Consider the following 57671-nt stretch of genomic DNA (forward strand, 5'->3'; position numbering starts at 1 on the left):
TCTCAAGACCTTCAAGGTTCCACGCAAGGTCCATCTCCCTGTCCGGCATTCCGCTTACCATTCGAACGTCAGTGACCACATTGTTCGGGCTGATTTCAATCTCGGCGTAGTTTTTGCCCGACCGATCGAGATCTAAGAAAATCTCGACAACCTCCTCTTCCCAAATCGGATCATCGCGGTTCGTCATCGTGAACCACGGGTTCGGGTCCGTAGCATCAAACCGAACATAAAGCCCCTCGTTGTTCCACAGCGCACGAAACTCGGTCTCATAGAGCGTCGGACCGTAATTGAAGTAGTGAGCCTCCCACCACGGTGATTCGTTGTTCAGAAGCGATGCAGTGGCCGCGCTAGTCCAAGCAACCCTGAATTCAGGAGTAACTACGCGCTGCCCCGCACTAATCATAGTGGCGCTAACCACAACCATCAGGCCGCCACACACCGCACGTCCCATAGCTGCCTCCATCCATCAAGACTCTTCATTTCACACCTCAATCCCCAACACCCGTTCAGCATTCCCATGGTAGACCTTTCGGAGAATTGGCTCAGACAGTCCAAGGCCGTAAATCCGCCACCGCCCCTGAGGTGGTATGGGTGCGGGCGCATAGTCGAAGTACTCGTCTTCGGTCTCAAGAAATCGGTAGTAGATCTCATACAAGGCTTCACCGAACACTTGCTGAGGCGTTTCGTCGCCTTCCGGAGCCGGAATCGCATCGGTACCAAACAGAATCCGATCCTGATAGGTATCGAAGAAACGGCGTGCTGCTCGAGGCTGGCGACCCAACTCGCCAATTCTGGCACCAATCTCCACGCAAACATTCGGAAAACGGTCGAGCATCTCCCCCACTGCTGAAAGATTCTCGGCCGAGTGGCCCACGTGTAGACCAATAAAACTAGTCCCGGGATGACGCGCGAACACCCGGTCCCGTGCAGCTAACAAGTCGGCATTGCTGGGAAAGTCCCCGCCATGGAACGACCAATCTGGATGTGCATGCAATTCCTCGTAACGCTCATTGAAGCGATCGATCGGTAGAAAAAATGCTTCCGGATCGGACACGTGAATCGCAACGGGCATGTTGAGCGTAGCGCAGGTTTCCCACATCGAGTCAAAGCGGGGGTCATCGATGGCAATGAGAGGGCCCCGTGTGATTTGTTCACGTAAGTACAGTCCAAGTGTTTTCGTGACCTTAAGCCCTCTCGCTCCAGCTGCGTAAGCCCGCTCAATCTGGTCAGCCTGAAAGGTTGGGTAATCCGGTGATGCCACGTGATTCCACGATGGCTCCGTAAAGCTGATGAACCGACCGGGGTGGGCCTCGTCAAACTCCCGCCGCACTTCCACCAACCCCTCACCGACTCCCCCGGTGAGATTGACCATCGTCCGGACTCCTTTGCGGTCCATCACTGGCAAAATGTCGGCTGGTTCACCAAATTTCCTGATTCGTTCACCGAACGGCTCCATACCCAACGGCACCGCTGACCATGTGACATGCGTGTGTACATCGATCACTGGGAAGCGCGGCCTCTCAACACGGGTTTCGGCCACGTGAAGCATGCCACGTGGCTCGAATTCTGAAAGCGCTATCGCCTCGTTCGTCGTGGTGGTTCCACCCGATAGGTCTTCCTCAACCGACCGTCCGCAAGCTGCACTGAGCGTAGAAATGCTTCCCGCCAGCCATTCTCGTCGACTCCATCCCATTGTTGTTCCTTGTCTCTATCTTCGCTCGAGGGGGGTCACCCAACGACCTCGTTGAACACGCGCACATAATTGCCACCAAGAATTTTCTCGATCGTTGCCGGGGAATATCTTCGGGCATCTAAAGCCTCGGCCAGATGCAATAACCGTTTTGGATGACTGAGTTCAGGCACTCGCATATGCCGGATCTCCCAAGATAATTCAGGAAACTCATTTCGCCGACGCTCAAAGCTACGATTGTGATCGGCCACCTCGGTAGGACGCATCGCCGTCATATCAACGACATCTTGGTCGGTCCCGACACCCACCGCCTCTTCACCCCCTAAGTTAATCACGTGTTCAACGTGTGCGATGAAGTGGTCCATGGAAATCTCGGGGTCCTGAGTGAGCCAACCACTTTGGTTATAAATACAAAAAACGCCTCCCCGTTCCGCAAGGGCCCGGATATTGCGGTCGCTGACGTTCCGTCGATGAGGACAGAGTGCTAGACATCCGGAATGGGAATAGATGACCGGCTTTGTCGAGGCTAGAATGACATCGAGCGAGGACTGCTCGCCAACGTGGGAGAGGTCGACGATGATCCCGAGGTCTGCGAAAGCTTCGATCGCCTGGAACCCGAAACGGCTCAGCCCAGCGTTTGTCTTCTCCCAACAACTGTCCACAAGGTAGTTCCGACTCCCATCAGCAAGTTGAATCTGACGAACCCCAAGCTCTGCAAACGTGCGTAACTTTCCGAGGTCCCATCCAAACGGAGCAGCCATCTGGAAGCAGTAGATAAAACCAACGAGCCCCGCACGTTTCGCGGCGTTAAGTTCCTCGACCGTCGTGACCTTACGAAAAACATCGGGGTGGGTGGCTACGATCGTATCCCACGTAAAAATGCGGTGTTTAACCGCCGCAAACATGTTCTCCACTTGGCTTAATTCGGCAAAATTTGAGGTCATGTTCATTGCCATCGCCGTAATTCCCGAAGTGCGCAGCGCCTCAATTTTGTCGTCGGTCAGGTACTGTACAAACGTGCGAGGCGGCGGTTCCATGGCAAAGCACATTGCATCGACCGCGTACGCACGAGCGTAGATATCTGCTGGTGAGTCGGATGGCTGCGCATTGGCCGAGGGCCTAGCTGACGCTCCAGCGATCGCGCCCACACCGACCGTGCCGATAAATTCTCGACGATTCATAGAAAACATCCTTTCGATCGAACTATGGGAAATAAGCGCCCCGACGCGCCACTACCAGTGCCTAGTATAGGTCAGCTTCCTGCTCCGGCCCGAAGCAACTCCGAGCTATAATGCCAGCTCTTGAACCTGCATCTCGGAGGTGCACATGCAATCAGGTATATACATCGCCGCATTGGCCGGTACCGTCATCGCCGTCGGTGTGATCAACGCTCAGTCGGGTCTCTCGGTGGCTCACGACTCCCGGACGTTTGAACTCCGCACTTACACGTCGGAGCCTGGCAAGCTCGAAGCCCTACATGCTAGGTTTCGGGATCACACGACCGCACTTTTTGAGCGGCATGGCATGACCAACGTCGGGTATTTCGTCCCAACTGACCGAACGGATACCCTTGTATACATCCTGGCGCACGAAAGTCGTCAGGCAGCAGAAAGATCCTGGCAGGGCTTCGGGAATGATTCGGATTGGCAGGATGCGGCAGAGGCATCTCGGGTAAATGGGCGACTGGTCGCAAACGTCGATTCTGTGTTTATGAGTGCAACTGACTATTCACTCCTAAAATGAAGACAGCGATAATGACTCCTCTGCGCCGCTACGGCATCTTCAGCCTGGTAGTCGTACTTATTGGGTGCCAGCCCCCATCACCAGAAGAACCGGGGTCACCAGCATTCGATGTGGTTGAAACTTCGATTATAGAGATTCACGCCGCAATGAAGGCCGGTGAGTTAAGTGCGAGGACTTTGGTCAACGCATATCTCGCACGCATCGAAGCATACGATAAACAGGGGCCAGCACTAAACACCATCGTGACTATCAATCCTCATGCACTGGCCCGCGCCGACGAACTCGACCAAGCATTCGAGGTATCTGGCCTAACAGGTCCACTCCATGGTATCCCCGTTATCGTAAAGGACAACTACGACACGATCGCTTTGCCAACAACTGCTGGTTCACTATCGCTGGCGGGGTCCATCCCGCCAGACAACGCATTCCAAGTTCAGCGAATCGTGGATGCTGGCGGCATCGTCCTCGCAAAATCAAACATGGCAGAGTTTGCTTTCTCTCCATATGAGACGGTCGGTTCAGCGTTGCCAGGTTATACACGAAACCCGTACGACTTAAGACGCGTTACCGCGGGGTCGAGTGGCGGCACCGCAGCGGCTGTGGCAGCAAGTATGGGGACCGTGGGCCTCGGCACTGATACCGGTAATTCAATACGCGGCCCGTCATCACATCAGAGTCTTGTCGGCATCCGCTCGACAATGGGATTGACGAGCCGGGACGGCATCGTTCCACTCAATCTATCCCGCGACATCGGGGGCCCGATGGCCCGAACGGTTGCCGACGCCGTCATCGTGTTTGACGTCATCGCCGGCACCGATTCTGCTGATGCCATAACCGAACAGGCCGACTCCCGTCGGGTGAATTATCGTGAGCTCTTGGAAGTGGACAATCTACAGGGCAAACGACTAGGTGTGCTCCGTGAGATGTCGGATGAATCCGCCGACCCCGAGGTTATTACTAGACTCAACGAAGCTATCGAGGACTTACGCCGACTTGGTGCGACGGTCGTTGACCCGGTCACGTTGCCTGAAGACGACGTAGCTGAGGAAGAGCGGTTGCCCTGCAGCTATTTTCGGTTCGACCTAGAGCAATATCTGACTAGTCTCGGCCCAGAAGCCCCGTTCAACACCCTGCAAGAGATTATCGATTCAGAAAAGGTCCATCCAAACATCCGTACACGATTGGAATCGGCCCAGGAAGCCGCTGACGTCCCAACGAACCAACCAGGATGTGCTCAACAGGCCACTAGAGACGAGCGTCTCCGGCACCGTGTCAGACAAACGCTTCAAACTAACCAGCTCGATGCATTGATTTATCCCACCTGGGACAATCCGCCGCGTCTGATTGGTGATCTAAACACTCCACACGGTAACAACAGCTTTCAGTTGTCTCCGCCTACAGGATTTCCAGCCATCACTGTACCGATGGGCTTTGTCAGCGACGGTCTTCCAGCCGGCTTGCAGATTCTGGCCGATGCCTGGGCAGAATCGACACTAATCATTATCGCCTACGCGTACGAACAAGCTACACAGCATCGGGCGCCGCCTAGGACAACACCAACCCTAAACTAGTAATAAATACGGTTGATTAAATGGTGAAGTTCTGAACATAACTATCCACACACCGGAAAGTCATCGCCTGTATCGAGAGGAAACATTATGAATCGAGTCAAACATTCTCGTCGCCGCTTCCTGCGTAACAGTGTCGCTGCATCCGCTGGCGTATGGGCGGTTCCAACAGCACTAACCGCGGGCACAACAGCTGATAGCGATAACAACCTCGAAGTGGGGCTGCCGAAGTCTTCGCTCTTAACGCCGGCCCTGTGCGTCGACCTGGACAAACTCGAAGACAACCTTGACACGATGCAGAACACCGTATCGGGCAACGGCATCGGCGTCCGACCTCATACAAAGACTCACAAGTGCCCAGCGATCGCCCATCTCCAAATGGAGAGAGGCGCCGTCGGCATTTGCACGGCCAAACTTACTGAGGCTGAGGTTATGTTCGAGCACGGTCTTCGACAGATCTTGCTGACCACCGTCAACGTATCGACCGCAAAGATTCGTAGAGCCATGCAGCTACGAAAGCAATGCGATGGTTTTATCCAAGCTGTCGACACCGAAGAAAATGCACGGGAACTTAACGATGCGGCACGTGAGGCTGGCATCATCGCTGATGTTACAGTTGACGTCGATCCCGGTGGACACCGTTCTGGAGTCACTCCAGGCGAGCCCGCGCTCACACTTGCGCAACTCGTTGACACCCTCAGCAACCTACGACTACGCGGCATGCTGTGCTACGACGGTGGCTCACAGCATGTCTCTGGATTTGCAGCCCGCCGGACCCAAGCGATCGAACGCATGGCGCCAGCGGCTGAGACATTTTCGATGATGCAGCAGTCGGGCTTGAACGTCGAAATTTTCAGTGGTGGCGGAACAGGCACCTATAACATCGACCATGCGACCCCAGGCTTCACCGATATCCAAAGCGGCAGCTACGTCTTTATGGATGCTTCGTATTTGGGCATCGGCGGGCAAGACAACGACGAGGTGTATAGCGATTTCAAACCTTCACTGACCATTTTGACCACGGTGGTTAACGCGCAGTATGAAGGACGTGCGACTACTGACGCCGGCGCGAAGAGTTGTACGATCAACCGGCCTTGGTCGATCATCATCGGGGAAACCGGCATGAGTTACACCAGCGGGTCGGATGAATACGGCTCAATCCGCTATGAAAATCCGAGCCGGGTCTACCAGGCTGGCGATCGCCTCGAGTTAATCACTTCGCACTGCGACCCGGTCGTGAATCTCTATGACAAGATCTACGCGATTCGGAACGATAGCGTAGAAGCAGTCTGGCCGGTTGCTGGCCGAGGCAAGAACCAGTAAATTTTTCATCTATTTGCCTTGCCCTAGCTAGAGACTGCGCGACCCTTGGCGGTCACGATCACAACGACGCCGGTAATGATCACGGCTGAGCAGAGGAGCGTCCACGCGCTGACCTGTTCACCACCGATAACAGCACCGAGCACAAGCGCAATGATCGGATTAACGTAGGCGTAGGTCGCTGCCTTCGTTGGGGTGGACGCACGCAACAAGAACAGATACGCAGCATACGCCAATGACCCCGGCCCAATGAGATAGACCATAGCCATTACAGACCGCCATGATATGAGCGCAAGGTCGACCTGACTCAGTTCACCGCTGATGGTGCTCATGCACAGTAAAGTGACGCCACCACTAACCATTTGCATCCCGACCGTGATGGTTTGCGACGATGACTGCCTCGCATGCCTGGAGTAAACCGAGCCGGTTGCCCAACTTAGCGTCGCAAACACCAGCGCAAGCGCTCCGACCGGGTTGACCTCACGGACTCCCCCCACCGCCACCGGGTTCACCAACAATGTCATCCCAGCCAGGCCAATCACCAGGCCAAAAAAAACAGTGCTTCCAGGATTTGAACCGCCAGGTCGTGCCCAGTCAATTAATACAATCCAGAGCGGGACCATGGCAATCAGAAGCGCCGTCAGGCCTGATGGTACGAACTGTTCTGACCACGTAACCCCACCGGTGCCGCCAGCGACCATTAACACGCCAACGAGCGCGGCGGACCGCCAGAGCGAGTTGGACGGAATTTTCGTACCTCGTGCAATCGCCCAGCCAATAAAAAGACTGCCACCAATACAGAAACGTACCCCGGCCATAAAGAATGGCGGAATCGTTTCGATACCAAATCGGATTGCTAGATAGGTCGACCCCCACACGACGTAGACCGTAGCGAAGGCGAGGAGGACCAATGGTCTGACGTTGAACACCAGCGTGATAAAAACTGTGATGACGGAGCCCAGTTCCTTCAGGCTACCCAGAGTAGACGATAGCAGAGTGCACCCAACACTCCTCCGATAAGGGGTCCCACGACCGGCACCCAAGAGTAAGCCCAGTCAGAATCACGCTTACCCGGAATCGGTAGAAGACAATGCGCGATTCGCGGACCTAGGTCTCTCGCTGGGTTGATGGCATATCCGGTCGGCCCACCCAGTGACAGCCCGATCGACCAGACCAACATGCCCACCAACAAAGGTCCCATTCCCATCGGGAACCCTGTTTCGGGAGCAAGGTTCTCCGGCGATAAGATGGTGAGCACGCCAAGAACGAGAATAAGGGTGCCGATGATCTCAGTCACAACATTAGCGCCGAATTGGCGGACAGCCGGGGCCGTGCAAAAGACGGCCAACTTGAGGTCAGGGTCCGCAGTGCCTTGCCAATGCGGTCGGTAGGCAAGCCAGACGACAACACCACCTAGAATCGCCCCGAGCAGTTGACCGGCAATATAGATAGGCACATCGGCCCAAGGAAAACGACCAATCGAAGCGAGACCGACAGTCACAGCTGGGTTAATATGAGCACCGCTCACACTCCCAACCGCATACACCGCGACAGAAACGGCGAGACCCCAGCCGGTTGCAATAACCATCCACCCACTCCCCTCACCTTTCGAGCGGGTTAGTAAAACGTTGGCCACCACACCGTCACCTAAAACAACAAGAATCATCGTGCCTATCAGTTCGGCGACAAAAGCTGACATAGGTTCTCGTCTTTCTAATTGCGACGCAGATGGCGAATTATATATGAGAATCTTCGAGTAATTGAGGTGGCCCGCAACCGCACTGGCTCCAACGAATCACCAACTTTCGTTCACGATCAATAATAGGGTCGTATGTCCCTCAGGATTGATAGCTCTCATCGACGCTACAACCCACTGCTCGACGAATGGGTTCTAACATCGCCGCAACGGTTAGAACGACCGTGGCAGGGCCGAATCGATGAAGGAGCGGAGATCGGTCGAGCTACATACGACCCCAAGTGCTACCTCTGTCCGGGTAACACTCGGGCAAGTGGAAAAGTAAATCCTGGATACACAAGTACATACGCCTTTGACAATGATTTTCCGGCATTCACGAACTCGACACCTATTGATGGACCTCAACCATCTAGGCTCTTGCGCACTGAGGGCGTGGTCGGCACGTGCCGCGTGCTCTGCTTTTCGCCTCGACACGACCTGGCTTTATCTCGAATGACAGCGAGCGGTGTTCGCGCGGTGGTTGACGCTTGGAGCGAGGAGACCGAGCGGGCCACGAGACATGACGTAGTCCGATACGTTCAGATTTTCGAGAATCGCGGCGAATTAATGGGGTGTAGTAATCCACATCCCCATTGCCAGCTCTGGGCGGTCAACCACGTGCCGACCATTCCGGCTCGAAAACAAACAACGCAGCGCCTTTATTACAAGACACACGGCCGGGATCTGTTGGGTGACTATCTAGACGTGGAACTTACGGAAGGCGAACGTATCGTATCGGCTAACGAAGGTTGGGTCGCGCTAGTACCGTTCTGGGCGGTGTGGCCATTCGAAATCATGGTAGTGCCCCGTCGTTACGTTGCCAGCCTCATTGACCTCAGCGACGACGAACGTGCCAGTCTAGCAACGATCATCACGGACGTTACAAAACGATACGATACTCTCTTTGACTGCGAGTTCCCCTATTCAATGGGATGGCACGGCCGGCCTTCCGACGGAACATTTCAAGACGGTTGGCGTCTTCACGCCGCTTACTACCCACCACTTCTTCGCTCAGCCACAGTCAGAAAGTTCTTGGTCGGCTACGAGATGACAGCTGAGCCGCAACGGGACCTAACCGCGGAAGAAGCCGCTGCTCGACTCCGCACCCCATTAGAACTTGATGGAGGTGGCCCCTCAGGAGGGCAACCATCGTGAGCGTGGATCCTGCCGAGGTGGTCAACGACTTCCGGCAAGCGTTCAACGGACAATCACCACCCCTTATCGCCAGAGCGCCAGGTCGCATTAATCTGGTTGGCGAGCATACTGACTATCACGGCGGATTTGTTCTTCCGGCTGCCATCGATCGTGAAGTTCTCATTGCGGCTGGCCCGCGAGATGACCAGACACTGCAGGTGTTGGCCACCGCCTACAACGAGCACGCCACAATCGACTTACGTACTCTTCGGGTGACAGGTATAGCCGGCAAGACCCGTTGGGCCGACTACATAGCTGGTACCGCTTGGGCATTTGGGGAAGCAGGTCACAAACTCGTAGGAGCCAACATGGCAGTGCGTAGCGACGTGCCAATTGGAGCCGGACTCGCGTCATCAGCCTGCTTAGAAATGGCCGTAGCACGCGCCTTATGTGCGATTAGTGGAATTCCCTGGGATGCTGTGGTGATGGCAAAGCTTGCCCGGAAAGCTGAGAATGCCTTCGTCGGCGTGCAGTGCGGCATTATGGACCAGTTGGTATCCGGCATAGGCATTGCAGGTCACGCGTTACTGTTGGATTGCCGGTCGCTGACGGTTGAACCGGTCACCATGCCAGCAGACCTGTCCGTCGTCGTAATGGATACTGGAACTCGACGGACGTTGGACACCACAGAATACGCTGCACGGCGTGATGCATGCACTGTCGCACTCAGGGCCATTCAAGAACGTCAGGCAGACATCCGAACGTTGCGTGACGTCGACCTCCCTCTTCTGGAATCGATCCGGCAGAAAGTGGGCATTACCGCATTTAGGCGTGCTGCCCATGTCATCGCTGAGAACGCACGTCCCGCCCAACTTGCCGCGGCCTTCACGATTGGCGATTGGCAACTGGCCGGGAAGCTCATTAATGCATCGCATGCGAGCCTACGTGATCTCTATGAGGTTTCCACTCCTGAACTCGATCTCATCACAGACTTAGCGAAAGATACGGCGGGGTGTTACGGCGCCCGAATGACAGGTGCGGGTTTCGGCGGTAGTGCCATTGCGCTTGTAACTTCAGATGCTGTCAAGTCATTCATCTCACATGTGTCAGCTGCTTATCGGGCCAAAGGACCTTCGACAGGCGAGGTGTTTGCCTGTCAGTTAGTGTCAGGCGCCTCAATTTTTCTGTTTGACAGCGGGTCGTTGGATAGAACCCTGTAGCATTCGCTTCTGGAGCCCTGTGCCGTTCCCGTCAAGTCCTACCGATTCGCGTATGATGACGAACGTGACGTCAACGACTTCGGCTCGCTACGCGCTTGTGTTCTCCTGTCTTGGTCATAGTTACATGCACTTGTTCGCGGTGTACTTCTTCCTCGTTGTATTGCCACTCGAGCGAGAGTGGGCCATGCCGTATCATGAATTGATCAGCCTCTGGACGATCGGCTCGCTCCTGGTGGGCGCCATGGCGCTTCCCGCTGGCTGGCTCGGGGACCGCTGGAGCGCACCAGGCATGTTAGTCCTGTTCTTTCTTGGTCTAGGCGGTGCAGCAATTATTTGTGGGCTCGCGACGTCACCAACCGTTATGTGGGCTGGCCTGTGCCTCCTCGGGGCTTTCGCTGCTATCTACCACCCGGTCGGCATCGCTTGGCTGGTTCGCACCACCACGGAAAGCCGAGGCAAGGTGCTCGGCATCAACGGAGTATTTGGGAACGCTGGCGTGGCCGGCGCAGGGCTCGTCGCCGGAACACTGATTGACCTTTTTGGTTGGCGGATAGCCTTCCTTGCGCCCGGCGCCATCTCGCTGGCCACGGGAGTAGTCATGCTCTACTGTCTAATCAGCGGAAGGCTTACCGGTGATGCTGCGCGTCGTCTCCCTGCACGGGCTGATGGTCAGACTGGACAGTTACGGGCGTTTGTACTGTTACTAATTACAATGTTTGGAGGAGCGATCATCTACCAGGCTACGCAGATCGCACTCCCAAAAGTCTTTGCGGTGAGACTCGTGGAGTTTGTTGGTAGTTCGACATTCGGAGTTGGCGCATTCATCGCGCTCGTGTACGGGTTCGCCGGACTAACACAGGTCGCATCGGGTTACCTCGCAGATCGCTTCGACCTCAAGATGGTGTATATCGGCACATTCTTGTTACAAATCCCGGTGCTCTGGATCGCTGCGAGTGCCGGCGGAGTGTCCCTTGTTGCGGCCTCAACTCTCTTGGTCATGGCTAACACCGGTTCGCTGCCAGCTGAGAACATGCTTCTTGCCGCCGCGACGCCTGAGCAAAGACATGGAGTTGCTTTCGGACTGAAGTTTGTCCTCGCGTTTGGTGCAGCTCCACTGGCAATCAGGCTGGTAGCTTACGTCAATGACACAACAGGCGGCTTCTCCCTCCTGTTCACCATCCTCACAACGGTGGGCATTGGGGTCGTTGTTGCCGCAGCGCTTCTGCCCAAGTTAAAGCGACCGCAAAAAGAATCCCGCGAAATCTCTCCGGAGCCAAACGCACTCGCTGAGCACACGGGCACTCTCTAGGCACCCTAGAGCTATGCTTGACCGCTTTCTGACGTTATACACCGCCGCCCAGGGCTAGACTGTTCTACAATGGTTGGGTTTCCACTGCATCGAAGATGACTCAATTTGACGATTTCCAGTACAACCCGCCACCATCAGAATCGTCCAACGGTTCGCCTCGATGGCAATCCGTAGCAATCGTGGTGGGAGGCGTCGCATTGGTCACCGCAGCTATCGTCGCTGTATATCTCGTAAACCGCGGTCCCAATGAAACGGTGCCGGCCGAAGCCCAGACCGTCATCGAATCAACGCCTCCTGAAATTAGTGTGACAGAACCCGACCCGGAACCTGATGTACCCGAGACGGTTAACCTCCCAGCACTTGATGAGAGCGACGGTTTCGTTCGTGAACTCGTAAGCACACTGTCTGCACATCCTACGTTGGTCGCCTGGCTTGCAACGGATGAACTCATACGAACATTCGTGGTCGTTGTAGAAAATATCGCGGAAGGACAGACACCGGCGCGCCACTTAGGAGGTCTCTCGCTGAAAGAACCGTTCGGCACCTCGGGCGATCGCCAACAGTTAGTCATTGATCCTCGGAGCTATGTGCGCTACGACCTTATCGCCGACGCGTTTAATTCAGTGCACGTCGAGGGTGCCGCACAGCTATACGAACAACTAAAGCCGTTACTCGATGAGGCTTACCGCAATTTGGGACATCCCGACGGTGATTTTCACCAAGCCCTTGCCCAAGCGGTGCGTCAGATCGTCGAGGTGCCAATCGTCGATGGCGAAATCGCACTTGTTTCGCGCACTGTTGCATTTCAGTTTGCTGATTTGTCACTTGAAAGGCTAGCTCCAGTGCAGCGGCAAGCCATACGGATGGGTTCTCGCAACCTTCGAGTAGTCCAGCAAAAACTTCACGAATTATCTAGCGCATTGGGGTTAGAACCGTCCGTTACTGTGGGCTGATAGAATTGTTCCGCCTCGTTCTGCACACAAGGCCAAGACAACGGTCCTCAACGAGCTGCAGACGTTTACTGCAAAACTCATGGCAAGAGGCTGGGAAAGCAAGGCAATCGAATCGCAGCAAGATGAGGCCTCACGCGAGCGTCAACCTGTTGACCGTCGAACCGACGCGCAGCTAGCGAGGGATGCCAAGCGCTACGAACTTTTACTGGCACGCGGCCGGATAGCAGCCGACCTCGAACATGCAAAACACCCAGCTCACCGAGAAACCCTCACTCGTGCACTTAGTGCACTCGACGCCCACCTGCATGACCTAGACACGGAACTGTGAATCGCAAATTTCTCTACCGATCAACCCAGATTGGGGGAGGATTTATCTCGTCACTCGGTGTGGGCCCGGGATCCGCACGTCCGCTTCCTTCAAACCGACTCACCGCACGAAGAGTCATATATTGGTCACGCCTTATCTGACAGGAAAGACGGACCCCCCGTGAGATTACGCTGTGATAATCGCTCCTGCTCAGCTTCCGTGATCTGCTCGGGTTCGCCAGAGATGAACTCGACACGACACGTCGTACGCCTTGCACCGCCACCGCACGCGTGTAGCACATCCACGCCCGCATCCTGTTCCATAGCTAAGACCAACCGTCTACCGTCTGCAACATCAACAGGCGCATATCCTACAACTGTTAATTTTGGTATATCGGAGCCTCACTTGAACCATTCACGAACATCTCATCTGCGACCACACATCTCCCTATCCAGCGTGCCGCACTGTAGCACAGCCCAACTAGCACCTTGGAACATTAGGTAACGCGTAATGAACCGCAATTCCAACACGCGGTAAACTGCTGTTCAACAAACTCTCGACACGTGGCGCAACGCCAATTACTTGAAGCACCCTCTGGGACAACATCCCTCGAATATTCGCGGGCGAGTTCGCTTGCCCGACCGACCTGTTCTGTATCCAGCACCCACACCGACGGTAGCGTGTCAAATGTCAGCGGGGCTTCCCCTCGAGCACCGAACAGAGCTTCGCCTCGCACCAATGCGTCAATCCCTTCACTTTCAAGAATTCCCTTGAATAGATGCGCGTCGGTTGGATGCCTGGCCACATAGATGCGGATCACTCTGCTCCTCCGTTTGTCCAATTACGGCTAACTTGACCGACTAGCACGCCACCGATCCACGGCCACAGCCACAATGATGATATGACCGACGATCATCTCCTCTACAAAGTTCGGCCAACCTAGCACTGCACTCCGATTTCTAAGATAAGCCATCAGGACTGCACCCGCGAGTGTTCCGACGATTGAACCCTGGCCACCACTGAGCGACCCTCCACCAATCACCACAGCGGCAATAATGTCGAGTTCGAGGCCAATAGCTACAGTCGGATCACCTTGGGTTAGCCGTGCGAACTGCATAAGGCCGGCGAGTCCAGTAAGCGACCCAGCCAGTACGTAGATAGCAATCTTGGTGCGCGTAACACGGATGCCGCAGAGCCGTGCGGTGGCTTCGTTTGAGCCGATCGCCAACGCGTGCTGTCCGAGTACCGAATAGCGTAGAAGGAGAATAAACGCGACAGCAAGAGCTAACATTAGCCACACGCCAGGCGCCACAAACAACCAAGGTGGATTAGGAATAGGATTAACCCACAAGTCGAGTCCTTTTGTGGGCGCTGTGACCGGGATGCTTCCGGAAATCCACTTTGCAACGCCGCGATAGAAACCCAGCGTCCCGAGGGTCGCAATGAATGGAGGCAGACGGAGGCCCGTTACAAGCAAGCCGTTGTAGAATCCACAGAGTGCTCCCGTGCTCAAGGCTACGATGAGCGCGGAACCGACACCCCCACCATTCTCGAGAACAAGTGCTGCTGCAACACTGACTAGGGCGATGGCCGATCCAACGGAAAGATCAATTCCCGCACTAATGATGACAAAAGTCATCCCGATCGCCGCCGTGCCGACGATCATCGCATGTACTGCGACCAGCCTCAGATCAAATAGCGTCAGTGGCGGATGCGGTGGAATTGCATAGAAGAACAGTACTGCAGCAGCTAGGCTTAGCGCGGGTGCCAGTGTTCGTAGCCACTGGCCAAGCGATATGCCTAGCACCATGGTATTCAAGCGACCTTGCCTTCCCCGCTCGTCGCCGCATTTAAGATGTCATGCTCGGTCCAGTCTTTGGCCGATCGCGTAGCTATCACTTGGTTCCGGTGCATAACGGTGATTCGATCGCATACGCTGAGCAGCTCTGGGATATAGTCCGATACCAATACGACGCCCTTACCCCTTTCGACTAACTTACCGATCCACTCGTAAATCTTCGCCTTGCTTGCCACATCGATCCCGCGAGTTGGTTCATCCAGCAGTAGGACGTCCACATCCTGATGCAGCAGACGCGCGAACGCCACCTTCTGCTGATTACCACCGGACAACTCACCCACCGGCTGCCCCGCACCTCGTGCCCGAATGCCACACCTCGCGATGAACCGTTCCACGGTCTGCTGCATCGTGCGGGTATCGAGCCAACCCCACTTGGTAAACGGCTCCAGTCGGCTCAGCAGCATGTTATTCCCAACCGAAAGTCCTAGCGCTAATCCTTCCGTTTGCCGATTTTCACTCAATAGACCTACCCCTGGTTTGAGACCAGTGTGGCGCCAGGACTTCCCACCGCTGTATCCAGCCACAGTCACCTCTCCGGAAACGACTGGGTCCAGGCCGCAGATGGAGCGTAGTAATTCAGTTCTGCCCGCACCGACGAGCCCGGCTAGGCCCAGAATCTCGCCACGGTGCACCGTTAGATTGATCAGCCTTGACGACCACTCGGCAGTACCCACGTCGTTTAAGGTTAGTAGCGGCATGCCGGTAGGCCGCGACGAGATCGGAAACATGTCGGGTAGGCGTCGGCCAATCATAAGTTCAATCAGGTCAGCAACCGTCACCGTAGTGGTGGCACCATGGCCAACCACCCGCCCATCGCGGAGCACCAGAAAGCGATCGGCAATCCGCTGCACCTCCGCCAAAAAGTGAGAAATGTAGATAACAGCGACGCCTTCGCGGCGTAACCCAGAAATAATGTTGAAAAGCCTGTCGATTTCGACAAGCCCTAGACTGCTCGTCGGTTCATCCATGATTACAACTCGTGCATCGGTCAACAGGGCCCTAGCAATCTCAACCAGTTGACGATCACCAGTCGAGAGCCGACTAACCGGCGTGGCGAGTGGTAACTCTGGACGACCCAGTCGCTCAAGCACCCCACGAATCTTTCGGCGGTGTGCCGACCGATCGATGAGTCCGAACCGGTGACGCTCGGCGCCCAGCACTAGGTTGGCCTCAACGCTCAGGTTGGGTACAACATTGGACTCCTGATAGATCATCGCGATGCCTGAGGCACGGGCCGCGAGTGGACCAGCCGGCGTAAACACCGCACCATCAAGACGGGTGTTTCCCTCATCCGGCTGTACAGCGCCGGACAAGATCTTCATTAGCGTCGACTTGCCCGCTCCGTTTTCTCCAACCAGCGCGAGGACTTCACCTGGGCAAACTTCAAGGTCAACAGCATCAAGCGCAACCGTCGCACCGAAACGCTTTGTAATGCCAGACATGGCCAGCCGTGGACTGCGACTTTCAACAGAACTGTCGGGAGACTGCCCAGGTCTGCTCATCGATCGAGGAGGCGAGAAAGGTCTGGAGTCAGCAGTTCGGCAATTATGGGATCCTGCATGTTCTCACGGGTTGCGAGTGTCACTCCTGTATTCTGCCGGAGCTCAACAGTTACGCCTTTCAGGTAATCGACGGCGGTTTTGACGCCTAGGTAGCCCATCTCCACTGGGCTCTGAACAACGAGCCCTTCAAGGTCACCCTGCTCTAGTGCAGCCACGAGTCTCTCATTAGCATCGAACCCAACCAACCGTATATCCCCAACCAAGCCCAGGCTACGAAGCGCCAGTAGCAGGCCAAATGTGCACGATTCGTTCGCACAAAAAACACCATCAACGTAATCGTAGGTCGTCAGGAGACTCTCCGAGGCGATCTGTGCAGTGGCCGTCGTGACACCTGCATACCGCTCCGGATCAATCAACTCGATACCGGTAAAAGCAGACAGGGCCTCGACAAACCCTTCCTCACGCCGCATGGTGCTCTCTGAACCTTCAGCGTGCCGTAACAGAAGCACCCGTCCTTGTCCTCCAAGGAGGTCCCCCATGCGCTTTCCGGCAATCCGGCCACCCTCGACATTGGGTGTCGACACATAGCTAATGTAATCAGTACCGGCTTCAGCGGCGAGCCCAGAATCGAAAACAACGACAGGAATTCCAGCTTGCATGGCTAGGCGTACGGAAGGTACGAGGGCATGCTGATCAAGCGGCGCTATTACAATCGCATCGACACCGCTGCTAATTAAGTTCTGCACAAGCGAGATTTGTTGGTCCCGATCATCCTCACGCTCTGGACCACGGAAGATCACTTCAACACCGAATTCCTTTTCGGCCTTCAGTGCACCCACGTGGACCGCTTTCCAAAAATCGTGAGTCGTCCCCTTCGGCACGACCGCGACCCGAAACTGATCCACCTCGCCGCCACCATTTGTTTCGGGGCCACCGCTGTCGCACGCAAACACCGGTAAAAGTGTCACCACCAATATTCCCAAACAACCCAACCGATTCATCGCATACCTTCTTCGCACCGCTGTAGCTTAATCCCCGAAGACCGACCTCGCAAATGGGCCGTCACATCTCTCAATAAGATTATGGTCCGTGTTAGCTAGAACAGACTGAGGAACAGTAAGCTAAAGACACGACAGACGCCGGCGGCGGATATCCTTAATCAGCGACCGTGAACATCTGTCGAAGATCTCCCCGCCAGAAACTCCTCCGCAACAGACCTCGGAGTCCGCCCACCCTCATCGACTGCCAGATTCATCGCTCGCATCAAGTTGAGGTCAATCGCGCCAACAAGTCCCCCCAGTGCAGCAACTACACGAGGCTGGTCACTCACCAAGCGGTCACTCACAAGAATCACTGCGTCGTAGGGCGGCATCACGTTCCGGTCGTCTTCAAGTGTTGTTAGACCCAATGCTACGATTCTGCCGTCGGTCGAAAAAGCGGTAATCACATCCACATCCTGTTGAGCCACCGCCTGATACATGAGCGAAGGGTCCATCGTGACCTCCCTATCGAACGACAGCCCGTAGCGTGCTTGAAGCGACACCCATTCTGGCCGCCCGAAGAACTCGTAGTCACTACCGAAGACGAGACGCGACGCATGAGGCACCAGATCGCTAATCCGCTGCAGCCGGAGCTCCTTCACGTCCACAGAACGCATCGCTAACGCGTACGTGTTCTCAAAACCAAGGGCTCCGACCACGTGAACGCCGTAGTCCTTAGTAAGTAAGCGCTCAACTTCGCCAAGGATTTGACCCCGATTCTCAGTGTTTGCCTCGCGGCGCAGAATCGTAGCCCAAATCGTGCCCGAGTAGTCGACGTAAACATCCAAGTCACCCGACCGTAAAGCGTCGAACGCTACGGTCGAACCGAGTGACTGGAGGACCGTCGCGTTAAGACCGGTCTCCGCAGTAACTTGACCAGAGATAATTTCAGACAGAATGTACTGTTCCGTGTACGGCTTGCTGCCAATAACAATCCGCTCAGATTCATCCTCGGCAACGAATTGGCGTGCAAGTGTCACGCCGGCAAACAAATACAGGGCGGATAACACGCCGAGTGCAGCAGCCACTAGCCCGCTTCGGCGGAATCGCACACCTTCCTCAAGCACGCGGATGAGCCCATCGAGTAACTGTGCAAGCAGGGCCGCTACAACGGAACCCACCATGACCGCTGTGTAATTCCTAGTCTGGAGGCCGGAGAAGATGTAGTTGCCGAGACTCGTCGCCCCGACTGGCGTCGAAAGCGTCGCCATGCCGACAACCCAGACGGTCGAGGTCCGGAGACCGCCGACAATTACCGGCATAGCCAGCGGCAACTCAACCCACCACAACTGCTGACTTTGGGTCATCCCGACGCCTTTCGCCGCTTCGGTATACGCCGGGTCGACCCCGGCGATGCCGATGACAGTGTTCCGGAGAATCGGGAGGGTGCTATAAAGCGTCAGGCCGATGATCGCCGGTAGATACCCAATACTCTGGACCTGAATCGCCGCGAGCGCTGGTACCATGATGGCGAGCAGCGCCAAGCTTGGCACCGTTTGAATAATACCTGCCGCTCCAAGAACGACCTGCTCTAACCACCGTACGCGCGTCGCCACAATTCCCACCGGAACACTGATAACGGTCCCGAGGAGTAACGCCACGAGGGTTAACTGTACGTGCCCGGTCAGGTAGGCAGGCAACAGCGCCAGCTGCTCGCTCACGATTGCTCTCCCGGGCGGAGCAAGTCATTGAGCATTTGCGCTTCACGCTTCGGAGTGCCGAACATCCGCTCGACGAATTCGTCCACGGGATTCACCATCAGCTCTCGCGGCGTGCCTACTTGCACCAAACAGCCATCTCGCATCACCACAATCCGATCGCCCAAGAACAACGCTTCTACCAAGTCGTGGGTGACAAAGATCGCGGTCATCCTAAGCTGCGTTCGGATGCGTGCAAAGGATTGCTGCAGTTGCTCACGCGTCAGTGGGTCGAGAGCTCCAAACGGTTCATCCAAGAGCATCACGTTCGGCTCGGAGGCCAGCGCCCGGGCGACCCCAACCCTCTGCTGCTGGCCACCGGAGAGCTCGCTCGGCCGGCGATCACGCATCACCACAGGGTCCAGCTCGACCAGGTCCAAAAGTTCGTCCACGCGACGCCGGATGCGCTCGGCCGTCCAACCGAGCAGGGTCGGCGTTACACTGATATTCTCAAAGACGGTCATGTGGGGAAACAAACCGACCCCCTGAAACACATAGCCAATGTGCCGTCTCAACTCGTGTGCCGGTAGAACTCCGACATCAACTCCATCAATCTGCACCAAACCGTCGGAGGGCTCTATCAGTCTGTTGATCATCTTCAGTGTCGTGGTCTTACCACAACCCGAGGTCCCCAACAGCACAACAACCTCGCCGCGATTAGCCCGAAGCGAAAGCCGATCAACCACGACGTGCTCACCATAACGTTTCGTCAGAGCTTGAAGTTCAATCATCGGCGCTCACTGCAACCAGACCTAAGCCAAGACACGCAACTGGTTGATAGAAATCTGTTTTCGGAATCGGGCGCCACGTCGAAGGACCCGACGGCGGCATCTCTGAAAAATAGCAAAAAGCTGAACGGTCAGGACGACCGGTTACGACCGTTCGATCCATTCAACGAATCGCGGTGGGTGTTCATCGGCAACGATCATTACCCGGGTAATCCTACCGCTCTCGTGAATGAGCTGCTTCGAACTCTCCCGCGCTTCGTCAACGGAAGAGTACCGCACAGCCACCAGCGGTGAATTGGTCGAACCCCCTCTGACAGTTGGAATCAGCTTAAACATACAGAGTCACTCAACGACAGATCGTGGCCACCTGGTCCACACAGCCGACTATTGGTGTCCCTGACGGACTCCTCATGATATCGAGACTCTCGTATCATGTCGACCACTTGAGACTCATGAGTCTACTTCAGACACGCGAGATCCAAGCACTAGATCTAAAACTCTACCGTAGCTCGCTATTCCGCTCGATACGCGGTTGGCACGTAGATAACGGTCGTAAACCCAACTCGCCTGGCGACGCATGACTGGCATCGACTCTCCAAGTCGATCACGAATCGCAACCAGGTCACGAGCTGGACCAAGCTGGAGTGTCGTCGTCACCTCGACCTGCGTGTCTGTGTCCAACTGACGCATTAGGTATGGGTGGAGGAACAGCCAAGCGCTGTACTGCACCGCTGCATCGCCTGATTGAGAAGCCAACCAAGCGACGAAACTAGCTTCAGCCTCATCAGCGTATCCTGCGAGATGAGCCCATTCATGAAGAACGATAAACGGGCGTTCATAAGGCAGAACGTCAGAATTAATTAGCGTCTCAAGTAGGAACGGGTCAGTAAAACCATCGATGGCAGCCTGACGGAAATAGAAACCGAACCATGACGTCTTGGGACGCGCCAGTCGAGGCTCGGCGGACGCTGGTAGTTGCTCCTGTGCGTACCGGAACGGCTTGGCGAGCACCTTCGGAACAGATTCGAGCGTCGGCCAGGGCCTAGCCTGGGCTAATCCGTGAAGCCGGTTCAACCGGACAACCGATTCACGGGCAAGGGTCTCGAGTGATGCCGGTGTGATGCGACTAGTGTCAAAGTCGAGTTTGGATTCAAGCGATTCCCGACGGTAGTTGAATCCCCAACAGAGCATAAAGACGATATAGACAACCGCCATAGCAACCGCTACTTCCCGAATCAGCACCAGAACAACGACCGTCCTACGCACCATCGAGGAACGTCTAAGTATCGCTATGCATTTGGCTATCAAAGCAACTACAGAGCCAATCACTAAGAAATCAAACAGAGCAACTGGCACTTGGTTTGATAACGATGTAAACACTTGCTGAATAATCGGATAGAGGCCCCGGGAATAGGCACGCTCAACACAGGCTTCAGAGGTTGGTCCGACGGCAACCACCAGAGCCAATGTCAGGATTGTGAGGCGCCAAGCCAAGTGTAACGGCCCCGATTCACACTGGGAGGTTGTTTCCTGATCCACCACGTCAAATCCTCTGCGTCCTCTCTCCCGTTACACTCGCCACTGGAGATGCCGCCCCAGCGGTCAGTCTTTCCTGAGGCAGCCCTTTCGGGAACCAGAACGATGAGATGACTGCAGAGCCTGCCGCGAACGACCCAAACATAAATACTCGCTGCAGGGCAGCGGTCAACTGTTGTGGGCTGGCATCACCGCCGGCAGGAAGTGACACAACCACAATCGCGCCCATCGTGGCCACACCAATGGCGCCACCGATCGATCGAGTAAAGTGACCCAGCGAAGTCGCGATTCCGAGCTGCTTACGCGGCACCGCGTTCTGAACAGCCAGGATCAGGGTAAGAATGGTCATGCCCATACCCACGCCCATGATCGCAAGCACCGCGCGTATCATCCACAGGGACGCCCCTATATCAATCTGCGATAACTGAAAGAATCCAAAGCTCACACACGATAAGCCGGCAAACACCATTCGCCGGTACCCAACTTTCATAAGCACGCGACCGGTAACAATTGACATCAATACCCACCCGAGGAGTAGCGGCGTGAGCGCTGAGCCAGCGTCAATGGCACTTCCACCCAACGCCGCCTGCACGAAAAGTGGCACAAATGAGATCGCGCCGAACATCGCCACGCCAACTAGGAACCCGCTCAGCATAGCTGGTCCAATGACCCTATCCCCGAAGAGTTCAAATGGTATCAGCGGGTCCGCAGCGCGACGCTCAACATGTATAAAGGCTACCCAAAGTATTAGCGCACCACCTAGGAGCATTGCCAACCTCCCCCAAGCAAACCCTTGGCCACCGTTGGCCTGTCCAAGAGCCAATAACAGCAGTGCGACAGCGCCACTTAGGAGTAGTGCACCGCGGTAATCAATGCGTGGCTGAGACGATGGGCGGGGACTGACGAGCGCATTACCAACCGCCAGCGCGGCGACGAAAGCAAACGGGACATTTACGAAGAAAACCCACCTCCACGACAAGGAGTCAGTGAGGTAGCCTCCAACGAGTGGTCCGGCAATCGACGCAATCCCCCACACGCCACTAAAAAGCCCTTGGATCCTCCCCCGCTCACGCATGGTGTAGAAGTCACCAAGAATCGTCATCCCGAGGGGGAGAATACCGCCCGCACCGATTCCCTGGATCAGCCTAAAGACGACGAGAACAGGCATCGACCACGCCACACCGCACAACACCGAACCCAGGAGAAAAAAACCTACAGCGCCCACATAGAAGAGTCGTCGACCGTAAAGGTCAGAAAGCTTGCCCCACAGCGGCACCGTAACTGTCGCTGCTAGAAGATACGCCGCGAATACCCAGCTATATTGGGTGAGGCCACCGAGTTGCGTAACAACGGTTGGCATGGCCGCCGCGACGATCGTCGCTTCAATCGCTGCTAAAAAATTTCCGCCGAGGACCCCGCACGTCACGACCATCCGTCGGGTGATCCGCACGGAAAGTTTGTCAAGCATCTGCTAACCGCCGACACAATCAATCACTGCCCACCCCAATCCTTGGAGAAATCGGTATCTGAAGGGTCAGAAATTCACGGTGTATCACCATCAACACCACAATGGTAGGCTGTTCCCTCTTACCAATCTAGAGCCTCGCCTCAGGAAGATTTGGTGTCCTAGCCAACGCAAGATAGGATCAACGTGGGAAGCTGGAATGTCCACTGAAGAAGAAGCTGCTGGTCGAACCGTACATTGCGTTAAGTTACAGAAAGATCTGCCTGGTCTCACAGAGTCTCCTTGGCCCGGTGAACTAGGCAAACGGGTCTACGAGAACGTCTCCGCTGAAGCGTGGAAACTCTGGGAAGAGCGAATGAAGATGATTCTCAACGAATACCGACTGAAGCCCTGGCAAAAGGAAGCCCAAGAGCTGGTCGCTAAACAAATGGAAGAATTCTTTTTCGGTGAAGGCTCAGCCCTTCCACCAGATTACGTCCCAGAACGTAGTAAGAGTTAGTCCTCTCCTCACCTGCCGATTTTCGATCGCGCTCACTTAGTACTCCCTACAGCATTGGGATTTCTCTATCAACTTCGAAATGGAGCCGCCGGTGTGCTTGGCGCACGGAGGCAATTACATCTTTGGACGTTTGTCCCCTAGCGAAAATGAAACCCAAATAGCTTGCACCTTCAGGTAGTGGTACGAGCTGCTGCCCTAACTTGGCAGTGATGATTACGTCGTCAACACCTTCCACTGCTCTCGCAAGTTTCGCACCAACTACTCCTCTCAAATGACCGCTGCAAGGAATAGGGATCATCATTACGGCCGATGCCCCAGGCACACAGTGAAACGTACACCCGGCTTCGCCTACGGCTTGCCGGAGCAGCACTTCTTCATACTGGCAGGAATGACCCGTGGAGTCCGTGCACTGAAGCACCCTGGCACAAAGCCCACCGACCGGTCGTGCCGCAACTTCCAAAACGACAGGTCCGCGCGCGTCCAAACGACACTCGGCGTGGACTGGACCATGACGGAGCCCAAGCGCACGAACGGCTTCTGCGACCGCATATTCAACCGACGACCGTTCGTCAGAGCCCAGTTCTGTGGGCCTTGCGTAGATCGTTTCTTCAAAGAATGGCCCTTCAAGCGCGTCGGGTTTATCAAAGATGGTCACCACGTGGAGCCGTCCGTCATTGACTAAACCTTCGACCGCATACTCAGCGCCGTCGATGTATTCCTCAATCAGCACCAACTCGTTTGATGGATCACGAAGGGCACGTAACTCTGGACTTGACAACATTTGAGCAACCCGTGCCATTGCAGAATCAAGTTCCTTTTTGTCATTGGCGCGGATCACTCCTCGGCTACCCGATAACGTAAGCGGCTTTACAACCATGGGAAAACCGAACGGCAACGCAGGACAGCGCTCAATCTGCTCAAGTCGCAGCACGTGAAAAGCCGGCACACGAAGTCCTCCGCGTGACAAACATTGCCGATAGCGAAGTTTGCTGGCCGCCAGACGAGCGCCGGCTGCACCGTGGCATGGCAATGCTAAAGCCTCAGCTACCATCGATGCCAAAATCGTAGGGCGATCACCAACAGCTAGCACACCTGTCACCGGGCGTCCGGCGGTCGCAGCCAGGACACGCTGAAACGACATTCTTTCGTTGTGAAACTCCACTGGGATTGCCTCATCCCGCCACGGATCGTCAAGGGTGCGGCATCGATCCGTTGCAAAAGCAAGGTCAAAACCTAGTCGCTCAGCAGCATCGGCGAACGCCCGCACTTGATAGCTGGTCGTAGTAGCGAATAGAAGTATTCGTGACATCACTGCTTAGCTTCATCGTAACAGCTAGAAGAGCGCGAACTGCTCCTCAGTCGGCTCAGCTCAGCAATACCAAGGTTCATTGAGGTAAGGGATTGACGCACGAGCCTGGGTATTCCTCATGAGTGGTGGGCAGTGCAATGCACCCCGTTCGTGCGCTAGTGTCCAAATCTCCTCAAAAATCGCGCGCCGAGATGCCGACTGGTGTTGACCGACCAGGGTAATCACCTCGGCTTGGAGTGCATCGACACGGGGATCCGTATGAAACCAAGAATAGGAAAGCGTGTTCTTGTCGAACTCTCCTACAACCTCCGCCACCTCTTTATGGGTAAGCAAACTTGAACCTTCAGGCAGCAATAGGCGGATAGCCAGTTGGATCGGGGCGACTGCATCGACGAGGTCGAGGGAAGCAATGGACTGAAGATACGCGCAGTAGCTCTCAAGTGTCGTCCACGGCGTGAACGCTACAAACGTCGGTGTTAGAACGAGTCCCGCCGTTCGGCATGCGGCTACGGCTCGCTCAATGTCTTGTGGGGTGTGTCCTTTGTTAAGAATTTCAAGAACATGATTGTCAAAAGATTCAACCGCACTCGTAACAAACGCACAGCCTGTATCGCGTAGTGTTGCTAAATACTTAGCGTGAGCCAGTAAATGTGCAATCTTGATAGTCACGTCATAGGTAAGGTCAGGATACGTATCAGATAAACGCTGGACGACTTCAATAGCGTGAACTGAGCCATTGAAAAAATCAGGGTCCCCAAAGGTGATGTGACGAACGCCCATTTCAACTTGATTTCTGATGTCGGCCAGAACAATGTCGATTGGCACGACCCTAAACCGCCCTTTGTATACCGGGACGATCGGACAATGGCGACACGTATGCCTACAACCGCGGCTAGCCTCTGTGTATCCGACACATCTAGTTGACCCGGTTGAATCGTGCAAGGTAGCGTAGCGTGTGGGCGGCGGTAACCCTCGTCGGTCCGGTACCTTGAACGCAAGATGCGGTAGCGCAGTATCCGCAGTAGGCTGCGGTGGTGGCGTGCCTTCTCTCAAAGCGATCGCCAGAGCTTCTAGATCTGATTCAAATTCGGCACCAAGTACCGAGTGCACTCCGAGGTCACGCAGGAGTGACTCGTTGAGCATCGCGTAGAGCCCATAGCCGCACAGATGCGCCGACGGATTGAGACTGCGAATCTTTTTAATCACTGGCACCGCAAGCCGCGTCGCCATATGCATTGGTAGAAAAAAGGCCAATAACTTGGCCTGTGTAACTGAGTCGTCCCGTAGCCGCTCACGAGCCAGATCGACACACGTTACTTCGACGCCTGCATTACGTAGCCAAGCTGCGGGCGAAGCTAGGCCAAACGGCTGTCGGCCCATCTCATAGGTCGCAATCAAGAGTGCACGCATAATCAGAGTGAATTATTGATTAATTTAGCGCTTGTCTCCGGACCGGCTCGTCAGGACGGTACAGGAAAATCAGTCGTACTCGGTCGAGTAGTCAAACCCACAACCACGAGCGCTAGAATTGACAGGGTCAGAGCTGGATAGACCGTCTCAAGACCAAGCGGATACTCCGGAACACCATCAACACTGTGCTGCAGACCAACGATCTCCCAAACCAACGTGGTAGTCATACCTACGAGAATCGACCACACGCCTGCTGAACGCGGTATGCGCGGCCAGACCAGTGCGCCGAGCAAAGCCGGCGTAATGCCAGCCCCGTACATTGTGTAAGCCCAAAGCGCCATCGCCAAGATTGATGGAAAAAAGCTTCCGATCACGTAACCGACGCACCCCAATGCCACTACAACCAGTCGGGTGTAGACCAATACCTGTTGGTCAGCGACCTTTGGATTTATAAAGCGCTGATAGACGTCACGCATCAAATTCGTTGCAGGCGTTAGAAGAAAGCTGTTGGCAGTGGAAACGATTATCGCCGCAGCCCCACAAACAAGCAGGACCCCAATGCCCATCGGTAGAACTTGCAGTGCAACATTGATCACGATCGATTCTGAACCTTCGGTGCTCAGGCCTGGCACAACACCGCTACCGAGTACACCAACCGAGTCAATCAACGTCTCGACGACGATCGTGCCAACAATCCACCCAACCACCGCTAGACGGGCCGCTCGCTCGCTTTTTGCAGAAAAAAACTTCTGGTACATATTCGCTTCACCGAGAAGCAAGAACAACGTTGGAAAAAAAAGCGCTAAAGCCGCCTGCGGCGATAGTTCACCAAACAATGCGACATGCTCTGGTTGCAGCGATGAGAAGGTCGTTGCAAGTCCGCCACCATCAGACACGAGGAAAACCACCGCTAGGACTACACTCACTACCATCATCACGCCATTCCCAACATCGAGATAAGCAATCGACAGCATGCCTGCCAACGCGGTGTAAGTGACGCAGAATGCGGCGGTCATCAGTGCACCGGTCGCCGGTTCAATACCAGCCACCAATTCCAGAAGTTTTCCGCCTGCGCGGAACTGATAGGCCGCAATGGTCGTATAGGCCATTACCGTGGTAAGAGCGCCAAGAAGGCGCGCGGTCGGTCCATACCGTAATTCGAGGATGTCCGGAACAGTGTACTGCGCGAGCCGGCGCACGCGAGGAGCAATGAAATAGACCAATGCGATACCGACCCAAGCTCCAGCTGACTGCCATAGTGCGGGGAACCCTACCCGATAGCCCAAACCAGCACCGGCGAATAGACTGCCAGAGCCGATCCATGTAGCAAGAAGGGTAAAGACAAGCACCCGAGCTGGTAAAGCGCGGTTGGCAATCAGAAAGTCATCGGCCGTCTGCACCTGACGACTCTTCCAGGAACCAACGACAACTAGAGCAGCGAGATAAATAATGATGGCACTCAGAAACATAAATGGTCGCGTGCTGACCTAGAGATTCTAAAAAACTACGCTCTGCGATTGTCAAACCGTATTTTGAGACCAGCCATCCGAATGTTAACTAATCCACTATTAGAGGCGTGATTGGCGGCATGCGCTATCTGAAGAAATCGTATGGCGTCACCAAGTGCTTCTCAGTCAAGATCAAAGTCCCGCTCCGGCCTAGTCACCGGTTCGTCGGTCGCTTTACGAAGGGCTTCTTCAAAGCGCTTGGCAAGTGCATCGCCACGTGTGCGCTCATCAGTAACCGATTGCTGGAACACCGCTTCTCGACGCGCTGCCTCCTCATCAAGAATTCGATCGGCTTCACCCAACTCGACCTTGTCCTGACGTTCCGGCTCGCTGTGCCGTACGACGCGCTTTAAACCCACATCGATGACGAGTGAGGCGGTACAGCAAGGACAAACCAGTTCGAGCTCCGACGTGAGGTTAGTCATTTGTGGACCCTCCCTACCATCGCGCCTACGCTGTCTTTTCAGCGCCGATCGGTACGCGGTAGTCACCGCCCATCTAGGCGAGACAACATGATATCTCCTACCCTAGTCGAGGACCATGTCGTGACTCTATTTTTGAAATGGTGGGAATACCGTGGTTGGAGCGAAATCCAAAATGAACCCCTTAAAAGCGACCCAAATTTCGACTCTCTTTACCCGAGACGGCCAAGCCCCAAGACGGTAGGACTACATGATTCAACTAAGGCTGAAGAGGTTCGTGCCAGCACTACCGTGAGAACTCAGTAGGTGTTGTCTCAGCCTTCTTCCTCGAAGCCTTCTTCCTCGGTTGGACGAGGACGGGTTGAGGGACGAAGGGCTTCACGGCGGTCATACACTGCCAACCCTTCGACGTGGAACGTTAGCGTGCAAGAACTCGCTTTACGTTCCACAACAGCTAGGACAGGGCTCCCCGCCACGCCAGCCCGAAATGTGATCCTGCAACCACACGACAACCTTGCGTGGTGGAATCCCTTTAACGCCGTATTAACTTCGGTACTCATGACATCGCAATCAACCGCCTAGGTCGGCAGCCGATGCGCAGCCATCATACACCAACGGTTGTTCATCTGTGTGACCGGAATGAAAAACTAGGATGGAGGACGTTGACAATCAGAGCATTGCACGGATTTCTCGCTCTACCTGGTCCTTCGTGGCTAAACCCATGTGCTGCTTACATACAGTGCCACTCCGGTCAATGTATAAAGTTATCGGAATACCCCAAACCGGTCCGAGCGCTTCCTTAACATCGTCGCGGCCAAGACCCACAAGCAACGGATAGTTGACCCCGTATTCGTCAGCAAACGGCTTCAACTTCTCGATCGGATCGTCGACAGACAATCCGAGCACAGCAAGACCTTGGTCTCCGTACTCGTTCTGTAACTCGACAAAACTGGGAATCTCAACCTTGCAGGGACCACACCAAGTCGCCCAAAAATTAAACAGAATGACCTTTCCCCTATACGATGCCAAATCGACATCATCCCCATTCATATCTTGGAGGGTAAAATCGAGGTTCGCAGGGCGGGCATCGGGGTCGCAAGCCGCCGTGTCTACGGCATCAGCCTCTGACCACACGGAGGCACTCAACATCTCTTCCGGAAACACCGGAAACGTCAGAAAAGCCAAGGCCAAAGACGCTCCGGCAGCTGCCATCCATCGCCACTTCATGATTCCGAACCCTCGTTTAGGGAGCGCCGGTAACCCCAAGATGGCCTTAAGAAAGCCCAAAACCGCAACCGGCCTCGGTACGTCTAGTTATATAGCATGCTGACGAATAGCACACCTAGAATCCCTAGCAGACAAACTCACTAGGCCTCCTGTAGTCGCTACAGTAACATATGTCAGCGTTGGCGTTGATAGTTGGCGTCAGTTCCCAAATGAGCCACGAGGTAAATCTTATGCGTATCCGCAAGGGGTGTGAACTTCGCGTCTCCATGAGCGCCGGATTGACACTACTCTTCCTCTTTTGTCTGGCGTTACCTGCCATCGCACAAAGTCAGTTCATTCCCTACTACGGAAAGGCCAGGGTGAAGTATGACAACTTCGACTGGCAGATTTACACAACTGATCATTTCGAAATGTATTACTACCCCGAACTTGAACAGCACCTAGAGCGAGTGGCGGGCTACGCTGAAAGCGCCTATCAGCAGGTCAGTTCAGATCTCAGACATGAGTTGGCATTTCAGATTCCCCTCGTGCTATTCAAGACCCACAGTGAATTTGAACAGCAGAACGTAATTCCAGCCGACATGCCGGAAGGCGTTGCAGCCTTTGCCGAACCACTTCGCAACCGTATGGTTCTGCCAATCGATGAGCCTCCCGATGAACTCTACCGGCTCATCACCCACGAACTCGTCCATATCTTTGAGTTCGACATCATCCCCCGCGGTGTCCTTCGCTCAGATGTGCCCCTCTGGGTCGACGAAGGGTTAGCTGATCACCTAGCAGGGGTCTGGAACCCACTCGACCTAATGATGGTCCGCGATGCGGCAGTCTCCGACATCGTGCCCAAAATGACCGAACCAGATGAATTCTTCGGATTTAGTAGCCCACGGTTACCCTACAACCTGGGTCACGCAGCCTTCGAGTTCATTGAGGCGAGAGAAGGTAAAGAAGGTATCCGGCAATTCCTATTGGCTCTCAGAACAAATGTGATCGGTGGTGGTAGTGACGCGTATCAGGAAGGCCTCGGTCTCTCCGCCGAAGAGTTCGACATCGAGTTCTCGCGGTACATCAGAGAACGGTTTCAGCCCTTCCGCGATCGGGAACGAGCGGAGGACTATGGAACCGACCTAGCACCCGATCCAATTCGATCCGAGTTCGTGGCTGCCTACTCCGTTGAACCGGCGCCGTCGGGGGAACTATTGGCAGCGGTAGCCACGAACAGGAAAGACCGTGAGCTTGACATCATTCTCATCTCTGTTCAGGACGGTAGTGTCGTCACAAATCTAACTCCGGGATTCTCGCAGAACGATGGTTACGACTACATCTCTATTCCTGGCGCGCGGTGGAATACCGTGCCGTGGATGTCGTGGTCACCGGCAGGCGACCAGTTGGCCTATTTCGTGCGCAAGGGCAAACGTAAGACGCTCATAATTAGGGACATTGTCAGCCGCCGTATCGAACAACGGCTCGACATGACAACCGTTGACGAACCCGAATCCCCGGACATCTCGCCTAATGGCCGCCACGTCGCGTTCTCAGCACTGCAGAACGCCACGGGTGACATTTACACCATTGACTTGGTCACAAACGAAGTTCGGAACGTCACAAACGATAATTTTGCAGACTATGCGCCCACGTTTTCCCTAGACGGACGGTCTTTAGTCTACCTGGCACGTGTTAACGGCAACAATAAACTGTTTCGGGTAGACCTCGAAACAGGAGAGAAACTGCAATTAACCTTCGGTGCCCACGACGAAACGGCCGCACAGTTCATTGATAGAGACAAGATTGTGTTCTCCTCTACAGCGGTCGACCCACTGCAGCCTATCGACCCTGACGTAGCCCGTGACGGCAACATCTTCAACCTGTGGACACTGACCCTGTCAACAGGCGCACTTGAGCAGTACACCGACGCCCTAAGTGGGAACGTCTCCCCCGTCGTACTAGAAACAGTCGACGGCCAAGAGGTTGCGTTCGTCAGTTACAACAAGGGCAATTACGGTATCTACACCACGGAAGTGGAAGAACCACTATACATGGTGGAAACCTCAGATTTTGGCGCCCCTGGTCTGGTGATGGACTTCCAAGCTCCTTTATCGCACACCCTCATTAGGGATAACAGTCGAGACAAGGGCAGGTTCGAGAAGATGGTTCTCGAAGGTCGGCCACCGGTCAACCTTGGGGTAACGAATAGCGGCGACCTTTACGGCGGTTCGTCTCTAACGCTCACTGACCTGCTGGGCGAACAACAGTTCAACGTGTATGCAGCATCAATTTCAGAATACCGGACAATGGCAATGTCGTATGTGAACCTCGCGCGCCGATTGCAGTGGGGCACGCAACTCTTCTCCCAGACTCAATTCTTCTTCGGCACGCCAACTGGCATGTCGTATGGCCTGTTTAATCGTGACCAAGCCATTGCAACCACCAGAATGCGCGGTGGCACAGTCTTTGGCATCTATCCCTTTAGTAGGTTTCGACGGGTCGAGTTGTCGGCTGGCGTAGCAAATTACCAAGAGCAATTCGGTAGCCCGCAGCTACAGGCAGCCTCTAATCAGGTACAGACGGATCGATTTGGCGCCACCATCTTCCGCAATGGCACCTTCGTGCCTTTCAATATCGCCTTTATTCAAGAAACGACAGTATTTCGCGAATTCGGCCCGGTATCAGGTAATACGATGCGGCTGGGATTCGAATATGCACCGAAATTTGGGAACACACTTTCGCAGCAGAGTCTTGATGGTGATGCCCGTTACTATCTCAGGCTGGGAGAAACCGGACTAGTAGCACTGCGAGCAAGAGGTTTCAGGAGTTTTGGTGAAAGTCCAAACTTCTATTTCTTTGGTGGTAATTCTGAATTGAGGGGTTACGACTACCTAGAATTTGTCGGCCACAAAGCATTCCATCTGAACGCTGAATTACGGTTTCCACTGGTCGAAGTGATGTTGACGCCGATCGGCGTCTTGGGCGGCTTCCGAGGTGTGTTCTTCGCTGGTGTTGGTGGTGCTGCGCTCAACAGCGACAGCTTTACTCCATGGACTTCCTCCCCGGAGACATTCAAGCCGGTAATCGGACTCAAATACGACAGTAATCTTCAGCCTCAGCCGGTCTACGCTGATCCGGTCCAAATCACCGGCTTCCGCTTACGAGACGCGCGTGGCTCCTACGGCTTTGGCCTTGAAACCATGGCGTTCGGCTTTCCGATCCACCTTGACTGGACGTGGCGAACTCTTTTCAACGATGCCTGGGAGAACCTCCTGTTCGCTGCAAACGGCGGCAGCGCAAAGTTTCGTGAAAGCCGCTTCAATTTCTGGATAGGATACGATTTCTAGATGCGGTAGATGGGTAATTTACGAAGTTCCTTCACTCCCTTAACCAACTTCGGACATTTCAGCAGGTCTCTACTGGTCGGGAGCCGATGAAGTGACGACCTGCCATCTCCAACCGCGACGACCGGAAGATTCGGCCACTGAGACAGTCCACGTTGTCTTGCCCAATGACGCCAATCCGTTGGGTTTTATGCTCGGCGGGTCCGTGATGCATCTGATCGACCTCGCTGGGGCAATTGCCAGTCATCGCCACACCCGGAGCCGTGTCGTGACGGCGTCAGTTGACAGCGTCGAGTTTCTACATCCCGTTAAAGTTGGCGATCTACTCATTCTCAGGTCACGGGTCACCTGCGCGTTCCACACATCACTTGAGGTTGAGGTTGAAGTAGTCTCCGAAGAGTCCTTGACAGGTACGCGACGTTTGACGAGCCGAGCGTTCCTGACTTTCGTTGGAGTCGATGAGAGGGGCTGCCCCACTCCGATTCCACCCCTGCTCGTTGAATCGGTCGATGACACTCACCGTGCCGAGATGGCGCGCGCGCGTCGAGCCCAACGCCTCGAAGCTCGAGGACGGTTGGCCTCTGATAACTTTTCCCTGTAGGAACTGTTGCCCCCTAAGAAATATCTTGGAGGCGAACGACGCTCTCTTCTAAATCGATCGCTACCCGGTACCGGCTAAGAAAATTGTGCCCAATAGTGCCACCCACTTGGAAGCCAAGGAGGGCGCTAGGCGCCTGCAAGTTGAGAACGACGACCGGGTAGTTCGGAAATGCGATCGTATTGAACATCAGGTCGATACCCGGTAATAGAAACGCATCCGGATCCCATCCTGACGACCCGAATACCCGAAGCGGAAGATGTCTTACGACTGGCCGGCGACTCAGCATGCTAGCAGTCTGCGAGCTAATCGAGATCACCTCACCACCCGTATCCACAACGAAACTCGCGTCTTGATCGTTAACGGTTCCTCGCACAGTCACTAGCCGATGCTGACGCAACGGCAACACAACGTCTGCAGGATCCCGCGGAATCTTTCGACCGATCGTCAGCTGAGAGCGTTCATAGTCAACCGTGAGTGAGAGCCTAGCAGCCAGGGGCGAGAAACTCTCGACTTCGCGCTTGGGAATCCCGGTTAAAGGCGGGTTCTTAATGAGGGTTGGCACGTTGTCCATCTTAAGCGAACCAATCTCAATCGAATCGATCCAGCCGAGCTGTAGCCCGCGGAGGCCAACTTCTCCAACACCCGCACTCAAGGTGTACACGATCGGCCGGACGTTGGACGCTCTAGCCACTTCACGTGAGACCACCGTCTGCTCAGCACCAGTGTCAACCACGAAGTCAATCTCACGATGTCCGTTCACACTCGCCTTGACTATAATCTTGTCCTGGACAAGCCTGAACGGCACTGTGTGAAGTTGCTCAGCAACGTCAGGTTCCATATCAAACGGAACCCGACGCCCCAAAGAACGTAGAAAGCGAATCTGGGCACGAGACCAAGCCGCTCGCTGACTCTGGTCCTTGTGCGGAAGTAAATTGACGTAGTTGCCAAACGCAACAGCCGCTTCCTCATAGCGATGCATCCGCTTATAGATGGTGCCGACTGTGTGGTGGAACTCTCCGTCACGGGGCGACAGGGCTAAAGCTTTCTGCGCTGCCTCAAGCGCAGCATCATTATTGTTTAGGCTCATCAACGACTTACCAAGTCCATGATGGCCGCGTGCAACGGTAGGGTCCCTTGCGAGAACATCGAGAAAGAGCTGTTCGGCTTCGTCAAACAGACCAGCTGCCCATAAAGTATCGCCATACATCACAATTGCCGCTGGGTCGTCAGGCGCCTCTGCAAGGGCTGCGTCGGCCTCCACCCGCGCGTCAGCAAATCGGGCCAAGCGCAACATCGAGAGCACCGACCCACGGCGCGCTCGAAAAAGCTGTGATGCCGTCGCGCCCTCCTTTGCTCGTGTGAATGCCTCAAGCGCTTCAGGAAAACGTTCTTCTGCAATGAGCAAATCAGCTAACTGAAGTTGGATAGCGCTATAGGTTGGGTCTGCGCTCCGGCTGGTAACAACCGAAAGCGCTACCAGAGCAGCGGTGACCGCGACAAGTGGACGAAGACCGATGTGCATGAACCCTCCGAAATGCCTGGGGGATCACTGGCAACTGCTTGAAGCAACTAAAGCACAGTCAGATGAATCAACGCGTATCAGCAACCTAAAGATAAAAAGTGTAAAACAGAGACCACTCTTAGGCCCGGATGGCTACTCGAGTCAGCGCGTGTAATGCTCAATAGGTACGCCGTCGTACATCTCATTGACCCGAAGGATCTGCGTGTCTCGGCTATAAGTCCCGAGCTCATAATCCTCACTCATGATCAAAGCCTTGAATGGTTTCGTAGGGCAGACCTCCGAGCACAAACCGCAAAAACTACAGCGTGACAGATTAAAATTAAAGTAATCCAAAATCTTAATTTTTTGCCCAGGTTCGCGATGGCCACCAAGCGAAATCAAATCGTCAGGACACACCTTGGCACACTGATCGCAAACGATGCACGTCTGCGCACCAGTCTCAGGCTCAACCTGAAGCCGTAACACACCACGGAATCTAGCCGCAACGGGACGCCTCTCAGCTGGATACTGGAACGTAAAAGCAGGCTGAGGAGTATACTTAAGCGTCACCAAAAGCCCCTTCACTAGATCGATCAAGAAAACCGTCCGGAAAAAATTTTTCAGCCTTTGCACAACACTTACCCTCGGTCACCCACAAGCACAGGTTCGGTCTCCCCGACCTTGATAACCCTTGGCCGGCGGAGCACGGTGTTTTCCTTGCGGATCTTGTCTTGCAACCGCATTAACCCGTACAGCAACGCCTCGGGACGCGGCGGACATCCTGAAATGTAAACGTCGACCGGGACGATCTTATCAACACCCTGCAGCACACTATACGTCGGAAATGGACCACCGGCGTTTGAGCAACTGCCCATGGAAATGACCCATTTGGGCTCCGGCATCTGATCGTATAGCCGACGCAGCACCGGCGCCATCTTCTTCGTCACGGTTCCTGCCACGATCATGAGGTCCGACTGGCGCGGCGAAGCCCGAAAGACCTCCGCTCCAAACCGAGAGATGTCAAACCGGGACGCTGATGTCGCCATCATCTCGATCGCGCAGCAGGCCAAACCGAAACCCATCGGCCAAAGCGAGGACTGCCTCGCCCAGTTCAGAACTTTATCTACGTTGGTTGTAATGATGTTGTCGTCGAATCGCTGATCGATCAGCCCCATCAAGATCTCCCGCTTCGCCGCTGCACCTGCCAATTCGCTACCATCGTGAACAGCATCTAAATCCCCAAACTACTTTCCCTCATACCATCCTGCATTAACATCGATGTAATTGGCCCATTGCTCAGGCACCTCATCGTTTTCAAAGATCGCCTCAACTGGACAGGCCGGCACACAGGCCCCACAGTCAATACACTCGTCCGGATGGATGTAGAGCATAGTCTCCGTCTCGAACTCGGGTTCGTCTTTACGTGGGTGGATACAATCGACCGGACAGACGTCAACACACGCCGTGTCTTTCGTGCCGATGCAGGGTTCGCAGATGGTATAGGCCATGACATCCTCCGTAAATTGACCAACTAATCGTACCGGACTCCTTGCTGAATTTCAACTACCCCATACCTATCGGCCAGAAGAAGAGTTCGGACTAGACCTGATTTCGATCTTAAGCTGTAGCACTAAATGAGATCCTCTGGCTAAGTTACTGGGTTACTTGCCAGTGAATTTAGGTTTCCGCTTCTCCAGAAATGCGGTTGTCCCCTCCTGTTTGTCATCCGACTGATAGCAAAGCGCCTGCGCGAGCGTCTCAATGAGCAGCCCAGAATCGAGATCGACGCGCGCGGACGAATTAATGACCAACTTCGCTAGTCGTGCCGCTAAGGGCCCATGACGGAGCACGCGACCAGCAAGATCCCTGGCCGTAGCATCAAGTTTGTCTGCTGGAACGACGGCGCTCACAAGTCCAATTGAAAGTGCCTGCCCGGCATCAATAATCTCTCCAGTCAGAATCAGATGTTTTGCACGTCCTAGACCAACGACTCTTGGTAGACGCTGAGTCGCTCCAGCACCTGGAATAATTCCCAATCCTAACTCAGGCTGACCAAACATCGCTCCCTTTGAGGCTATCCGCAAATCACAGGCCAGGGCCAGCTCACACCCACCCCCGAGTGCGTATCCATTCACAGCAGCAATCGTTGGTCGCGGGAAACGCTCAACAGAAGAAAAAAAAGACGAATTGATCGCTGCCAAGCCTTCATCACGAGTCCGAGTTCGAAGATCGTTGATATCAGCACCAGAAACGAAAGCTTGGTCACCAGCACCGGTTAGAATTAACGCGCCGACAGTGTTGTCGGCTGCCAAATCTGCCAGCGCCGCCTCCCCTTCGCGCACAGTTTCGAGGTTTAGAGCATTTCGCACCTCAGGACGATCAAAAGTCAACTCCGCTACACCGTCGCTCACTGATACGCGAATATTCTTGTATGTCATAAATCAGTACTCGTAGACGCCCTTTCCCACCTTTTTGCCAAGCCGACCGGCCTGAACATACTCAACAAGTAGGGGGCACGGACGATACTTCTCGCCGAGTTTGGCGTGCAGAAATTCCAGCACACTTAGCCGAGTATCAAGCCCTACAAGATCGACCAATTCGAAGGGGCCCATTGGGTGATTCAATCCCAGTTTGAGCGCTTTGTCGATGTCACGTGCCGAAGAGATCCCTTGCTGCAACATGTAGAAAGCCTCATTGCCAATCATCGCGTTAACACGACTGGTCACAAATCCCGGCGACTCTTTAATCCGCACGGTCTCCTTACCCATCTGTTTAGCGACTTCCTCAATTACGTCCATCGTTTCTGGTGCCGTTTCCAGGGCACAAACGACCTCAACAAGTTTCATCTTGTGGACCGGATTGAAGAAGTGCATCCCCGCCACCCGCTGCGGACGTGTGAGGGCACTGGAGATTTCCGTAATACTTAGTGCCGACGTATTCGATGCCACGATGGCGTCAGCCGAAGCATGGCACTCAATCTCCTGGAAGACCGATAACTTCAAGTCCATCTTCTCCGGGACAGCCTCAATAACCATCTCAATACCACTAAGGGCAGCCGAAAGGTCGGTAACAAACTCGAGGCGAGCACGGGCGGACTCAAAGTCATTCGACCCTACCTTGCCAAGCTCGACCGCCTTGGCCCCGATGGCATTAATCAGCGATCGGGAGCGCTCAAGCACCTCCTCTGAAACATCATATAGTCGGGTATCGAACCCACCCATTGCCGCCCCGTATGCAATACCGTGCCCCATCGTTCCGGCACCGAGCACTGCAATGGAACGGATCATGAAACACTCGCTCCCGTTGTAACACCTTTAGCAACAATCTCATCAATCGCACCCATAGCTAGGTCAATCTCAGCTTCAGTATTATAGAAGTGAGGCGCGATCCGAATTCCCGCTCCGGGTCGGTAGTCAATGATTACCTCACGACGGAGCAGTTGAGCAGCCACTTCCTTGGCATTCGGCATGTCGATCGTCACTGTGCCACCACGCTCGGCATCTTGGCGTGGCGTACAGACGGCGTAACCACGCTCGAGCGCTGACTCGATAATTCGGCTGGTTAAACGCAAAGATTTAGCGCGAATCGCCTGGACTCCAATCTCGGCAACAATGCGATAGCCTTCGCGAGCGGCATAAAGGGCCGGTACGTTTGGCGTACCGCTCTGGAAACGCTCGGGGCCCTCAGCGTAGCGTAACCGGCCAATTTCGAATTCGAACGGCGCAGCGTGGGCTGCCCACCCAACTTGAGTTGGCTCCAACTCCGACGCTAGATCGGGCCGCACGTAGAGATATGCAGCACCAGGACCACCACAAAGCCACTTCACGGATCCACCAACGGCAAAGTCCACCGCCAGGTTAGGCAGATCGATAGGAAGTGCGCCAGTCGCTTGATAGCAGTCCAGTACAACACGAGCACCTACAGAGTGGGCACGGACCACGATGGCCTCAATGTCAACAATGCAAGCGCTCTTAAATAGAACCAGTGAAATCGGCACAAGACATGTACAGCTGTCGATCGCGTTAAGAAACCGTTCCAGGTCAAGCTGGGCAGGATCATCGCTCGGAACATATACAATCTCCGCACCCTGTAGCCGCATTCCTTCGTAGAGATACATGTTTGAAGGAAAATCTAGCTCACTCATCACGATCTTCTTACGAGGTCCATCGAACTGATGGCAGGAGGCCACGACAGCTTGCGCTACCGTCACGTTCTGATGCATCGACAACGAACGATGTGGCACGCCGAGTAACGGTGAGAGCAAGTCAGCAGTGTCTACCCCGAGAGTCCACCACCCTTCAGTCCACGCCCGAACACCTCGCTCACCCCACCTTGCCGCATAAGCCGCAAGGTTGTCTGCTGAACCTCGAGGCATGGCACCCAAAGAGTGACTCACCAGGTAGGTGCAGCGCTTGAGAATCGGAAACTCAGCGCGCCAACTCAGCAAGGAATCCATATCAGGTGAACTAGGCCATAAAAACAGCAACTTAGCTGAACCACAGCACGAAAGGCTCTATGCTAGCGTATAGGATCCCCTCGAACCGTCAGCTACGACTCGGTCCGAACGTACTCGAAGTTAAGCGGCTTCCGGTTGATACCTCTACGAGGTGGAGCGATGTAATTGGCGAATACGCCAGGCTCGTAGATCGGCTCAGCCATAATGCTCTTCAGATAATCCTTGTCGGCCTGAACCGGTAACCAGTCACCCCTACGCCGTTCCCACTCCTCTACCGACACTGAGTTGCCTTTCGGGTCAAAATAAAAACCCGTAAAAATCCCAATGTTTCGGCTGAACTTTTTGTCGGGTAGGTAGAGGCGGTCGGAAAGACCGTAATCCTCCAAAATTTTGTTCCAACGCTCAACGCCCCCGAGGCAATCGCGGACATACCAGTCGCGCAAAACCTCATTCATTGCGTTACGCATAGGAACCTCGTGTTGGGAAAGCCGCCCGTCTTCATAGACCTCCATGTCGTAGACTGCATCCGTCATGTGATGGTCCTCGTAAGTCTCTTCCCGAGCTCTTCCCTTTAGCCCGTTCGCAAAATACGAAGCTGCGTTACTGGACACCTCGCTACCGTGAAGATCAAGGCTCCGACTGAACCAGAAATTAAGATGCCTCTGGATCATTTCCAGGTCAATCCCGCCTTGTCGACGTACGTCTTCCGCTAGACCTTTAGATTCCTTCATTAGTTGACAGGTCCGTTCAAGAATACGGGAAATCCCAGTTTCACCAACGAACATATGATGAGCTTCCTCGGTGAGCATAAAACGTGTCGTCCGAGCCAGAGGATCAAGCGAGCTCTCCGACAGGGACATAAGCTGAGATTTGCCATCGCGATCAGTAAACATCGTGAACATAAAAAAATCTAGCCAGTCGTCAATCGGTTCATTGAAGGCCTCGAGAATGCGAGGCTTATCCTGATTCCCGCTCGTTCGTACAAGTAGCTCCTCCGCTTCGTCCCGCCCATCACGTCCAAAGTATGAGTGCAGGAGATAAACCATCGCCCATAAGTGACGCCCCTCCTCAACATTCACCTGAAACAGGTTACGCAAGTCGTAGAGACTCGGACACTTTGCTCCAAGCTGCCGCTGTTGCTCCACAGAAGCTGGCTCAGTGTCGCCCTGGGTAACGATGAGGCGTCGAAGTTGATTACGAAACTCTCCGGGGACTTCGTGCCACACCGGCTTCCCAAATGAGTCGCCAAATCCAATCGTCCGATTAGGAACAGGCTCGGCAAGGAATATTCCCCAGCGGTAGTCGGGCAACTTTACAAATTCAAAATGTGCCCAGCCGTCTGAATCCACACTAATCGCTGTCCGCAAATAAACCTGATGGTGGTTCTGGAACCCTTCTGGTCCCATGTCACGCCACCATTCAAGGTACTTCGGTTGCCAGTGTTCAAGCGCCCGTTGTAATCGCTTGTTGCCAGCTAAATCAACGTTGTTCGGAATACGTTCAGTCGAAATCATGCGTGCAAACCTCTAAACTGACTCCTATGATATACCTAAGGAGAACGACGGTTTTACGTTCGTCGCCAATCGAACTCTGGTCTACCTTCGACGCCGTATGTTTTTAACGCGCCCCGCTCACCCACGGCGTTGGGGCGCTGGAAAATCCAGTTCTGCCACGCTGATAAGCGACCAAAGATCTTCGTTTCAAGCGTTTCCGGACCAGCAAATCGTAGGTTCGCCTCCAGACCTGTCAAAGCGTCAGGTGACAGCGAGGCCCGCCCTTCGAGCATCAAGCGCACCTCATCATCCCAATCCAATTCATCCGGCGTGAATGAAACAAGCCCAGTCCGGAGTGCTACATGTGGCTCAATCGCTTCGCCGATGGCGAGCAGCTTCTCGACTTTGTCCGGCTCCCCAAGGAACCTAGTCTGTAAACGGGTTAAGCCCGTACTCATCGGTAGCGTGCCACCATTTAGGACCGACACTCCAATCGCAGTCGGGCGATCAGGATCGTCGAGCATGAACGATTGATCAGCCGCTAACGCCAACTCAAGAAGAGTGCCAGCAAAGCATGAACCCGGCTCAATTAGCGCAACGAGACTCTTAGCAGTTAAATCCAGCCGCTTTATGGTGCGTTTCATGAAATGCAGAATCTCTCGTACTAGCCAGTGATCACGATTGGTGGCGAGTGTCCGGTCGATAGCCAACACAGACTCTCGATCACCCACGGTCTTCAAGACAATAACCCCGATCTCTGGTTCATTAAGGCGTAAATGCAACAGCGCCGCATCCAACTCTCGGAACGCACGCAATGGCCAGTACTGATCGCCGAGAGCTAGCATGGCCCGCGCATCACTTGGCTGTGGTCCGTCTGGCCCCCGTACCGTCAGGTCAACAGTTCGTTTCATGCGGTTCATCTCGACCGTAACCGTGGAGTACTCAAAACGATCCTCCGACCGCGTTAATTCCAGTGGTCCCAACGTAACACCAGGGCCTGAGGACGGACGATCCGATGAAGCCGCAAGGTCAGCCGCTCGTTGGGACACCGCCTCATCAAATCGAGACCGCGCATAAACGGCATCGACGAAACGCCACTCAACGGCGCGTTTCCCACGTACACCCTCAACCAAGGTACTAAAGAAATCAGCGACGTCACGCCGCACCTTCCGTTTATCGACAAGTCGCGTAAGGCCACCCGTTCCAGGCAACACGCCCAACAACGGCGCTTCGGGTAAACTCACTGCAGAGTTCCCATCATCAACTAGGACAATTTCGTCACAGGCCAAAGCGAGTTCATAGCCACCACCCGCACAAATTCCGTTAATAGCGGCAAGGAACTTCAGCCCAGAACACTGACTCGCGTCCTCAATCGCCAACCGCGTCTCGTTCGTGAACTTACAGAAATTAACCTTGAAACCGTGTGACGAGCTACCTAACATGAAAATGTTGGCGCCTGCGCAGAAAATCCGCTCCTTCAGGCTGGTCACGACGACTGCATGCACTTCAGGATGCTCAAACCGAATTCGTTGAATCGCATCAGCCAGTTCAATATCTACGCTGAGGTCGTACGAATTCAGCTTCAGTTTGTAATCGGTTGATAGACCACCGTCCTCCTGGACATCCATCGACAGTGTGGCTATCGGCCCGTCAAACGTAAGCTTCCAGTGACGATACCTATCTGGGTGTGTATCAAACTGAACCCCTTGTTCTGAAGCATTAGGTGCCATTAACCATTCATTATGATGACCGTAATAGTAGGCGTCAAACGTGAGCGACTGACACGGTATAATGCGCGACGCTAGAAGAGTAAAAAACCTATGCCTCGACTTCAGGATTTCAAGACACCGTTGGTCTTTAAATTCGACGACCTGTCACCCACAGCAGCGCTCGACGCACCCGACGATGCCCAAGATTTTCGCGTTGAGGTGCGCGCCCTCGAAGGAATGCAAAAGGAGGCGACTGTCCGCCAATCGGAGCGACCTGGTCAAGCATGGCGGATGGTCTCTGACGAGGGGCCGTATCTGAACGGGACGGATCTGGCGCCTTTCCCACTGGCATTCTTCGCAGCGGGACTGCACTTCTGCTATATGACTCAGCTGGTGCGACTCTGCCGTGACCGTGGCATCGCGTTACGTGGACTCAGGTCTGGGCAGGATACCCGTTACACAATGACGGGTTCTGCACTGAAGGGTGACATGACCGGCGCAGGCATCCCAGTCGATCTTGACATTGCAATCGATGCTGAACTCTCTCTGGAAGCTGCGGGCAAGTTGATCACCAGAGCATTGGCCGAATCCCCCGGACACGCAGTGATGCGCGATCTCTTTAGAAACACATTCGCACTCCAGCTGAATGGGTCCACGGTGAAACTCGTAGATCAGGAGCATTCCCCAAACGCCCTCTTTCCTGACCCAGTGAGAGGCTTCGAGTCCATCCGACCCACACCTGCGGGCCATTTCCATCCCGACATCATCACCAAAACCGAAACGGTCGAAGTGCAGCACGGTGTGACTGGCGGTGCAGGGTCGAGCTTGAAGTCAGAACAAAAGCGAACGCTGCACGTCCGCTCAGACGCCTACCTCCTTGACAAAGGTCTTTTGCAAACGGATATCCGCCTGTTTCAACCGCTCGGCAGCAGCTTCCGGTTTCTGTCAGATACTGGCACGGGTGACACCGCACCACCTCCTTTGGCGTATCTGTCAGCCGGTATCGGCTTTTGTTATATGACACAACTCGGCCGTTACGCACACATCACCAAGCAGAAATTGGAGTCAATGCGTATCGTTCAGACCAATGGGTACAAACAATCTGGCGCCGCTGGTCCTAATGCAGTAGCCACTGCCGTAGATACACACGTGTATATCAATGCCGACGAATCTGAGGACGTCGCACGAAAGTCAGTAAAAATGGGTGAACAGACCTGTTTCCTTCACGCCTCGATGCGTGAAGCTTACCCGACTGTCTTACGGGCAACACTCAACGGTAAACCTCTGCCCGTCCCTGCTGCCTGATAAAACTTTGTAATGAGCCTAGTGCACAGAGCCAACCTGGAATCGGCACCGCCCGAGCAAACGCGAACGCGGCAGCTTGAACAGTTTAACTTGCTTCTGTCTGAAATCTTGCCTCACAATCGCTTCTACGCATCAAAGTTTAAGTCGTTGTCAGCGCCGATCGACTGGCAGGGATTCGCTCAATTACCGTTTACGACGAAATCAGAACTCGTCGAAGATCAATCAGCTTTTCCACCACTCGGTACGATTGCGACCTATCCACGTGAACGTTACCTGACCTACCATCAGACTTCTGGTACGACTGGTCGACCACTGGTAGTGCTCGACACCCCTGAGAGCTGGGACTGGTGGACGGAGTGCTGGCAATATATTTACCGAGCTGCTGGCGTGACAGACCGGGACCGATTATTCATGGCCTTTTCCTTTGGACCCTTCATTGGATTCTGGGCAGCGCATGCCGCTGCACTCAAACTCGGGGCCTTGGGTATCCCTGGCGGTGGGCTCGATTCAAAGGCACGACTTCACCTAATGGCGAGTGCCGAAGCCACAGTGCTCTTGAGCACTCCGACCTACGCATTACGCCTGGCTGAAGTAGCGCGTCAGGAAAACATCAACCTGTCAAAGCTAGGAGTACACACAACTATCCACGCGGGCGAGCCGGGCGCCTCACTGCCGTCAGTACGCGGCCGGATCCAGCGGGCGTGGGGTGCAAAGTGTTTCGATCACGCCGGCGCGACCGAGGTCGGCGCCTATGGATACACCTGCGACACCCAGACAGGACTACACGTGATCGAATCGGAATTTATTGCTGAAGTGCTTGACCCTCGGTCTGGGCAGACCGCGTCGGAAGGTGGTATCGGGGAACTGGTGCTCACAAACCTAGGTCGCGTTGGATGGCCGGTGATCCGCTACCGGACAGGCGACCTTGTGCGAATGGGTGGGCACGGTTGTCCGTGCGGTCGTACATTTCAGACGTTACCAGGCGGCCTGATCGGTAGGGCGGACGACCTCTTGGTGGTGCGTGGTATCAATATCTATCCATCATCGATTGAAGCGATCATTAGAGAGTTTGAGGTGGACGAGTTCCGGATCGTGAGAACACGCCAGCAAGAAATGGATGAACTAATCATCGAGGTCGAAGCCTCAAGCGAGGTAGCCAACGCGCTTGCAGACGCCTTCTCACAGCGCCTCGCGGTCAGGATTGAGACTCGCACGGTGGCACCCGCTTCGTTACCGAGATTCGAACTCAAGGCTAATCGGGTCGTCGATAAAAGGCGTGATGTCTAGAGGCTGATCCTTCGTATTGGGAGACTACCAGACCCTGGTCTCACCTGGTTGAAATTCCAAGAGTTCAATTCCTGGTGTAAGTAGCGCTCTAAGCTCACTTGGTGTGCCGACCAGTACGGGAAAAGTGCCGTAGTGCATCGGCACCACCTTTTGAACGCCAAGGAGGTCAGCCGCCAGGGCGGCGCCCTGCGGTCCCATAGTGAAATGGTCCCCAATCGGAAGAAACGCGATTTCCGGAGCATGAAGCTGCTTGATTAGCGCCATGTCGCTGAATACATCCGTGTCTCCTGCAAAGTAGAGACTCCGGCCATCTTCAAGTCTGATGACATAACCTGCAGGGTCGCCAACAAAAATCATCCGTCCATCAACCTCAAATCCACTACTGTGCACTGCTTGCACCATCGTCACACCAATACCGGCGATGTTAATCGTGCCTCCCTTATTGATGCCATGAACGGACTGCAATCCCTTCTCCTCAAATAATTTCGCGAACTCCAAGATTGCAATCACCGGTGCTCCAGTTGTGCGTGCAACCGAGAATACATCGCCGACATGATCCGGATGACCGTGCGTGATAAGAATCAAATCGGCTTCGGTGATTTTCTTGTGCTCATCTGGGCACTTTGGGTTCCCTTCGAGCCATGGGTCGAGCACGATGCGCTTTCCACCAGGAGAGGTAATTACGAAAGTACTGTGTCCGAGCCATTGAACCGAGAGCTTACTGTTTGAATTCACGTGATACGACTCCTAGTGAATTACGACTGTCGGTGGTTTGCCAATTTGTCAATCCGTCGATAGATTCTACCCATATTCATCTTTGCGCAGAGGTCAAAAAAGCTTGCCTGAGGACCAACCCATCGAACCTGTTCGACGGAATCAAAAACTGGTGCATCTTCCCGCAAGGTTGCAAGGTCTCTGAACTTCAGGGCAACCTCACGTTGTTCAACCAGCGTTTGCGCTAACTTCTTAGCGCCTCGCACCATCACAACCCAAGAATCGGATTTCTCGGGAATTTGCTCCAAATGTCCATAATGGCCCAAGACAGTACTCGCTGACTTGTGCCCCCACCCGGGGAGGCCGGGAAAACCATCAGCTGAATCCCCCATCAGGGCCAAATAGTCAGGAATTGAGCTCGGTGAAACACCGAATTTTTCACGTACCCCTTTGGCATCGCGCAATTGACCAGCGCGACGATCGAACTGTAGGACACGGTTATCAACGACACACTGAGCAAGGTCTTTGTCAGGGGTACAGATAAACACTTGTTCCACTGCCTCGTCAGCTGCCGCTTTCACCGCAGCCGACGCCAGCCCGTCATCCGCCTCAAACTCCTCCATCGGCCAGACTGCCACTCCCATCGAAGATAGCGCCTCCTCTAAAGGATGGAACTGCTTGTGAAGAACTGGGTCAATCCCCTCACCCGTCTTGTAGCCTGGCCAGAGCCCGTTACGAAACGATTCAATGACGTGATCCGTTGCAACCCCAATGTGGGTAACACCGTCTTCTAGCATCGCCACGACCGAACCGAGCACACCACGCACAGCGCCGATTTCATTACCATCGGTATCTGATGATGCAGGCACCGCATAGAAGTGCCTAAATAACTCATATGTGCCATCGATGAGAAAGACGTTCACCCGGCACACTCTAGAGTCTTACCAGGGAAACCTCAAGTATCGGAGACACCGTTCCTCTTCGTAGGGCTCACCGAGACCAACTAACAAGGCCTAAACTGCCTAATTGGCGATAACATATGAAAATATGACTTCGAGTGTACCGTTGCTACGCGGGCGGCCGATGCGCGGAGTTTCACCACCCCGCGAGCCGAAACCACCCTGGCTGAAGGTCAGAGCCCCTGGCTCGGCGGGTTATCGGCGACTCAATCAACTCGTCCAGTCCTTGAATCTGCACACGGTCTGCGCAGAGGCAAATTGTCCAAACATTGGCGAGTGCTGGGATCAGGGCACCGCAACCTTCATGATTTTGGGTGACGTCTGCACCCGTTCATGCGGCTACTGCAACGTCGTGCATGGTCGGCCACAAGCGCTGGACCCCAATGAACCCAACCGCGTGGGACGTGCTGTCGCGTCGCTTAGACTCGACCATGTTGTCATTACGTCGGTTGACCGTGACGACCTGCCGGACGGCGGGGCTTCAGCATTCGCTGCAACCGTTCGCGCGATACGGAGTGCCAGACCAGAGTGTCGCATCGAACTTTTGATTCCCGATCTTAAAGGCCAGAATCTTGCACTAAAGACGGTCCTTGCAGAGAAACCCGACGTGTTAAATCACAACATCGAGACCGTGCGCCGGCTATACCGCTCCGTCCGACCGGCTGGGCGATACGACCTTGCCCTCGATCTACTCGCACGCGCTGCACACTTTACCCCCACAATCCCTACCAAATCTGGTTTGATGGTCGGCCTCGGCGAAACAATAGACGAGGTTATCGAAACGATGGCCGATCTACGAAAACACGGTTGCCGCATACTTACCGTGGGTCAGTATCTTCAACCTTCTCCAGCGAATGTGCCCTTAGCGCGTTACTACGAACCGAAGGAGTTTTCGGAGATTAAGCGTGTGGCCTGTGGCCTCGGCTTCCATCACGTCGAATCAGGACCACTGGTAAGAAGCTCCTATCATGCCCAAGAACAGGCCGGTGCGGCCACGCGCGCGGCGCAATAAGTTGACGCCGACATCCCTCTCAACCATCCGTGAGACGATCATATGCTGTGACCTTTGCCCTCGCCTACGGACTCACTGCGCCCGCGTCGCTCAAGAGAAGAAGCTCGCGTATCGCACAGAAGACTACTGGGGCAAACCAGTACCGGGCTTCGGGAATCGCCGTGCCAGCTTACTAGTAGTTGGTTTAGCACCTGCAGCACATGGCGCCAACCGAACTGGCCGTGTGTTTACAGGTGATGGCTCCGGCGATTTTCTTATGCGTGCTATGCACTCAGCCGGTTTCGCAATTATTCCGACTGCACGCCACACCAGAGATGGCCTGAAGCTCTTCGATGCCTACATCACCGCCGCTGTACGGTGCGCACCGCCGGCTAACAAACCAACCCTTCAGGAGATTGAAAACTGTCAGCCACACCTCGAGGCTGAGCTTGCAGCGCTGTCGAGCCTCAAGATCGTTGTTGCACTCGGTCGGATTGCTTTCGATACCTACTGGCGCGTCATGCGTAGCTGGGGAATACGCCCGTCACCTAAGCCGGCGTTCAAACACGGGCTCTTACATACACCAGACGACGGCCCTACCCTAATTGCTTCGTATCATCCTAGCCGTCAGAACACCAATACCAGAAGGCTCACACCGCCAATGCTCGCAAGTATTTTCAGAACGGCGAGGAGGTTGATCGCATCCGCCGCAAGTAAGTAGAACGCTCGAGCTGCATGTTAGAATCGAGAAGCTGAGTGCCGCGAGTGGTAAGGAAACCTGGCCATGCTGCCGTCGTCGATCCCGCTTTTCCCACTTCCCAATGTTGTGCTATTTCCAAATGTATTTCTGCCACTTCACATCTTTGAGTTACGATTCCGAGAGATGGTAACCGATGCGCTACAGAGTGATCGGATCATCGGAATGGCACTACTTCGTCCCGGGTGGGAAGAGGATTATGAGGGTCGACCCCCAGTCTATTCAGTCGGATGCGCTGGTTTAATCACCAATTTCGAGCAACTGGAGAATGGTCGCTACAACATCGTCCTCCGTGGATTACAGAAGTTTCGGATCCTCGATGAGGACAATCAACGAAATTATCGCCTCGCTCATGTGGACGGAATCATTGAGCCACTCAACGACTCTATTCGTCAGGCAATTCGCCGCGACCGCGTACACCTAGAGACCCTCGTGACCAAGGGTCTGCATCAAGCTGGAACTGAAAGTCAGGTTCCGGCTTCTATCCCCGACGATGATCTCGTGAACGCGCTCGCACAGTATCTCGACCTAGAACCTGTTGAAAAGCAGGCGCTACTCGAGCGTGACGGTTTACTACACCGCTGCGAATCACTGATTCAATTGCTGGAAATGAAGCTAATGCTGGGACACCACGACGGCCACCATGGCGAGATACAGTAAGCGTGTACTCCTTCAGAATTTTTTCTCGCTGTAGAACCACACGTGGGAGATGAAAACCTTCTGGAAATACTCGGCCGAGACCCCCTAGACTTCAACAGTAGCAAGTCGCTCGCGGATTGCATCGATAACCACTTGGCCATGAAACCGGCCGTTCTCAATGAAAATTCGACCGCTGTGCACACCCGTAAGCGCCGTACCGGCGATGTAAAAACCAGACACGTTAGACTCGAAGGTCGATTCGTTGTGCTCTGGAACACATGTTTCCGGATCGAGACGCACACCAGCTTGGCTCATCAGAGTTGAATCAGTTTGGTAACCAGTCATGAGGAAAACATGGTCGGCCGGTAGAGTCGCTCGCTGTCCACGACACTCGACGACAACCTCCTTGGGCCGAATTTCCACTACTTGGGTCTCAAAACGAGCAGGGATGGACCCTTCGGCAATCCGGTTCTCAATGTCCGGTCGCACCCAGTATTTAATTGATTCCCCAAGTTCGGCCCTCCGGTGCACCAAGGTCACATGGACACCAGCACGGTAGAGTTCGAGAGCAGTTTCAGCAGCCGAATTCTTTCCACCCACTACAACTACGTGTTTTCGATAATAGCGATGTGGCTGGTCATAATAGTGCAAGACATGCGGCAATTGCTCGCCTGGAATACGAAGTAAATTCGGATGGTCGTAGCAACCAATAGCCAAGACAATCGTACGACCCTCCAAGTCCCGGGTTCTACCATCTCCGGACCGGGTTTTGACCAAAAAGGTTTCCGTTCGACCGGTCTGTGGCGGCTGAATCGCTGTCACGGTCTCTCCCAGTTCAACCGCAAGTTCATAGGTATCGGCGACACGACGATAGTAACGAAGTGATTCCAGCCGAGTTGGTTTTTCGTACGGGGTTACGAAGGGTAATCCGCCAATCTCGAGCAGTTCCGGTGTGGTAAAGAACACCATGTGAGTTGGAAAGTGATAGAGCGAGTTTACTAACATACCCTTCTCAAGCACGGTGTAATCAAGGCCGTATTTTTTAGCTGCAATCGCAGCGGCAAGCCCAGCCGGACCAGCACCGATAATAATTACGTCACGTGGCGACATCCGTAGTTGTTCTCCTTCATCCGCTCCGAGAACCAGAGCCATAAAACCCTCGTGGCCTCGGTAGCATCGTTCGATTAATCAAAAAGACGTCAGTCGATTGGGCGACCGACCTGGACGTTACTGATAATTGCAATGGGGCGTCCAGGTGACCGAAACGTATCCTGACCGTCAATCCGAATCACCTCAAGTACCTCTCCGAGAATGCTGACCTCGGTCACCCCGGATGGAATAGTGACTGACACACTTTCGAGCCCGACCGGTGCAACGGCCTTGACCCCACCTGGCCCTGCCCCACCATCAACCCGGTCAACAAGGTCATCGGCGTCGCGAAATTCACTCTGCACGGCAGCTCGAGCCAGCAGAGTGTTATCTAACATAAGAATACCGATAGTCGCTGTATACCTTGCGAAGGCTCGACCGGCTTGAATCTGACCCTCAGAGTAGGTGTGGCGGTTAGATAGTTCGAAGGTCAGCGTCGTCTCACCGCGGTCGGGCGGAATGGTAACGATTATGCCACCAGCAGGTTCCCGTCCCGTTAGCACATCGCAAAAACTACGACCCGTGTTGATTCCGTGACCCAAGAACGAAGGGCAGGCATAATCCGCTGGCTCTGTCTGAGTCGACATGGCCACCAAGGAGGTCGCAGCGACGGTGATGAACAGCACCGCCCAACGCTTGTTACCGGTTTGACAATCAGCACGCTCAGACTTCCTCCGTGACACAGGACACTCCTTGATCGATCGTCGCACTCCACGACGTCGAGTTGCCGCGATGACGAATAAGCTCCAAGAATTCCATCCGGGTCCGTGCATCATCGCGCAACACCCCGAGCATTGCACTCGTCACCGCTATGGAATTCTGTTTCTGGACCCCCCGCATCGACATACAGAGATGGGTAGCCTCAAGAACGACAGCCACGCCTAGCGGCTTGAGTGTTGCACGAATGGTATCAGCGATCTGATTAGTCAATCGCTCCTGGACTTGCAACCGTCGGCTAAACACTTCGACGAGTCGGGGTATCTTACTAAGGCCGATAACCTTGTCACGCGGAACATAGGCCACGTGACACTTCCCGAAAAACGGGAGCAGGTGATGCTCGCACAGCGAATAGAAATCAATGTCCTTCACAATTACCATCTCGCTATAGTCAACATCAAAAAGCGCACCGTTAAGCACAGTCTTCACGTCGGACTCATAGCCAGACGTCAAGAACTTCAGTGACCGCTCAACCCTTTCCGGTGTGCGCGTCAGCCCGTCACGCATCGGGTCCTCACCTAGCTCAGCCAGTATCGCTCGTACGAGGTTACGCATTCACTTATTTTAGTTGATTCAAGGTTAGGTTTGGTCCCGCTCCAACGCCATAGCCATGCCCATACCACCGCTGACGCATAACGTGGCAAGGCCTCGGGTTGCGTTGCGCCGTTTAAGTTCGTGAAGGAGCGTCACAACGATCCGCGCACCTGTACAGCCGATCGGATGGCCGAGTGCAATCGCGCCACCGTTAACGTTGAGCCGATCGCGGGCAATCGGCATGTCACGTAATACCGCGAGCACCTGTGCCGCGAACGCTTCGTTCAGCTCCACAAGGTCATAGTCGTCGACGGATTGCTGCAATCGCCCAAATAGCTTCTGCATCGCCGGCACCGGTCCAATACCCATGATTTTCGGGTCGACACCTGCGCTTGCCCACCCGGCGATCCGTGCAAGTGGCCGGCAGCCGAGCAACTTCGCGTGCGACGCACTGACCAATACCAGCGCTGCACCGCCATCGGTGATTCCAGACGCCGAGCCAGCAGTAATGATGCCCTGGTGACCCTCAACTTCGAAGACTGGCTCAAGTTTTCGTAGCGATTCGAGAGTCACACCAGTTCGCGGATGTTCATCGCGAGTCACCAACGTTACGTTGCTCTTTCGATCTGTTACCTCGACCGGTACAATCTCAGCGTCGAAATACCCTGCGGCTATCGCAGCCTCGGCCCGCTGCTGGCTCTCAAGCGCGTAAAGGTCAGAATCCTTACGCGAAATAGCATACTGACGGGCCAGCAACTCAACCGTCTCTCCCATCATCAATTCGGACAGTGGACAGCAGAAACCGTCACGGTACATGGCATCGACGAGTTCAACATTACCCATCCGGTGTCCCCACCGGGCGTTCTCGGCATCGATCAGATATGGCATCCGGCTCATTGATTCGATGCCACCGACCAGAACCACATCGGCCTCGCCCAGAGCGATCGCCTGGGCACCGCTGGCAATTGCCTGCAGGCCAGACGCACACGCCTTATTAACGGTTTGCGCGGGTACGGTGTGGGGCAAACCAGCACGGTGACCGACCTGCCGGGCCGGGTTCGGCCCTGACCCAGCCTGCCGCGCGTGGCCAAACCACACCTCGTCCACACTGGCAGCGTCAATCCCGGCCCGAATTAACGCTCCCTTAGCCGCCGTCGCACCCAGTTCGACCGGGTGAACCCTTCGTAGCCCTCCACCATACTTGCCGATTGGCGTCCTGGCGGCACCTACGATAACAACATCGTCCGCTTCCATAACTTTTGCATTTTAGCAGAACCCCAAGAAACAGCTTGGCCACTAGGTCAATAACATCTACAGCCATTGCCAAAACTCAGCGTGGGTGCCAAAATGGAATTTGCGTTAGACGATGCGCATAATTCTCATAGGCGGTGGCGAAGTCGGCTACACGCTCGCCAAGGCACTTGCCCCGAACCACGACCTGCACGTTATTGATCACAACCCAGCCGCTGCTGATCGGTTCCATTCTCTTGATGTGCGTTTTGTTCTCGGGAGCGGCACGAGTGCTGAGGTATTGGGTCTGGGAGACATCGAATCGAGCGACCTTGTTATCGCGTGCACGGGTCTTGATGAGGTCAATATTATCGCCTGTGCACTTGCCAAGAAGCTCGGCGCCACTAAGACAGTATGCTTTGTGTCGGGTGACGATTTTCTTGAGTCTGTCAGCGGTGGTTACAGTCTCCGCGAACACTTCGGGGTCGATCAGACTATCTGGCCTGAAGCCCAACTGGCGGATGCCATCCAACGGATCATCGCCGCACCGGGAGCGATCGACGCCGAGAGCTTTGCCGGCGGCCAGGTGCGCCTGCTCGAGTATCGCCTCGAGAGCGGTTCCCCTCTGACCGTTGCACCGATCGCTTCCCTACAGCTACCCCGTGGCGCCGTAGTGGTTGCTGCTAAACGCGGGGACACCATCACAATTCCGCACGGCGGGACGCATCTTAAACCAGGCGATAAGGTGATCGTGATGGGACGCAGAGACGCGATGTCCGCGATGGAAGCAAGAGTGGCGCCTGACGGTCGCAACCTCCGTGACGCACGTCGAGTCACAATCATCGGGGGCGGCGACGTCGGATTCAGGCTCGCGCAACTTCTCGATTCCCTTGATGACGTGAGTGTTCGAATGATTGAACGCGACCAGGCACGGGGAGAAATGCTAGCAGCGACCCTCACCAACGCTCTCATTTTGAGCGGTGACGGCACGGACCTCGAATTGTTGGAAATGGAGGAAATCGGGCGTAGTGATGTACTCGTGTCGGTCATCGACAATGATGAACGGAACCTTCTGGCGTCGCTCCTCGGACGACAACTCGGCGTGACCAAAATCATCACAAGAGTGAGCAAAATAGCTAACCTTCGGCTCTTCGAGCGGGTGGGCATTGATGTCGCTCTCTCGGCCAAAGGTGCGGCGGTAGAGTCGATCGTCCGTGAGGTTGAAGGAGGCAAAGCAAAGGTCCTCGCTGTGCTCGAAGAAGGCGAAGCTAAGATTTTCGAACTCGTCGTCCCGGACGACTATCCAGCAACCGCATTGCGCGACCTCGCCACACCCCCAGAATCAATTGTAGGCACGATTCTCAGGCACGGCGACGCAATAGTCCCTCACGGAAACGACCGGATTGAACCTGGTGATCGACTGCTAGTGTTCTGCACCGACGCATCGGCCGATCTGATGAGAACATTTTTCACGACGTCTTAACTGACGCGAGAATACCGAACGATGCGACTCGCCATCGTTTTTCACCTAACGGGCACTATCCTCAGGTTCTTAGGAGCGGCCTTCGTAGCGCCTCTCCTGATTGCGCTCTATTCAAGAGAATCGATGGATGCCATCACCTTCTTGGCCATGGGCGTAGTAGCCGTCGTGTTAGGCGAGGTGATGCGGCGCCAGATACGTCACCACGAGTGGACACTCAAACGCGTCGAGGCCCTCGCAGTCGTGGTTGTGACTTACCTGCTCGTCGCCATGATCGGTGCAGTGCCCTACACAATGAACGGAATGACTGCAGCGGATGCGATGTTCGAGTCGATGTCCGGCATAACCGCAACCGGTGCAACCACTCTCACGGATTTCGACTCCTTCGGTCGTGGCCTGATGTTCTGGCGGTCAATGTCTCAATGGCTCGGTGGCCTGGGTATCATCACACTGTTCATCGCAGTCCTCCCAAGACTCGCAATCGGTGGACGCCAGCTATTCTTCACCGAAACAACCACCACTCCGGGTAGCGGTGGCCTCAAACCGCATGTCCGCGAGACGGCTGCCATGCTCTGGCGCCTCTACGTCGGCCTGACATTAGCTGAGTTCGTTGCACTGATGCTTGCAGGCCTGTCTGCCTATGATGCGATCTGCCACGCCATGACGACAATCGCGGCGGGAGGCTTTTCGCCGAACCCCGAGTCAATCATGGGCTACAACAGTGCGGCGGTCGAATGGATTATCTGCGGGTTTATGTTTCTAGCGGGCACGAACTTCGTACTGCAGTACCAAGCATTGTTGCGGGGACAGCTGAAAGCCTCCATCGCTGACGACGAGTTTCGAGTCTACACCGGGATCGTCGCTATCGCGACTATCGCGCTCACGATTTTCCTCTTGCAAACTGACATGGCCACAGCCACGGCCGTCCGGTCCGGACTGTTCCAGAGCCTATCGATTCTTACGACTACCGGATACGCCAGTGCAGATTTTGCGTTATGGACTGAACAATCACGCATGGTTTTACTGGTACTAATGTTCATCGGCGGCTGTGCTGGCTCTGCAGCAGGTGGCCCAAAAATATGGCGACAGATATTGATCGCGCGCTATACCTTGCTCGAACTCAAGAGAACGTTGCACCCTCGTGCCCTGCTACCGGTCAAACTCGGTGGCAAGGTGGTACCTGAGGACGTGATGCGCGCTGTCCTAGTTTTCTTTCTGTTTTATCTTCTACTTTTCGCCGTCTGTGTCGGCGTGGTGGTCGCACTCGGTGCGGATATATTGACCGGCGTCACCGCGACCACAGGCACACTCGGAAACATCGGTCCTGGCTTTAGCCAAGTGGGTCCAATGGCGAACTACGCTGGATTACATACGGTGAGTAAAGTCGTGCTCACCGCAGCTATGTTGGTTGGTCGCCTCGAGGTGCTAACTGTGCTGGCATTGCTTCGACCAGAAGCCTGGCGGTCGCTCACCCTACGTGGTGACTAACTGTCACCGCGCTAGAACACCGCCAGGACTCACACTACAGGGAACCACGGAGGCCTACGGCGTCTGCTTCTTCGCGCATGAACGTAATAACATTCGTGATGTGATCGTCGAGCGGCAGACCAATCTCTTCCGCACCGAGTCTAAGGTCATCGCGACTAACTCCACGAGCAAACGCCTTGTCTTTCATTCGCTTCTTGACTGACTTAGCCGCCAAGTCAAGCACACTCTTAGAAGGTCGCACGAGCGAAGCGGCAGTCACGAACCCCGACATCTCGTCACATGCAAACAGCGTGTGCTCAAGCTTCGACTCCCGAGGGACACCTGTGTAGTCAGCATGCGACAAGATTGCCCTGATCACAACCTCCGGATAGCCCTGCTTACGCAGGATCTCGGCCCCACGAAAGGGATGGTCATCTAGGCTAGGCCATCGTTCATAGTCAAAGTCGTGTAACAGACCCACGGTGCCCCATAACACCTCGTCCTCATCAAACTTACGGGCATAGCCGCGTAAGGCAGCTTCAACCGCTAAGCCATGGTTGCGCAAATTCTCGCTTTGAGTGTACTCGGCCAATAATTCCCAAGCAGCGTCCCGATTCAATTCCATCATCATCATTCTAATGCACGGATAAGGACCACGGATTAACGTCGGGTCTCTCCCTACCTCACATGAATCTTAGGAGTCTCAGGCCGTTAGCCGTCCTGCCATGTACGACACATCACGACCGCCTGAGCAATGACTTCCTCCGCCTTCTTGGTGAGACCGTAGGCATGGAGCGTCTCTGGATTAGCAAGAACAGCATCCGTAACATCCGACCCTGGTGTAAGCGTCCCGCCCGTCGCACGACACAGAAAGTCCACGAGCACAAAGTGGTACTCAACACGACCGGTATCATCCAACAAGATCCGATCAAATACCTCGACAACCGGTCCCACTGCCACCGTCAGCCCGGTTTCTTCCTCAATTTCACGGGCAACCCCAGCTTCCAACGTCTCTCCAACCTCGAGCCCGCCACCGGGAAGACTCCACCGTCCCAGGAGCGGTTCGAACCGACGTTTGATCAACACCACTGAGACCCCATCAAACACGGCAGCCCCAACACCAACAATCGGACGTTTCGGATATTTTCTAGCATCAACCATGGTTCATCACATCGATTCGAGCCGAGCGACCTGTTCGACTAGAGTGATTAGAGCGGCAACGAAGCATCGGCATTTAGGTCCGGAGCTGCGACCACGCCGCGAACAAACTGACGCAGACCGGCGGCGGCAATCATCGCCGCATTGTCCGTTGAGAGAGCCTGCGTCGGTAAGAATACAGGTAAGCCCTTGGCCTTGCCTCGCGTCACTGTCTCATCTCGGAGCAGGCTGTTTGCTGACACGCCACCGGCAACCCCCACCGCCTTGGCATTGAACCGCTGGGCGGTGTCGAAAGTTCGGTCGAGCAACGCATTGACAACCGCCCGTTGAAAAGAAGCACAGATATCCGAAATCTCTTCTTTTGGCAGCCTGTCACTTCCAAGGGTCGCTAACCGAGACGACAGATGCCGCTTCACGGCAGTCTTGACGCCGCTGAAGCTGAAGTCGGTCGCCCCTGGCCCTCGAAGGCTAGGCACCCAGTCCCCGACCGTTGGCGGATGATTCCGATCGACATGGGTCATCCGCGCCACAGGAAAATCGAGCGCCTGAGCGTTGCCCTCGCGCGCTAGACGGTCAATGACTGGGCCGCCCGGATAGGTCAACCCCAACATTTTCGCCACCTTGTCGAACGCCTCACCAGCAGCATCGTCACGCGTCCGGCCAAGCAGGCGGTAGACGCCAGGACTCGAAACAAGATAAAGACAGGTGTGCCCGCCCGACACGACTAGTACGATGGCGGGTAGCGGTAACGAACCGTGGTGTAGAAATAACGATTCAATATGCCCTGCCAAGTGATGCACTGGCACCAGCGGAACATCGAGCGTCAACGCCAGCGACTTGGCGAAAGCAACGCCGACGAGAAGCGAACCAACAAGACCAGGTCCCTGAGTAACCGCGACCGCGTCAAGGTCACGCCACGCAGTTCCAGCATCATCGACTGCCCGCTCTACAACTCCGCAAATATCCCGTACGTGCTGACGTGAGGCGAGCTCTGGGACAACACCACCCCACTCCCGGT

General features: G+C 54.8%; 57 protein-coding genes (2 of these 57 running past the window's edge). 18 read left to right on the forward strand and 39 right to left on the reverse strand.

Annotated features, from left to right (window positions below):
• The 3 genes in view from QGH09_07770 to QGH09_07780 are tightly spaced (at most 35 nt apart) and all read right to left on the reverse strand, a layout consistent with a single transcriptional unit that may run on beyond the window.
• On the reverse strand, positions 1 to 451 hold the 5' portion of the coding sequence (locus QGH09_07770; protein HJO18078.1) for a carbohydrate-binding family 9-like protein. It extends 299 nt beyond the left edge of the window; only the first 451 of its 750 coding nucleotides appear in the window; the start codon lies at positions 449 to 451; its stop codon lies beyond the left edge, outside the window.
• 30 nt (positions 452 to 481) lie between these two features.
• On the reverse strand, positions 482 to 1693 hold the full coding sequence (locus QGH09_07775) for an amidohydrolase family protein (GenBank protein HJO18079.1): 1212 nt from the start codon (positions 1691 to 1693) through the stop codon (positions 482 to 484).
• 35 nt (positions 1694 to 1728) lie between these two features.
• The gene (locus QGH09_07780) at positions 1729 to 2871 is read right to left on the reverse strand and encodes a membrane dipeptidase (protein ID HJO18080.1); all 1143 of its coding nucleotides are present in this window, start codon (positions 2869 to 2871) and stop codon (positions 1729 to 1731) included.
• A 145-nt stretch (positions 2872 to 3016) separates the two neighbouring features.
• Here QGH09_07780 and QGH09_07785 point away from each other — a divergent pair, with 145 nt between their 5' ends.
• The 3 genes from QGH09_07785 to QGH09_07795 all read left to right on the forward strand — a co-directional run bounded on the left by QGH09_07785 (position 3017) and on the right by QGH09_07795 (position 6324).
• On the forward strand, positions 3017 to 3433 hold the full coding sequence (locus tag QGH09_07785; GenBank protein HJO18081.1) for an NIPSNAP family protein: 417 nt from the start codon (positions 3017 to 3019) through the stop codon (positions 3431 to 3433).
• Between the two features lie 11 nt (positions 3434 to 3444).
• The gene (locus QGH09_07790; GenBank protein ID HJO18082.1) at positions 3445 to 5004 is read left to right on the forward strand and encodes an amidase family protein; all 1560 of its coding nucleotides are present in this window, start codon (positions 3445 to 3447) and stop codon (positions 5002 to 5004) included.
• An 87-nt stretch (positions 5005 to 5091) separates the two neighbouring features.
• Complete coding sequence (locus QGH09_07795; protein HJO18083.1) at positions 5092 to 6324, forward strand: DSD1 family PLP-dependent enzyme; 1233 nt, start codon at positions 5092 to 5094, stop codon at positions 6322 to 6324.
• 23 nt (positions 6325 to 6347) lie between these two features.
• Here the strand turns inward: QGH09_07795 and QGH09_07800 are convergent, their stop codons facing one another.
• The gene (locus QGH09_07800; GenBank protein HJO18084.1) at positions 6348 to 7250 is read right to left on the reverse strand and encodes an EamA family transporter; all 903 of its coding nucleotides are present in this window, start codon (positions 7248 to 7250) and stop codon (positions 6348 to 6350) included.
• A 38-nt stretch (positions 7251 to 7288) separates the two neighbouring features.
• Complete coding sequence (locus QGH09_07805; protein HJO18085.1) at positions 7289 to 8020, reverse strand: MIP/aquaporin family protein; 732 nt, start codon at positions 8018 to 8020, stop codon at positions 7289 to 7291.
• 132 nt (positions 8021 to 8152) lie between these two features.
• Between QGH09_07805 and QGH09_07810 the strand changes: the two genes are divergently transcribed.
• The 5 genes from QGH09_07810 (at position 8153) to QGH09_07830 (ending at position 13000) form a co-directional block, all read left to right on the forward strand.
• Positions 8153 to 9211, forward strand: coding sequence for a UDP-glucose--hexose-1-phosphate uridylyltransferase (locus QGH09_07810; protein HJO18086.1), 1059 nt, complete (start codon positions 8153 to 8155; stop codon positions 9209 to 9211).
• Positions 9208 to 10410 carry a galactokinase gene (gene galK / locus QGH09_07815; protein HJO18087.1) on the forward strand — a complete coding sequence of 401 codons (1203 nt, stop codon included), beginning with the start codon at positions 9208 to 9210 and terminating at the stop codon, positions 10408 to 10410. The genes QGH09_07810 and galK overlap by 4 nt, the downstream gene beginning before the upstream one ends.
• A 64-nt stretch (positions 10411 to 10474) precedes the next feature.
• Complete coding sequence (locus QGH09_07820) at positions 10475 to 11719, forward strand: MFS transporter (protein ID HJO18088.1); 1245 nt, start codon at positions 10475 to 10477, stop codon at positions 11717 to 11719.
• A 95-nt stretch (positions 11720 to 11814) separates the two neighbouring features.
• Positions 11815 to 12672 (forward strand): DUF3014 domain-containing protein, encoded by an 858-nt coding sequence (locus tag QGH09_07825; GenBank protein HJO18089.1) that lies wholly within the window; start codon positions 11815 to 11817, stop codon positions 12670 to 12672.
• A gap of 79 nt (positions 12673 to 12751) precedes the next feature.
• A complete protein-coding gene (locus QGH09_07830; protein HJO18090.1) occupies positions 12752 to 13000 on the forward strand; it encodes a hypothetical protein in 249 nt (82 codons plus the stop codon).
• 125 nt (positions 13001 to 13125) lie between these two features.
• On the opposite strand, the gene QGH09_07835 is transcribed toward QGH09_07830, so the two are convergent.
• The 10 genes from QGH09_07835 to QGH09_07880 form a co-directional block, all read right to left on the reverse strand.
• The gene (locus tag QGH09_07835) at positions 13126 to 13371 is read right to left on the reverse strand and encodes a 2Fe-2S iron-sulfur cluster-binding protein (protein ID HJO18091.1); all 246 of its coding nucleotides are present in this window, start codon (positions 13369 to 13371) and stop codon (positions 13126 to 13128) included.
• Positions 13372 to 13475: 104 nt separating this feature from the next.
• On the reverse strand, positions 13476 to 13799 hold the full coding sequence (locus QGH09_07840) for a DUF2007 domain-containing protein (protein HJO18092.1): 324 nt from the start codon (positions 13797 to 13799) through the stop codon (positions 13476 to 13478).
• Positions 13800 to 13826: 27 nt separating this feature from the next.
• Positions 13827 to 14789, reverse strand: coding sequence for an ABC transporter permease (locus QGH09_07845; GenBank protein HJO18093.1), 963 nt, complete (start codon positions 14787 to 14789; stop codon positions 13827 to 13829).
• A gap of 5 nt (positions 14790 to 14794) precedes the next feature.
• Positions 14795 to 16279 carry a sugar ABC transporter ATP-binding protein gene (locus QGH09_07850; GenBank protein ID HJO18094.1) on the reverse strand — a complete coding sequence of 495 codons (1485 nt, stop codon included), beginning with the start codon at positions 16277 to 16279 and terminating at the stop codon, positions 14795 to 14797.
• 56 nt (positions 16280 to 16335) lie between these two features.
• Positions 16336 to 17340, reverse strand: coding sequence for a substrate-binding domain-containing protein (locus QGH09_07855; protein HJO18095.1), 1005 nt, complete (start codon positions 17338 to 17340; stop codon positions 16336 to 16338).
• A gap of 158 nt (positions 17341 to 17498) precedes the next feature.
• Positions 17499 to 19040: an ABC transporter permease/substrate-binding protein gene (locus tag QGH09_07860; protein HJO18096.1), complete on the reverse strand. Its 1542-nt coding sequence runs from the start codon at positions 19038 to 19040 to the stop codon at positions 17499 to 17501.
• Entirely contained in the window at positions 19037 to 19807 is a 771-nt protein-coding gene (locus QGH09_07865; GenBank protein HJO18097.1) for an ABC transporter ATP-binding protein, read from the reverse strand. The genes QGH09_07860 and QGH09_07865 overlap by 4 nt, the downstream gene beginning before the upstream one ends.
• Before the next feature lie 141 nt (positions 19808 to 19948).
• Positions 19949 to 20140, reverse strand: coding sequence for a hypothetical protein (locus tag QGH09_07870; GenBank protein ID HJO18098.1), 192 nt, complete (start codon positions 20138 to 20140; stop codon positions 19949 to 19951).
• 114 nt (positions 20141 to 20254) lie between these two features.
• Positions 20255 to 21343, reverse strand: coding sequence for a DUF3810 domain-containing protein (locus tag QGH09_07875; protein HJO18099.1), 1089 nt, complete (start codon positions 21341 to 21343; stop codon positions 20255 to 20257).
• A gap of 4 nt (positions 21344 to 21347) precedes the next feature.
• Positions 21348 to 22808 carry an MDR family MFS transporter gene (locus tag QGH09_07880; protein ID HJO18100.1) on the reverse strand — a complete coding sequence of 487 codons (1461 nt, stop codon included), beginning with the start codon at positions 22806 to 22808 and terminating at the stop codon, positions 21348 to 21350.
• Positions 22809 to 23004: 196 nt separating this feature from the next.
• Between QGH09_07880 and QGH09_07885 the strand changes: the two genes are divergently transcribed.
• Positions 23005 to 23304 carry an oxidative damage protection protein gene (locus tag QGH09_07885; GenBank protein ID HJO18101.1) on the forward strand — a complete coding sequence of 100 codons (300 nt, stop codon included), beginning with the start codon at positions 23005 to 23007 and terminating at the stop codon, positions 23302 to 23304.
• 46 nt (positions 23305 to 23350) lie between these two features.
• Here QGH09_07885 and QGH09_07890 read toward each other — a convergent pair whose 3' ends face one another.
• The 6 genes from QGH09_07890 to QGH09_07915 all read right to left on the reverse strand — a co-directional run bounded on the left by QGH09_07890 (position 23351) and on the right by QGH09_07915 (position 29180).
• Complete coding sequence (locus QGH09_07890; GenBank protein HJO18102.1) at positions 23351 to 24613, reverse strand: ATP-grasp domain-containing protein; 1263 nt, start codon at positions 24611 to 24613, stop codon at positions 23351 to 23353.
• Between the two features lie 60 nt (positions 24614 to 24673).
• Positions 24674 to 26023, reverse strand: a complete 1350-nt coding sequence (locus QGH09_07895) for a CUAEP/CCAEP-tail radical SAM protein (GenBank protein ID HJO18103.1) — start codon at positions 26021 to 26023, stop codon at positions 24674 to 24676.
• Positions 26024 to 26073: 50 nt separating this feature from the next.
• Positions 26074 to 27492 (reverse strand): sodium:solute symporter family protein, encoded by a 1419-nt coding sequence (locus tag QGH09_07900; protein HJO18104.1) that lies wholly within the window; start codon positions 27490 to 27492, stop codon positions 26074 to 26076.
• Positions 27493 to 27653: 161 nt separating this feature from the next.
• Positions 27654 to 27956 carry a hypothetical protein gene (locus tag QGH09_07905; GenBank protein HJO18105.1) on the reverse strand — a complete coding sequence of 101 codons (303 nt, stop codon included), beginning with the start codon at positions 27954 to 27956 and terminating at the stop codon, positions 27654 to 27656.
• Between the two features lie 311 nt (positions 27957 to 28267).
• Positions 28268 to 28513: a hypothetical protein gene (locus QGH09_07910; GenBank protein ID HJO18106.1), complete on the reverse strand. Its 246-nt coding sequence runs from the start codon at positions 28511 to 28513 to the stop codon at positions 28268 to 28270.
• Positions 28514 to 28622: 109 nt separating this feature from the next.
• A complete protein-coding gene (locus QGH09_07915; protein ID HJO18107.1) occupies positions 28623 to 29180 on the reverse strand; it encodes a TlpA disulfide reductase family protein in 558 nt (185 codons plus the stop codon).
• A 230-nt stretch (positions 29181 to 29410) separates the two neighbouring features.
• Here QGH09_07915 and QGH09_07920 point away from each other — a divergent pair, with 230 nt between their 5' ends.
• Both QGH09_07920 and QGH09_07925 read left to right on the forward strand, forming a co-directional pair.
• A complete protein-coding gene (locus QGH09_07920; GenBank protein HJO18108.1) occupies positions 29411 to 32509 on the forward strand; it encodes a hypothetical protein in 3099 nt (1032 codons plus the stop codon).
• A gap of 91 nt (positions 32510 to 32600) precedes the next feature.
• Positions 32601 to 33107, forward strand: coding sequence for a hotdog domain-containing protein (locus QGH09_07925; GenBank protein ID HJO18109.1), 507 nt, complete (start codon positions 32601 to 32603; stop codon positions 33105 to 33107).
• 13 nt (positions 33108 to 33120) lie between these two features.
• On the opposite strand, the gene QGH09_07930 is transcribed toward QGH09_07925, so the two are convergent.
• From QGH09_07930 to boxC, 9 genes are all read right to left on the reverse strand, one after another.
• On the reverse strand, positions 33121 to 34629 hold the full coding sequence (locus QGH09_07930; protein HJO18110.1) for a retroviral-like aspartic protease family protein: 1509 nt from the start codon (positions 34627 to 34629) through the stop codon (positions 33121 to 33123).
• A 141-nt stretch (positions 34630 to 34770) separates the two neighbouring features.
• Positions 34771 to 35178 carry a 4Fe-4S binding protein gene (locus QGH09_07935; protein ID HJO18111.1) on the reverse strand — a complete coding sequence of 136 codons (408 nt, stop codon included), beginning with the start codon at positions 35176 to 35178 and terminating at the stop codon, positions 34771 to 34773.
• 68 nt (positions 35179 to 35246) lie between these two features.
• Positions 35247 to 35783, reverse strand: a complete 537-nt coding sequence (locus tag QGH09_07940) for an NADH-quinone oxidoreductase subunit B family protein (protein HJO18112.1) — start codon at positions 35781 to 35783, stop codon at positions 35247 to 35249.
• 69 nt (positions 35784 to 35852) lie between these two features.
• On the reverse strand, positions 35853 to 36116 hold the full coding sequence (locus tag QGH09_07945) for a ferredoxin family protein (protein HJO18113.1): 264 nt from the start codon (positions 36114 to 36116) through the stop codon (positions 35853 to 35855).
• A 153-nt stretch (positions 36117 to 36269) separates the two neighbouring features.
• Positions 36270 to 37046: an enoyl-CoA hydratase-related protein gene (locus tag QGH09_07950; GenBank protein ID HJO18114.1), complete on the reverse strand. Its 777-nt coding sequence runs from the start codon at positions 37044 to 37046 to the stop codon at positions 36270 to 36272.
• A 3-nt stretch (positions 37047 to 37049) separates the two neighbouring features.
• Positions 37050 to 37895, reverse strand: a complete 846-nt coding sequence (locus QGH09_07955) for a 3-hydroxyacyl-CoA dehydrogenase NAD-binding domain-containing protein (protein ID HJO18115.1) — start codon at positions 37893 to 37895, stop codon at positions 37050 to 37052.
• Positions 37892 to 39064, reverse strand: coding sequence for an aminotransferase class V-fold PLP-dependent enzyme (locus QGH09_07960; GenBank protein ID HJO18116.1), 1173 nt, complete (start codon positions 39062 to 39064; stop codon positions 37892 to 37894). The genes QGH09_07955 and QGH09_07960 overlap by 4 nt, the downstream gene beginning before the upstream one ends.
• 92 nt (positions 39065 to 39156) lie before the next feature.
• Entirely contained in the window at positions 39157 to 40578 is a 1422-nt protein-coding gene (boxB, locus tag QGH09_07965; protein ID HJO18117.1) for a benzoyl-CoA 2,3-epoxidase subunit BoxB, read from the reverse strand.
• Between the two features lie 53 nt (positions 40579 to 40631).
• A complete protein-coding gene (gene boxC, locus QGH09_07970) occupies positions 40632 to 42287 on the reverse strand; it encodes a 2,3-epoxybenzoyl-CoA dihydrolase (GenBank protein HJO18118.1) in 1656 nt (551 codons plus the stop codon).
• 90 nt (positions 42288 to 42377) lie between these two features.
• Here boxC and QGH09_07975 point away from each other — a divergent pair, with 90 nt between their 5' ends.
• The gene (locus QGH09_07975) at positions 42378 to 43571 is read left to right on the forward strand and encodes an OsmC family protein (GenBank protein HJO18119.1); all 1194 of its coding nucleotides are present in this window, start codon (positions 42378 to 42380) and stop codon (positions 43569 to 43571) included.
• Between the two features lie 12 nt (positions 43572 to 43583).
• Entirely contained in the window at positions 43584 to 44858 is a 1275-nt protein-coding gene (locus QGH09_07980) for a hypothetical protein (protein HJO18120.1), read from the forward strand.
• Positions 44859 to 44882: 24 nt separating this feature from the next.
• On the opposite strand, the gene QGH09_07985 is transcribed toward QGH09_07980, so the two are convergent.
• Together QGH09_07985 and QGH09_07990 are read right to left on the reverse strand one after the other, a co-directional pair.
• Positions 44883 to 45593, reverse strand: a complete 711-nt coding sequence (locus QGH09_07985; protein ID HJO18121.1) for a metal-dependent hydrolase — start codon at positions 45591 to 45593, stop codon at positions 44883 to 44885.
• Positions 45594 to 45613: 20 nt separating this feature from the next.
• Entirely contained in the window at positions 45614 to 46495 is an 882-nt protein-coding gene (locus QGH09_07990; GenBank protein ID HJO18122.1) for a 5'-3' exonuclease H3TH domain-containing protein, read from the reverse strand.
• A 124-nt stretch (positions 46496 to 46619) separates the two neighbouring features.
• Between QGH09_07990 and lipA the strand changes: the two genes are divergently transcribed.
• The 3 genes from lipA to QGH09_08005 all read left to right on the forward strand — a co-directional run bounded on the left by lipA (position 46620) and on the right by QGH09_08005 (position 48939).
• Positions 46620 to 47543, forward strand: coding sequence for a lipoyl synthase (gene lipA / locus QGH09_07995; GenBank protein ID HJO18123.1), 924 nt, complete (start codon positions 46620 to 46622; stop codon positions 47541 to 47543).
• Positions 47500 to 48243 carry a uracil-DNA glycosylase gene (locus tag QGH09_08000; protein ID HJO18124.1) on the forward strand — a complete coding sequence of 248 codons (744 nt, stop codon included), beginning with the start codon at positions 47500 to 47502 and terminating at the stop codon, positions 48241 to 48243. Before lipA ends, QGH09_08000 begins: the two co-directional genes overlap by 44 nt.
• Before the next feature lie 63 nt (positions 48244 to 48306).
• Complete coding sequence (locus tag QGH09_08005; protein ID HJO18125.1) at positions 48307 to 48939, forward strand: LON peptidase substrate-binding domain-containing protein; 633 nt, start codon at positions 48307 to 48309, stop codon at positions 48937 to 48939.
• Between the two features lie 84 nt (positions 48940 to 49023).
• On the opposite strand, the gene QGH09_08010 is transcribed toward QGH09_08005, so the two are convergent.
• From QGH09_08010 to QGH09_08025, 4 genes are read right to left on the reverse strand one after another with little or no spacing between them, the layout of a single operon-like run.
• Complete coding sequence (locus tag QGH09_08010) at positions 49024 to 50070, reverse strand: YpdA family putative bacillithiol disulfide reductase (GenBank protein HJO18126.1); 1047 nt, start codon at positions 50068 to 50070, stop codon at positions 49024 to 49026.
• A gap of 47 nt (positions 50071 to 50117) precedes the next feature.
• The gene (locus QGH09_08015) at positions 50118 to 50750 is read right to left on the reverse strand and encodes a hypothetical protein (GenBank protein ID HJO18127.1); all 633 of its coding nucleotides are present in this window, start codon (positions 50748 to 50750) and stop codon (positions 50118 to 50120) included.
• Complete coding sequence (folE, locus tag QGH09_08020; GenBank protein ID HJO18128.1) at positions 50731 to 51339, reverse strand: GTP cyclohydrolase I FolE; 609 nt, start codon at positions 51337 to 51339, stop codon at positions 50731 to 50733. The genes QGH09_08015 and folE overlap by 20 nt, the downstream gene beginning before the upstream one ends.
• A gap of 24 nt (positions 51340 to 51363) precedes the next feature.
• A complete protein-coding gene (locus QGH09_08025; GenBank protein ID HJO18129.1) occupies positions 51364 to 52572 on the reverse strand; it encodes an acetyl-CoA C-acetyltransferase in 1209 nt (402 codons plus the stop codon).
• 112 nt (positions 52573 to 52684) lie between these two features.
• On the opposite strand from QGH09_08025, the gene trkA reads away from it, so the two are divergent.
• Positions 52685 to 54031, forward strand: a complete 1347-nt coding sequence (trkA, locus tag QGH09_08030) for a Trk system potassium transporter TrkA (GenBank protein HJO18130.1) — start codon at positions 52685 to 52687, stop codon at positions 54029 to 54031.
• 21 nt (positions 54032 to 54052) lie between these two features.
• Positions 54053 to 55516 (forward strand): TrkH family potassium uptake protein, encoded by a 1464-nt coding sequence (locus tag QGH09_08035; protein HJO18131.1) that lies wholly within the window; start codon positions 54053 to 54055, stop codon positions 55514 to 55516.
• 34 nt (positions 55517 to 55550) lie between these two features.
• On the opposite strand, the gene QGH09_08040 is transcribed toward QGH09_08035, so the two are convergent.
• The 3 genes from QGH09_08040 to tsaD all read right to left on the reverse strand — a co-directional run.
• Positions 55551 to 56120, reverse strand: coding sequence for an HDIG domain-containing protein (locus QGH09_08040; protein HJO18132.1), 570 nt, complete (start codon positions 56118 to 56120; stop codon positions 55551 to 55553).
• A gap of 86 nt (positions 56121 to 56206) precedes the next feature.
• Entirely contained in the window at positions 56207 to 56656 is a 450-nt protein-coding gene (locus QGH09_08045; protein HJO18133.1) for an NUDIX hydrolase, read from the reverse strand.
• 47 nt (positions 56657 to 56703) lie between these two features.
• Positions 56704 to 57671 carry the 3' portion of a tRNA (adenosine(37)-N6)-threonylcarbamoyltransferase complex transferase subunit TsaD gene (gene tsaD / locus QGH09_08050; protein ID HJO18134.1) on the reverse strand. 124 nt of this gene lie beyond the right edge of the window, so the window shows 968 of its 1092 coding nt (coding positions 125–1092); the start codon falls outside the window, past its right edge — the gene reads right to left on this strand; the stop codon is at positions 56704 to 56706.

The organism is Vicinamibacterales bacterium (genome assembly GCA_036012125.1).
In the GTDB taxonomy this organism is placed as follows: Bacteria; Acidobacteriota; Vicinamibacteria; order Vicinamibacterales; family UBA823; genus UBA11600.

Bases quoted from the DNA above. Each gene is read 5' to 3' on its own strand.
- QGH09_07775 (HJO18079.1), bottom strand. From the start codon at position 1,693: ATGGGATGGAGTCGACGAGAATGGCTGGCGGGAAGCATTTCTACGCTC.
- QGH09_07780 (HJO18080.1), bottom strand. From the start codon at position 2,871: ATGAATCGTCGAGAATTTATCGGCACGGTCGGTGTGGGCGCGATCGCT.
- QGH09_07785 (HJO18081.1), top strand. From the start codon at position 3,017: ATGCAATCAGGTATATACATCGCCGCATTGGCCGGTACCGTCATCGCC.
- QGH09_07790 (HJO18082.1), top strand. From the start codon at position 3,445: ATGACTCCTCTGCGCCGCTACGGCATCTTCAGCCTGGTAGTCGTACTT.
- QGH09_07795 (HJO18083.1), top strand. From the start codon at position 5,092: ATGAATCGAGTCAAACATTCTCGTCGCCGCTTCCTGCGTAACAGTGTC.
- QGH09_07805 (HJO18085.1), bottom strand. From the start codon at position 8,020: ATGTCAGCTTTTGTCGCCGAACTGATAGGCACGATGATTCTTGTTGTT.
- QGH09_07810 (HJO18086.1), top strand. From the start codon at position 8,153: ATGTCCCTCAGGATTGATAGCTCTCATCGACGCTACAACCCACTGCTC.
- QGH09_07825 (HJO18089.1), top strand. From the start codon at position 11,815: ATGACTCAATTTGACGATTTCCAGTACAACCCGCCACCATCAGAATCG.
- QGH09_07830 (HJO18090.1), top strand. From the start codon at position 12,752: ATGGCAAGAGGCTGGGAAAGCAAGGCAATCGAATCGCAGCAAGATGAG.
- QGH09_07845 (HJO18093.1), bottom strand. From the start codon at position 14,789: ATGGTGCTAGGCATATCGCTTGGCCAGTGGCTACGAACACTGGCACCC.
- QGH09_07850 (HJO18094.1), bottom strand. From the start codon at position 16,279: ATGTCTGGCATTACAAAGCGTTTCGGTGCGACGGTTGCGCTTGATGCT.
- QGH09_07855 (HJO18095.1), bottom strand. From the start codon at position 17,340: ATGAATCGGTTGGGTTGTTTGGGAATATTGGTGGTGACACTTTTACCG.
- QGH09_07865 (HJO18097.1), bottom strand. From the start codon at position 19,807: ATGATTGAACTTCAAGCTCTGACGAAACGTTATGGTGAGCACGTCGTG.
- QGH09_07870 (HJO18098.1), bottom strand. From the start codon at position 20,140: ATGTTTAAGCTGATTCCAACTGTCAGAGGGGGTTCGACCAATTCACCG.
- QGH09_07880 (HJO18100.1), bottom strand. From the start codon at position 22,808: ATGCTTGACAAACTTTCCGTGCGGATCACCCGACGGATGGTCGTGACG.
- QGH09_07885 (HJO18101.1), top strand. From the start codon at position 23,005: ATGTCCACTGAAGAAGAAGCTGCTGGTCGAACCGTACATTGCGTTAAG.
- QGH09_07890 (HJO18102.1), bottom strand. From the start codon at position 24,613: ATGTCACGAATACTTCTATTCGCTACTACGACCAGCTATCAAGTGCGG.
- QGH09_07895 (HJO18103.1), bottom strand. From the start codon at position 26,023: ATGCGTGCACTCTTGATTGCGACCTATGAGATGGGCCGACAGCCGTTT.
- QGH09_07900 (HJO18104.1), bottom strand. From the start codon at position 27,492: ATGTTTCTGAGTGCCATCATTATTTATCTCGCTGCTCTAGTTGTCGTT.
- QGH09_07905 (HJO18105.1), bottom strand. From the start codon at position 27,956: ATGACTAACCTCACGTCGGAGCTCGAACTGGTTTGTCCTTGCTGTACC.
- QGH09_07910 (HJO18106.1), bottom strand. From the start codon at position 28,513: ATGAGTACCGAAGTTAATACGGCGTTAAAGGGATTCCACCACGCAAGG.
- QGH09_07915 (HJO18107.1), bottom strand. From the start codon at position 29,180: ATGAAGTGGCGATGGATGGCAGCTGCCGGAGCGTCTTTGGCCTTGGCT.
- QGH09_07920 (HJO18108.1), top strand. From the start codon at position 29,411: ATGCGTATCCGCAAGGGGTGTGAACTTCGCGTCTCCATGAGCGCCGGA.
- QGH09_07930 (HJO18110.1), bottom strand. From the start codon at position 34,629: ATGCACATCGGTCTTCGTCCACTTGTCGCGGTCACCGCTGCTCTGGTA.
- QGH09_07940 (HJO18112.1), bottom strand. From the start codon at position 35,783: ATGGGGCTGATCGATCAGCGATTCGACGACAACATCATTACAACCAAC.
- QGH09_07945 (HJO18113.1), bottom strand. From the start codon at position 36,116: ATGGCCTATACCATCTGCGAACCCTGCATCGGCACGAAAGACACGGCG.
- QGH09_07950 (HJO18114.1), bottom strand. From the start codon at position 37,046: ATGACATACAAGAATATTCGCGTATCAGTGAGCGACGGTGTAGCGGAG.
- QGH09_07955 (HJO18115.1), bottom strand. From the start codon at position 37,895: ATGATCCGTTCCATTGCAGTGCTCGGTGCCGGAACGATGGGGCACGGT.
- QGH09_07960 (HJO18116.1), bottom strand. From the start codon at position 39,064: ATGGATTCCTTGCTGAGTTGGCGCGCTGAGTTTCCGATTCTCAAGCGC.
- boxB (HJO18117.1), bottom strand. From the start codon at position 40,578: ATGATTTCGACTGAACGTATTCCGAACAACGTTGATTTAGCTGGCAAC.
- boxC (HJO18118.1), bottom strand. From the start codon at position 42,287: ATGGCACCTAATGCTTCAGAACAAGGGGTTCAGTTTGATACACACCCA.
- QGH09_07975 (HJO18119.1), top strand. From the start codon at position 42,378: ATGCCTCGACTTCAGGATTTCAAGACACCGTTGGTCTTTAAATTCGAC.
- QGH09_07980 (HJO18120.1), top strand. From the start codon at position 43,584: ATGAGCCTAGTGCACAGAGCCAACCTGGAATCGGCACCGCCCGAGCAA.
- lipA (HJO18123.1), top strand. From the start codon at position 46,620: ATGACTTCGAGTGTACCGTTGCTACGCGGGCGGCCGATGCGCGGAGTT.
- QGH09_08000 (HJO18124.1), top strand. From the start codon at position 47,500: ATGCCCAAGAACAGGCCGGTGCGGCCACGCGCGCGGCGCAATAAGTTG.
- QGH09_08005 (HJO18125.1), top strand. From the start codon at position 48,307: ATGCTGCCGTCGTCGATCCCGCTTTTCCCACTTCCCAATGTTGTGCTA.
- QGH09_08010 (HJO18126.1), bottom strand. From the start codon at position 50,070: ATGGCTCTGGTTCTCGGAGCGGATGAAGGAGAACAACTACGGATGTCG.
- folE (HJO18128.1), bottom strand. From the start codon at position 51,339: ATGCGTAACCTCGTACGAGCGATACTGGCTGAGCTAGGTGAGGACCCG.
- QGH09_08025 (HJO18129.1), bottom strand. From the start codon at position 52,572: ATGGAAGCGGACGATGTTGTTATCGTAGGTGCCGCCAGGACGCCAATC.
- trkA (HJO18130.1), top strand. From the start codon at position 52,685: ATGCGCATAATTCTCATAGGCGGTGGCGAAGTCGGCTACACGCTCGCC.
- QGH09_08035 (HJO18131.1), top strand. From the start codon at position 54,053: ATGCGACTCGCCATCGTTTTTCACCTAACGGGCACTATCCTCAGGTTC.
- QGH09_08040 (HJO18132.1), bottom strand. From the start codon at position 56,120: ATGGAATTGAATCGGGACGCTGCTTGGGAATTATTGGCCGAGTACACT.
- QGH09_08045 (HJO18133.1), bottom strand. From the start codon at position 56,656: ATGGTTGATGCTAGAAAATATCCGAAACGTCCGATTGTTGGTGTTGGG.